The sequence below is a fragment of the Pilimelia columellifera subsp. columellifera genome (assembly GCF_039532605.1).
GTDB lineage: Bacteria > Actinomycetota > Actinomycetes > Mycobacteriales > Micromonosporaceae > Pilimelia > Pilimelia columellifera.
The window spans coordinates 113,255-169,047 of the sequence record NZ_BAAARY010000002.1 but is presented as its reverse complement, the minus strand read 5'-3'; the positions used below and the strand labels follow the sequence as shown (position 1 = coordinate 169,047).

The 55,793-nt window shown below is 71.1% G+C and carries 54 protein-coding genes and 1 pseudogene (1 of these 55 cut by a window edge); 40 read left to right on the top strand and 15 right to left on the bottom strand.

Going from position 1 to position 55,793, the window contains the following annotated elements; genetic code table 11:
• Together ABD287_RS03740 and smc are read left to right on the top strand one after the other, a co-directional pair.
• Positions 1–91: the 3' portion of a hypothetical protein gene (locus ABD287_RS03740; protein WP_344168218.1), read on the top strand. It extends 110 nt beyond the left edge of the window; only the last 91 of its 201 coding nucleotides appear in the window; its start codon lies beyond the left edge, outside the window; its stop codon occupies positions 89–91.
• A gap of 212 nt (positions 92–303) precedes the next feature.
• Positions 304–3,882 (top strand): chromosome segregation protein SMC, encoded by a 3,579-nt coding sequence (gene smc / locus ABD287_RS03735; RefSeq protein ID WP_344168580.1) that lies wholly within the window; start codon positions 304–306, stop codon positions 3,880–3,882.
• Between the two features lie 3 nt (positions 3,883–3,885).
• Here the strand turns inward: smc and ABD287_RS03730 are convergent, their stop codons facing one another.
• Positions 3,886–4,593 (bottom strand): hypothetical protein, encoded by a 708-nt coding sequence (locus tag ABD287_RS03730; protein WP_344168215.1) that lies wholly within the window; start codon positions 4,591–4,593, stop codon positions 3,886–3,888.
• 199 nt (positions 4,594–4,792) lie between these two features.
• Here ABD287_RS03730 and ABD287_RS03725 point away from each other — a divergent pair, with 199 nt between their 5' ends.
• Together ABD287_RS03725 and ABD287_RS03720 are read left to right on the top strand one after the other, a co-directional pair.
• Positions 4,793–5,413, top strand: coding sequence for an HAD-IA family hydrolase (locus ABD287_RS03725; RefSeq protein WP_344168212.1), 621 nt, complete (start codon positions 4,793–4,795; stop codon positions 5,411–5,413).
• Between the two features lie 124 nt (positions 5,414–5,537).
• Positions 5,538–6,152, top strand: a complete 615-nt coding sequence (locus ABD287_RS03720) for a superoxide dismutase family protein (protein WP_344168209.1) — start codon at positions 5,538–5,540, stop codon at positions 6,150–6,152.
• Between the two features lie 30 nt (positions 6,153–6,182).
• On the opposite strand, the gene ABD287_RS03715 is transcribed toward ABD287_RS03720, so the two are convergent.
• Entirely contained in the window at positions 6,183–7,805 is a 1,623-nt protein-coding gene (locus tag ABD287_RS03715; RefSeq protein WP_344168206.1) for an alkaline phosphatase D family protein, read from the bottom strand.
• A gap of 56 nt (positions 7,806–7,861) precedes the next feature.
• Between ABD287_RS03715 and ftsY the strand changes: the two genes are divergently transcribed.
• Positions 7,862–9,070, top strand: a complete 1,209-nt coding sequence (ftsY, locus tag ABD287_RS03710) for a signal recognition particle-docking protein FtsY (RefSeq protein WP_344168203.1) — start codon at positions 7,862–7,864, stop codon at positions 9,068–9,070.
• 44 nt (positions 9,071–9,114) lie between these two features.
• Positions 9,115–10,551 (top strand): hypothetical protein, encoded by a 1,437-nt coding sequence (locus ABD287_RS03705; protein ID WP_344168200.1) that lies wholly within the window; start codon positions 9,115–9,117, stop codon positions 10,549–10,551.
• Between the two features lie 110 nt (positions 10,552–10,661).
• On the opposite strand, the gene ABD287_RS03700 is transcribed toward ABD287_RS03705, so the two are convergent.
• Entirely contained in the window at positions 10,662–11,477 is an 816-nt protein-coding gene (locus ABD287_RS03700; protein WP_344168197.1) for a tyrosinase family protein, read from the bottom strand.
• A 45-nt stretch (positions 11,478–11,522) separates the two neighbouring features.
• Positions 11,523–11,954, bottom strand: a complete 432-nt coding sequence (locus ABD287_RS03695; protein WP_344168194.1) for a tyrosinase family oxidase copper chaperone — start codon at positions 11,952–11,954, stop codon at positions 11,523–11,525.
• Positions 11,955–12,409: 455 nt separating this feature from the next.
• Here ABD287_RS03695 and ABD287_RS03690 point away from each other — a divergent pair, with 455 nt between their 5' ends.
• Positions 12,410–13,180, top strand: a complete 771-nt coding sequence (locus ABD287_RS03690; RefSeq protein ID WP_344168191.1) for a YaaA family protein — start codon at positions 12,410–12,412, stop codon at positions 13,178–13,180.
• Here ABD287_RS03690 and ABD287_RS03685 read toward each other — a convergent pair.
• The gene (locus ABD287_RS03685) at positions 13,177–13,959 is read right to left on the bottom strand and encodes a hypothetical protein (protein ID WP_344168188.1); all 783 of its coding nucleotides are present in this window, start codon (positions 13,957–13,959) and stop codon (positions 13,177–13,179) included. The two genes, ABD287_RS03690 and ABD287_RS03685, sit on opposite strands and share 4 nt — an antisense overlap.
• Before the next feature lie 239 nt (positions 13,960–14,198).
• Between ABD287_RS03685 and ffh the strand changes: the two genes are divergently transcribed.
• The 16 genes and pseudogenes from ffh to ABD287_RS03605 all read left to right on the top strand — a co-directional run bounded on the left by ffh (position 14,199) and on the right by ABD287_RS03605 (position 27,392).
• On the top strand, positions 14,199–15,734 hold the full coding sequence (gene ffh / locus ABD287_RS03680) for a signal recognition particle protein (RefSeq protein ID WP_344168185.1): 1,536 nt from the start codon (positions 14,199–14,201) through the stop codon (positions 15,732–15,734).
• Positions 15,735–16,349, top strand: coding sequence for a sugar O-acetyltransferase (locus ABD287_RS03675; protein WP_344168182.1), 615 nt, complete (start codon positions 15,735–15,737; stop codon positions 16,347–16,349).
• Between the two features lie 15 nt (positions 16,350–16,364).
• Positions 16,365–17,456 (top strand): amidohydrolase family protein, encoded by a 1,092-nt coding sequence (locus ABD287_RS03670; RefSeq protein ID WP_344168179.1) that lies wholly within the window; start codon positions 16,365–16,367, stop codon positions 17,454–17,456.
• A 59-nt stretch (positions 17,457–17,515) separates the two neighbouring features.
• Positions 17,516–18,922 carry a proline--tRNA ligase gene (gene proS, locus ABD287_RS03665; protein ID WP_344168176.1) on the top strand — a complete coding sequence of 469 codons (1,407 nt, stop codon included), beginning with the start codon at positions 17,516–17,518 and terminating at the stop codon, positions 18,920–18,922.
• 2 nt (positions 18,923–18,924) lie between these two features.
• Positions 18,925–19,572: a ribonuclease FAU-1 family protein gene (locus ABD287_RS03660; RefSeq protein WP_344168174.1), complete on the top strand. Its 648-nt coding sequence runs from the start codon at positions 18,925–18,927 to the stop codon at positions 19,570–19,572.
• Positions 19,573–19,753: 181 nt separating this feature from the next.
• Positions 19,754–20,194: pseudogene (gene rpsP / locus ABD287_RS03655) on the top strand (30S ribosomal protein S16); the annotation flags it as partial.
• A 160-nt stretch (positions 20,195–20,354) separates the two neighbouring features.
• The gene (locus ABD287_RS03650; protein ID WP_344168168.1) at positions 20,355–20,588 is read left to right on the top strand and encodes an RNA-binding protein; all 234 of its coding nucleotides are present in this window, start codon (positions 20,355–20,357) and stop codon (positions 20,586–20,588) included.
• 5 nt (positions 20,589–20,593) lie between these two features.
• The gene (rimM, locus tag ABD287_RS03645; protein ID WP_344168165.1) at positions 20,594–21,154 is read left to right on the top strand and encodes a ribosome maturation factor RimM; all 561 of its coding nucleotides are present in this window, start codon (positions 20,594–20,596) and stop codon (positions 21,152–21,154) included.
• Between the two features lie 56 nt (positions 21,155–21,210).
• The gene (gene trmD / locus ABD287_RS03640) at positions 21,211–22,008 is read left to right on the top strand and encodes a tRNA (guanosine(37)-N1)-methyltransferase TrmD (protein ID WP_344168162.1); all 798 of its coding nucleotides are present in this window, start codon (positions 21,211–21,213) and stop codon (positions 22,006–22,008) included.
• 86 nt (positions 22,009–22,094) lie between these two features.
• The gene (gene rplS / locus ABD287_RS03635) at positions 22,095–22,448 is read left to right on the top strand and encodes a 50S ribosomal protein L19 (RefSeq protein ID WP_344168159.1); all 354 of its coding nucleotides are present in this window, start codon (positions 22,095–22,097) and stop codon (positions 22,446–22,448) included.
• A gap of 934 nt (positions 22,449–23,382) precedes the next feature.
• On the top strand, positions 23,383–24,216 hold the full coding sequence (gene lepB / locus ABD287_RS03630; protein WP_344168156.1) for a signal peptidase I: 834 nt from the start codon (positions 23,383–23,385) through the stop codon (positions 24,214–24,216).
• A gap of 97 nt (positions 24,217–24,313) precedes the next feature.
• The gene (gene lepB, locus ABD287_RS03625) at positions 24,314–24,955 is read left to right on the top strand and encodes a signal peptidase I (RefSeq protein ID WP_344168153.1); all 642 of its coding nucleotides are present in this window, start codon (positions 24,314–24,316) and stop codon (positions 24,953–24,955) included.
• Positions 24,956–25,018: 63 nt separating this feature from the next.
• On the top strand, positions 25,019–25,471 hold the full coding sequence (locus tag ABD287_RS03620; RefSeq protein ID WP_344168150.1) for an NUDIX hydrolase: 453 nt from the start codon (positions 25,019–25,021) through the stop codon (positions 25,469–25,471).
• Positions 25,465–26,244 (top strand): ribonuclease HII, encoded by a 780-nt coding sequence (locus tag ABD287_RS03615; protein ID WP_344168147.1) that lies wholly within the window; start codon positions 25,465–25,467, stop codon positions 26,242–26,244. Before ABD287_RS03620 ends, ABD287_RS03615 begins: the two co-directional genes overlap by 7 nt.
• Positions 26,241–26,564 (top strand): DUF2469 domain-containing protein, encoded by a 324-nt coding sequence (locus ABD287_RS03610; protein ID WP_344168144.1) that lies wholly within the window; start codon positions 26,241–26,243, stop codon positions 26,562–26,564. The genes ABD287_RS03615 and ABD287_RS03610 overlap by 4 nt, the downstream gene beginning before the upstream one ends.
• A gap of 93 nt (positions 26,565–26,657) precedes the next feature.
• Positions 26,658–27,392 carry a M23 family metallopeptidase gene (locus ABD287_RS03605; RefSeq protein WP_344168141.1) on the top strand — a complete coding sequence of 245 codons (735 nt, stop codon included), beginning with the start codon at positions 26,658–26,660 and terminating at the stop codon, positions 27,390–27,392.
• Positions 27,393–27,400: 8 nt separating this feature from the next.
• Here the strand turns inward: ABD287_RS03605 and dprA are convergent, their stop codons facing one another.
• Genes dprA through ABD287_RS03590 form a run of 3 tightly spaced genes read right to left on the bottom strand, consistent with a single transcriptional unit; the run spans position 27,401 to position 30,428 of the window.
• A complete protein-coding gene (gene dprA, locus ABD287_RS03600; RefSeq protein ID WP_344168138.1) occupies positions 27,401–28,564 on the bottom strand; it encodes a DNA-processing protein DprA in 1,164 nt (387 codons plus the stop codon).
• Positions 28,561–30,069, bottom strand: a complete 1,509-nt coding sequence (locus ABD287_RS03595) for a YifB family Mg chelatase-like AAA ATPase (RefSeq protein WP_344168135.1) — start codon at positions 30,067–30,069, stop codon at positions 28,561–28,563. The genes dprA and ABD287_RS03595 overlap by 4 nt, the downstream gene beginning before the upstream one ends.
• Entirely contained in the window at positions 30,069–30,428 is a 360-nt protein-coding gene (locus ABD287_RS03590) for a YraN family protein (RefSeq protein WP_344168132.1), read from the bottom strand. The genes ABD287_RS03595 and ABD287_RS03590 overlap by 1 nt, the downstream gene beginning before the upstream one ends.
• Positions 30,429–30,807: 379 nt before the next feature.
• Here ABD287_RS03590 and rpsB point away from each other — a divergent pair, with 379 nt between their 5' ends.
• From rpsB to ABD287_RS03555, 7 genes are all read left to right on the top strand, one after another.
• Entirely contained in the window at positions 30,808–31,731 is a 924-nt protein-coding gene (rpsB, locus tag ABD287_RS03585) for a 30S ribosomal protein S2 (RefSeq protein WP_344168129.1), read from the top strand.
• A gap of 81 nt (positions 31,732–31,812) precedes the next feature.
• Complete coding sequence (gene tsf, locus ABD287_RS03580) at positions 31,813–32,643, top strand: translation elongation factor Ts (RefSeq protein ID WP_344168126.1); 831 nt, start codon at positions 31,813–31,815, stop codon at positions 32,641–32,643.
• 166 nt (positions 32,644–32,809) lie between these two features.
• Positions 32,810–33,574: a UMP kinase gene (gene pyrH, locus ABD287_RS03575; protein WP_344168123.1), complete on the top strand. Its 765-nt coding sequence runs from the start codon at positions 32,810–32,812 to the stop codon at positions 33,572–33,574.
• A gap of 78 nt (positions 33,575–33,652) precedes the next feature.
• Entirely contained in the window at positions 33,653–34,210 is a 558-nt protein-coding gene (gene frr / locus ABD287_RS03570; RefSeq protein WP_344168120.1) for a ribosome recycling factor, read from the top strand.
• Positions 34,210–35,379 carry a phosphatidate cytidylyltransferase gene (locus ABD287_RS03565; RefSeq protein WP_425565495.1) on the top strand — a complete coding sequence of 390 codons (1,170 nt, stop codon included), beginning with the start codon at positions 34,210–34,212 and terminating at the stop codon, positions 35,377–35,379. The genes frr and ABD287_RS03565 overlap by 1 nt, the downstream gene beginning before the upstream one ends.
• A gap of 219 nt (positions 35,380–35,598) precedes the next feature.
• Positions 35,599–36,693, top strand: a complete 1,095-nt coding sequence (gene rlmN, locus ABD287_RS03560) for a dual-specificity RNA methyltransferase RlmN (protein ID WP_344168577.1) — start codon at positions 35,599–35,601, stop codon at positions 36,691–36,693.
• The gene (locus ABD287_RS03555; protein WP_344168114.1) at positions 36,690–37,703 is read left to right on the top strand and encodes a DivIVA domain-containing protein; all 1,014 of its coding nucleotides are present in this window, start codon (positions 36,690–36,692) and stop codon (positions 37,701–37,703) included. The genes rlmN and ABD287_RS03555 overlap by 4 nt, the downstream gene beginning before the upstream one ends.
• Positions 37,704–37,767: 64 nt before the next feature.
• On the opposite strand, the gene ABD287_RS03550 is transcribed toward ABD287_RS03555, so the two are convergent.
• A complete protein-coding gene (locus tag ABD287_RS03550) occupies positions 37,768–37,992 on the bottom strand; it encodes a hypothetical protein (RefSeq protein ID WP_344168111.1) in 225 nt (74 codons plus the stop codon).
• A gap of 158 nt (positions 37,993–38,150) precedes the next feature.
• On the opposite strand from ABD287_RS03550, the gene ABD287_RS03545 reads away from it, so the two are divergent.
• Entirely contained in the window at positions 38,151–39,707 is a 1,557-nt protein-coding gene (locus ABD287_RS03545) for a Rieske 2Fe-2S domain-containing protein (protein ID WP_344168108.1), read from the top strand.
• On the opposite strand, the gene ABD287_RS03540 is transcribed toward ABD287_RS03545, so the two are convergent.
• Positions 39,694–40,452, bottom strand: coding sequence for a TetR/AcrR family transcriptional regulator (locus tag ABD287_RS03540; RefSeq protein WP_344168105.1), 759 nt, complete (start codon positions 40,450–40,452; stop codon positions 39,694–39,696). The genes ABD287_RS03545 and ABD287_RS03540 overlap by 14 nt on opposite strands.
• 139 nt (positions 40,453–40,591) lie before the next feature.
• Between ABD287_RS03540 and ABD287_RS03535 the strand changes: the two genes are divergently transcribed.
• From ABD287_RS03535 to ABD287_RS03505, 7 genes are all read left to right on the top strand, one after another.
• The gene (locus ABD287_RS03535; RefSeq protein WP_344168102.1) at positions 40,592–42,790 is read left to right on the top strand and encodes an MMPL family transporter; all 2,199 of its coding nucleotides are present in this window, start codon (positions 40,592–40,594) and stop codon (positions 42,788–42,790) included.
• A 96-nt stretch (positions 42,791–42,886) separates the two neighbouring features.
• Complete coding sequence (locus tag ABD287_RS03530; protein WP_344168099.1) at positions 42,887–43,129, top strand: hypothetical protein; 243 nt, start codon at positions 42,887–42,889, stop codon at positions 43,127–43,129.
• An 86-nt stretch (positions 43,130–43,215) separates the two neighbouring features.
• Complete coding sequence (dxr, locus tag ABD287_RS03525) at positions 43,216–44,400, top strand: 1-deoxy-D-xylulose-5-phosphate reductoisomerase (protein WP_344168574.1); 1,185 nt, start codon at positions 43,216–43,218, stop codon at positions 44,398–44,400.
• A gap of 134 nt (positions 44,401–44,534) precedes the next feature.
• On the top strand, positions 44,535–45,773 hold the full coding sequence (locus ABD287_RS03520; RefSeq protein WP_344168096.1) for a M50 family metallopeptidase: 1,239 nt from the start codon (positions 44,535–44,537) through the stop codon (positions 45,771–45,773).
• 79 nt (positions 45,774–45,852) lie between these two features.
• A complete protein-coding gene (gene ispG, locus ABD287_RS03515) occupies positions 45,853–47,025 on the top strand; it encodes a flavodoxin-dependent (E)-4-hydroxy-3-methylbut-2-enyl-diphosphate synthase (protein ID WP_344168093.1) in 1,173 nt (390 codons plus the stop codon).
• Positions 47,026–47,089: 64 nt separating this feature from the next.
• Positions 47,090–47,926, top strand: coding sequence for a GNAT family N-acetyltransferase (locus ABD287_RS03510; protein ID WP_344168090.1), 837 nt, complete (start codon positions 47,090–47,092; stop codon positions 47,924–47,926).
• A 216-nt stretch (positions 47,927–48,142) separates the two neighbouring features.
• Positions 48,143–49,411: a radical SAM protein gene (locus tag ABD287_RS03505; RefSeq protein ID WP_344168087.1), complete on the top strand. Its 1,269-nt coding sequence runs from the start codon at positions 48,143–48,145 to the stop codon at positions 49,409–49,411.
• On the opposite strand, the gene ABD287_RS03500 is transcribed toward ABD287_RS03505, so the two are convergent.
• From ABD287_RS03500 to ABD287_RS03490, 3 genes are read right to left on the bottom strand one after another with little or no spacing between them, the layout of a single operon-like run.
• Positions 49,393–51,444, bottom strand: coding sequence for an SIR2 family protein (locus tag ABD287_RS03500; protein ID WP_344168084.1), 2,052 nt, complete (start codon positions 51,442–51,444; stop codon positions 49,393–49,395). The genes ABD287_RS03505 and ABD287_RS03500 overlap by 19 nt on opposite strands.
• The gene (locus tag ABD287_RS03495; RefSeq protein WP_344168081.1) at positions 51,441–52,712 is read right to left on the bottom strand and encodes a YqgE/AlgH family protein; all 1,272 of its coding nucleotides are present in this window, start codon (positions 52,710–52,712) and stop codon (positions 51,441–51,443) included. Before ABD287_RS03495 ends, ABD287_RS03500 begins: the two co-directional genes overlap by 4 nt.
• Positions 52,691–53,038, bottom strand: coding sequence for an effector-associated constant component EACC1 (locus ABD287_RS03490; protein ID WP_344168078.1), 348 nt, complete (start codon positions 53,036–53,038; stop codon positions 52,691–52,693). Before ABD287_RS03490 ends, ABD287_RS03495 begins: the two co-directional genes overlap by 22 nt.
• 127 nt (positions 53,039–53,165) lie before the next feature.
• Between ABD287_RS03490 and map the strand changes: the two genes are divergently transcribed.
• A complete protein-coding gene (map, locus tag ABD287_RS03485) occupies positions 53,166–54,041 on the top strand; it encodes a type I methionyl aminopeptidase (protein WP_344168075.1) in 876 nt (291 codons plus the stop codon).
• Positions 54,038–54,769: a VIT1/CCC1 transporter family protein gene (locus ABD287_RS03480; RefSeq protein ID WP_344168072.1), complete on the top strand. Its 732-nt coding sequence runs from the start codon at positions 54,038–54,040 to the stop codon at positions 54,767–54,769. The genes map and ABD287_RS03480 overlap by 4 nt, the downstream gene beginning before the upstream one ends.
• A gap of 29 nt (positions 54,770–54,798) precedes the next feature.
• On the opposite strand, the gene ABD287_RS03475 is transcribed toward ABD287_RS03480, so the two are convergent.
• Positions 54,799–55,230, bottom strand: a complete 432-nt coding sequence (locus ABD287_RS03475) for a ferritin-like domain-containing protein (protein WP_344168069.1) — start codon at positions 55,228–55,230, stop codon at positions 54,799–54,801.
• Positions 55,227–55,673, bottom strand: coding sequence for a hypothetical protein (locus ABD287_RS03470; protein WP_344168066.1), 447 nt, complete (start codon positions 55,671–55,673; stop codon positions 55,227–55,229). The genes ABD287_RS03475 and ABD287_RS03470 overlap by 4 nt, the downstream gene beginning before the upstream one ends.
• Positions 55,674–55,793: the final 120 nt, after the last annotated feature.

Genomic DNA, 55,793 nt, shown 5'->3' with positions numbered 1-55,793 from the left:
ACTGCGGGCCGACAACGACCGGCTGGCCGCTGCGGTCGCCGAGTCCGACGCCGACCTGCTCCAGCGGATGGCTGAGCCGGCGCTCACCTGAGCCCTGACGCTCGGTGTGGCTGAGGCTCGCCCGCCCGGGTGGAAACACCACCCGGGCGAAGGTCCTTCGGCGCACGAAACGCCCGAACGGGTAGCGCCCGGCGGTGTCACTGCCGCCCCGACGCGTGCCGTCGCGGGCCGCCATCGCCGCGGGGGTACCCTCGTCGCTTGAATCCGATCTTCGGATGCCGAGCGAGTGACCTGCGGAGATTCGTGCACCTCAAGAGCCTGACCGTCAAGGGATTCAAGTCCTTCGCGTCCGCGACGACGCTGCGACTGGAGCCTGGGATCACCTGTGTCGTGGGCCCGAACGGCTCCGGCAAGTCCAACGTCGTCGACGCGATCGCCTGGGTTCTCGGTGAACAGGGCGCCAAGGCGCTGCGCGGCGGCAAGATGGAAGACGTGATCTTCGCCGGCACCGCCGGCCGGGCCCCGCTCGGCCGCGCCGAGGTCACCCTCACCATCGACAACGCTGACGGCAAGCTCCCGATCGAGTACACCGAGGTGTCCATCACCCGTCGGATGTACCGATCAGGGGAGAGCGAATACGAGATCAACGGCGACAGTTGCCGACTTCTCGACATTCAGGAACTGCTCAGCGACTCCGGAATCGGCCGCGAAATGCACGTCATCGTCGGCCAGAACCGGCTCGACGGCATTCTGCACGCCAAACCCGAGGACCGGCGGGCGTTCATCGAGGAGGCCGCCGGCGTCCTCAAGCACCGGAAGCGCAAAGAGAAGGCGCTGCGCAAGCTCGACGCGATGCAGACCAACCTCAACCGGCTCAACGACCTCACCGCCGAGCTGCGACGTCAGCTCAAACCGCTGGGTCGCCAGGCGGAGGTGGCCCGCCGCGCCGCGGGCATCCAGGCCGACCTGCGCGACGCCCGGCTCCGTCTGCTCGCCGACGACCTGGCCACCCTGCGTGCCGCCCTCGACAAGGAGATCGCCGACGAGACGGCGCTGCGGGAACGCCGACGGCACGTCGAGCACGAGAACGAGCAGACCCAACGCCGCCTCGCCGAGCTGGAGGCCGGTCTGGCCGCCGACGCCCCGCTGCTGTCGGCCGCCCAGGACACCTGGTACCAGCTCTCCACCCTCACCGAGCGGTTTCGGGCCACCGAGCAGCTCGCCAGCCAGCGGTTGCGGCACCTGGAAGCGCCGACCGAGGACGAACGGCCCGGGCGCGACCCCGACCAGCTCGCCGCTGAGGCGCAGCGGGTCCGGGAGCAGGAGACCGAGCTGCGCGAGGCGCTGCACGAGGACCAGGAGCGCCTCGCCGAGGCCGCGCTGCGCCGCGAAGACCTGGAGCTGGCGCTGGCCGACGCCGAGCGGGCGCTGGTCGCCGAGGTCAAGGCGATCGCCGACCGTCGGGAGGGTCTGGCCAGGCTCACCGGGCAGGTGCATGCCGCCCGGACCCGCTCAACCACCGCCGCCGAGGAGATCGAGCGGCTGACCGTCGCCCATGGCGACGCCGCCGGCCGGGCCGCCGCCGCGCAGGGCGAGCTGGCCGAGGTCTCCGCCCAGTCCACCGAGGCCGACCGGGACAACGCCGAGATCGACGCCCGGCACGCCGACGCCGTCGCCGCCCACGAAGCCGCCACCCGGACCGTGCGCGAGCTGACCCAGGCCGAGCGGGCCGCTGAGAAGGAGGCTGCCAGCTGGCAGGCCCGCGAGGAGGCGCTCGCGCTCGGCCTGCGACGCAAGGACGGCGCCGGGGCGTTGATGGCCCGCGCCGCCGAGGTCCCCGGGCTGCTCGGGGCCGTCGCCTCGCTGCTGACCGTCGAGCCCGGCTGCGAGGGCGCCCTGGCGGCCGCGTTGGGCGCGCTGGCGGACGCCGTGGCGATCTCCGGCGTCGACGAGGCCGCCGAGGCGATGCGGTCCCTGAAGATCACCGACTCGGGCCGGGCCGCGCTGCTGGTCGCCGGCCCCGCCGGTGTCGGCATGCAGGGGTCGCTGGACGCGTTGCGTCCGCCGCTGCCCGCTGGCGCCCGGTGGGCGCCGGACATCGTCCGCTGCGCTGAAGACCTGCGTCCGGCCGTCTACCGGCTGCTGCGCGACGTGGTCCTGGTGGCCGACCTGGACGCCGCCGCCAAACTGGTCGCCGGCAACCCGGAGCTGCGGGCGGTCACCCCTGAGGGCGACCTCATGGGCGCCTACGAGGCTGCCGGCGGCTCCGGGAAGGCCACCAGCTTCATCGAGGTGCAGGCCGCCGTCGACGAGGCCCGTGCCAACCGGATCACCGCCGAGCAGTCCGTCGTCGAGTTGGCTGCCCAGCTTGAGGCGGCCCGCGCGGAGGTCGCCGCCCGCAAGGAGGACGTCGCCGCCGCAGCCGCCGCCAAGCGCGCCGCCGAGGGAGAGCGCAACGCCGCCGCCCGCCGGCTCGCCGAGCTGGGCGCCGCCGCCCGCTCCGCTACCGGCGAGACTGAGCGTCTGGCCTCCTCGCTGGCCCGGGCCCAGAGCTCACGCGACGCCGACCTGACCACCCTCAACGAGTTGGAGGAGCGGCTGGAGCTGGCCGAATCCACCCCGGTCGACGCCAATCCGTCATCGGAGGAGCGGGACCGGCTCGCCGCGCTCGTCCCACATGCCCGGCAGAACGAGATGGAGGTGCGCCTGGCGGTGCGCACCGCCGAGGAGCGTGTCTCGGCCCTCTCCGGTCGGGCCGACTCGCTGGCCCGCCAGGCGGAGGCCGAGCTGGCCGCCCGGGAACGCGCCGCCGCCCGACGGGCCGCCCGCGCCCGCGGTGCCGGCATCGCCCGCGCCGTGGTCGCCGGGGCCGCTGAGGCGCTGCGCCGGCTGGCGGTGTCGCTGGCCGCCGCCGAGCAGACCCGAGACGCCATCGCCGCGGCGCGCTCGGCCCGGGAGGCCGAGCTGTCCGAGGTGCGGGCGGTCGCCAAGGCCGTCACCGCCGAGTTGGACCGGCTCACCAACGAGGTGCACCGGGACGAGGTCGCCCGGGCTGAGCAGCGGATGCGCATCGACCAGCTTGAGATCAAGGCGGCTGAGGACTTCGGCCTGGACGTCGAGACTCTCGTTGGCGAGTACGGCCCCGACCAGCCGGTCCCACCGACCCAGGCGGCGATCGACGCCGCTGAGGCGATCGGCGACATCCCGCCGGACCCCGAGCCCTACCACCGCCCGGCGCAGGAGAAGCGCGCCGCGAAGGCCGAGCGCGAGCTGAACCTCCTGGGCAAGGTCAACCCGCTGGCGCTGGAGGAGTTCGCGGCGCTGGAGGAGCGGTTCAAGTTCCTGTCCGAACAGCTGGAGGACCTGCGCAAGACCCGCACGGACCTCATGACCGTCGTCAAGGACGTCGACGACCGCATCCTCGAGGTCTTCACGGCGGCCTATCACGACACGGCGCGGGAGTTCGAGCAGGTCTTCGACGTGTTGTTCCCGGGGGGCGAGGGCCGGCTGGTCCTCACCGACCCCGACGACATGCTCACCACCGGCATCGAGGTCGAGGCCCGCCCGCCAGGCAAGAAGATCAAGCGGTTGTCGCTGCTGTCCGGCGGCGAGCGCTCGCTGACCGCCGTCGCCATGCTCGTGGCGATCTTCCGTGCCAGGCCGAGCCCGTTCTACATCATGGACGAGGTCGAGGCGGCCCTCGACGACGTCAACCTGGGCCGGCTCATCACGCTCATGGGGCAGCTGCGTGAGAAGAGCCAGCTGATCATCATCACGCACCAGAAGCGGACCATGGAGGTCGCCGACGCCCTCTACGGCGTCACCATGCGCAGCGGCGTCACCGAGGTCATCAGCCAGCGGCTACGCACCGGGGACGAGTAGCCGTCAGCCCGTTCCGGCCTGCAGCCGCGGGCCTCCGTTGGGGTTGAACCGGACCGTGACCCCGGAGGCGACCGTGCGGCGGGCGGCCGCCAGCAGCTCGTCAACGGCCGCCGGGTTCTTGGTGCTGATCTCGATCGTCCCCGCCAGCTGGTGTCTGGAGACGTGGGTCACCGCGTCTGTCAGGGGTCCGGCCCATCCGCCGACCGCCTTGAGGGTCTGGAAATCCCGGTTGAGGCTCGCCAGGGAGAAGGTTGTCCACTCGACGCCCTCGGCGAGACCACCGGCGCCCCAGCGCGCCGTCGCCGCCCGGGCCGACGTGGCGCACTGCTCAGCGCCCGGGATCCCGGCGCGTACCCGGATCGTGAGTTTTCCGGTCCGGTCGCTGAAGACGACGCCAGCGGCGGCTTCCGGACACCGTCTGGTCATGAAGGCCGTGATCGCCTCAGCCCGGGAAGCGGCGGCGACGGAATCTACCGGCGCCCACACGATGCCGGAGTCGTCGGTGAAGCCGGTGGGGTCGGGGCCCGGCGTCGACGATCTGGTTGTCCCCGGGCCGGGCGGCGGCGTCGCCCGGCTGCTGGCTGTCGGCGGGGACGGGCTCGGTCCGGCAGTCCTCGGTTTCCGTTCCGCGAGCGCCCCTGCCGCCGAACTGGCCGCCAGAATCCCCAGCAGACTCAGCGATGCTGCTGTCCGGCGGCACGTGCGCTTCATTCCGGGGACCGTAGCGAGGCCAGCTGTGGTCCGCCTCAGCGATTCCTGTAGCCGCGGACATGCCTGGCACGGGCGCCGATGGCTGGGCATCGCGTGGTCCAGCGCCTGGGTTACGGCGCCGCGGTCGTGCTGCCTTAGGGTGGTCAGTTCCGGCTCACGGCTGTTGTTGGCGCCTGGGCCCAGGCGAGAGGAGTCCACGGTGCGACGCGAGAACGCCACGGCGTTGCTCATCGACTTCGATGGGGTGCTGCGCCGGTACGACCCGGCGCACACCGCCGCCGTCGAGGTCCGGCACGGCCTTGAGCCCGGGGAGATCCTCGCTGCCGGTTTGCACGGGCCCCGACTTCTGCCGGCGATCACCGGTCACGCCACCCGGGCGCAGTGGCGCTCGGCGATAGCCGACAGCTTCGCCGAACGGGTTGGCGGACCGGCGGCCGCCCTGGCGATGGTCGACCAGTGGGGCGCCTACCGGGGCGAGATCGTCGCTGAGGCGCTGGCGTTCGTCCGTGAGGTCCGCGCGGCTGGCCGCCCGGTGGCCCTGACCAGCAACGCCACCGACGACCTGCGCGACGACCTGCGGCTGCTCGGGGTCGCCGACGAGTTCGACGCCGTCGTCTCGTCGGCAGAGGTGGGGCATCCCAAGCCGGCCCCGGAGTTCTTCGCGGCGGCGTGCGCGGCGGTCGGCGCCCTGCCCAAGCACTGCCTGTTCGTCGACGACGCCGAAAGGAACGTGCGCGGAGCGCGGTCGGCGGACCTGCCGGCGCTGCGATGGAGCGGCCCCGCTGACCTGCCCTACCTGCGCGCCGCCATGGGACTGTGACCCGTTCGCCGGTGACCCGTTCGACTGCCCGGACAGGCCAACCTGCGCGGACCGCCTGCGGCTGAACGCGCGTCGTGGCAGGTTCCCTGATCGACGGAGAGACAACGGCGATCGGGGGAGTGCGATGCGTAGGAGTCAGATCGCGGCAGCTGTCGGCGCGGTGCTGGTGGCGACCGCTTCGGTATCGGCCCCAGCCCTGGCGGCCGGCGTTCCAGCGGGCGCCGACTCGACTGGCGGGCGGTTCGCCGTCGGTCACGGCGGGCCCGCCATGATCGGCGGCCATGGCGCGTTTACCGCCGACGGGGCCGGTGGCGCGTTCCGGTACGACGCGGCGCTGGCGCCAGACGGGGCGATGGCGCACCTGACAGCGGCGTCGCTGCGGCACCGCCGTCCGGTGACCAAGACCGTGCTCACGGTCGCTGGGCTGCTGCCGTACCGGGTCTACGGGGCGCACCTGCACGTCAACGCCTGCGGCCCTGACCCGGCCGCGGCCGGGCCGCACTACCAGCAGCGGGTCGGCTCGCCGGACGACCCGCGCTACGCCAACCGCCTCAACGAGGTGTGGCTCGACTTCCGCACCGACCGGCACGGCACGGCCATGGCGCTGGCCCGGAACCCGTGGGCGCTGCGGGCGGTCCCGCGCTCGATGGTGGTCCACGCCGAGCGGACCAGCACCAACCCGCGCACCCCGGGCCAGGCCGGCGCGCGGGTGGCCTGCCTGACCCTGATGGGCCACTGAGCTCCCCAGCCGACCCGGCGGTCGGGAGGATCAGCCGGTGGGCGGGGCGGTCAGCGGCGTCTCGGCGACGGCGATCAACGCGCCGTCGGGGGTGGTGCCCTCGATGAGCACGTCCGCCTGCCGCCCGTGGTGGGTGAGGGTGGCGATGGAGTTGCCGAAGTACGGTCCGGCGAGCCGTCGCCACCGCACGCTGGGCCGGGGGATTCCGGCGGTGCGGGCGACGGCCCGCGCCGCCGTCCCCAGCGGACGGCGCCAGCCGATCGACAGCATCGGGTGCAGGAAACGTGGCGCCTCGTTGTGCAGCGGCGAGCAGGTGAGCTGGTGCACCGGCGCGGTCACCCCCGGGCCGAGGTTGGCGCGGGCGACGTAGGAGTGGTGCACGTCGCCGGACAGGACGCTGATCGACGCCGGCGGCGCCGGTCGGGAGCCCAGCGCCCGAAGGATCGATCCGAGCCGATCGAACGAGGCGCGGAACGCGGCCCAGTGTTCAAGGTCCAACGCCCGGCGCAGCCGCTCGGATAGCCGACGGACGACCGGACGCCGTGACTCGGCCAGCCGCTCGTTCCAGTTCTCCATGTGGTGCACCGCCGGCGGCAGCAGCCACGGCAGCGACGCCCCGACCACCAGGTGCTCGGGCGTGCCGGCGGCCAGCTCGGCGAACCACTGCCAGTCCTGGTCCGGCAGCATCGAGCGCCGTCCCGGCTCGACCACCCGGCCGGCCCGGTTGTCGAGCATCACCAGCCGGGTGCCGGCCAGGTCGACGTAGTAGCTGAACCGGTAGGACCCGGTGTCACGATCGGCGCGGGCGGCGAACTCGGACAGGATCGCGGTGGCGTCGTCGGCGGCGCGGACCGCCGACCAGACCGGGTCGGCGGCGATCTCGTCCGGCGTCAGGTTGCCCAGGTGCTGGTAGACCCAGTACGAGGCGATGCCATTGGTGATCCGCTCCGCCCACCACTGCTGTTGCTCTATGTCGGCCCGCCAGGACGCCGACGAGTTCCAGTCGTCGATGATCTCGTGATCGTCGAAGATCATCACGCTTGGCACGGTCGACAGCAGCCACCTGATATCCGGGTCACGCCAGGACTCCAGGTACAGGGCGGTGTACTCCTCGTAGGTCATCACCTGGTCGTCGGGCGCGTAGCCCTTGCGGCGGCGCTCCCGTAGCCAGCCGCGCACCTTCGGGGACGTCTCGTCGGCATAGACCTGGTCGCCCAGCAGCACCAGCAGGTCCGGCCAGTCCTCCGGCGAGTTCGAAAGCCGGCGCGCGTACGAGTCCAGGGCGTCCGGGCCCAGGCCCCTGCCGGTGGTGCGCTGGGTGGCCTCCCGGCAGGAGCCGAACACCAGCCGTACCGGCTCGTCCGTTCCGCCGCGGGTGCGGATGACGCTCGGCGGGCCGGACGTGTCCGGTTGCGGCCAGACCTGCCGGTCGCCGAGCCACACCTGGTACGGGGTCGTGGCGCCGGGCGTCAGCCCGTCGACGACAACCAGCGCGTAGTGGCGGCCGAAGGCGCTGAAGCTGCTGGCCTCGCCGTACGCCGCCCCCGCGCGCACCCGCACGATGACGGGCTGGCTGACCTCCACCCAGACGGTGGCCTGCGCGCCCACGACCCGCCGCAACAGCGGACCGAGAATGAGATGGGCTTCTGGCACAGGGTCCTCCGGGGCTCGCCGACGCCGTCGTCCCGGGCGTCTGCCAGGATTTCGGTATGGAGTACGTCGTCTACATCCTGATTCTGCTCGGTGTCGTGCTGGTAGCCGGCATCGCGTTCCTCGTGCCCCGGCTGCGCCGCCGTCCCGGCCCGCCTTCTCCCGGACCCGAGGCGCCGCCGTCTCCGGCGGCACGGGCCAGCGTAGAGGCGCCGGCTCCGGTCCGCCCGGCCCCTTCGCCGGTGGCGGAGCCGGCCCCGGAGGCCGAAGCGCCGGCCGTTGAAGCGCCGGTGGCGGAGCCGGCCACGTCGGTCGAAGCTCCGGCCGTCGAGACGCCCGCGCCGACCGCGGGCCGGCTGGTCCGTCTGCGGGCCCGGCTCTCCCGCTCGCAGGGCCTGCTCGGGCAGGGCCTGCTGACCCTGCTGTCGCGCGATCACCTCGACGAGGACGCCTGGGAGGAGATCGAGGAGAGTCTCATCACCGCCGACGTCGGGATGGAGGCCACCACGGTCATCGTCAGCCGGCTGCGGGAGAAGGTGAAGGTGCTCGGCGCGCGGACCCCCGACGACGTCCGCGCCCTGCTGGCCGAGGAGCTGGTCGCCGCGCTCGACCCGCAGCTCGACCGCTCCCTGGCCGCGAGCCCGGTTGACGGAAGACCGGCCACCCTGCTGGTCGTGGGCGTAAACGGCGCGGGTAAGACGACCACCTGCGGCAAGATCGCCCGGGTGCTCATCGCGGACGGTCACAGCGTCGTCCTCGGGGCCGCCGACACCTTCCGGGCCGCCGCCGCCGACCAGCTCACCACCTGGGCCAGCCGGGTCGGCGCCGAGGTCGTGCGGGGCCCGGAGGGCAGCGACCCGGCCAGCGTCGCCTTCGACGCCGTCAAGCGGGGCATCGACGTCGGCGCGGACACGGTGCTCATCGACACCGCCGGTCGGCTCCAGAACAAGGTCGGTCTCATGGACGAGCTGGGCAAGGTCAAGCGGGTGGTGGAGAAGCACGGTCCGGTGAGCGAGACGCTGCTGGTGCTCGACGCCACCACCGGCCAGAACGGGCTGGAGCAGGCGCGGGTGTTCACCGAGGCAGTCGAGGTCACCGGGGTGGTGCTCACCAAACTGGACGGCACCGCCAAGGGCGGCATCGTCATCGCTGTGCAGCGCAAGCTCGGCATTCCGGTCAAGCTGGTCGGCCTCGGTGAGGGCGCCGACGACCTGGCGCCGTTCGACCCGACGCAGTTCGTCGACGCCCTGCTGTCCGACGCGGGCTGAACCCGCCCGCCACCTCGACACCGCCCCCGAAGGAGACACCTCTCGTGATCAGGCTTTCGCACACCCGTCCAGCGATCATCGGCGCGGTGATGGCGTTGGCGCTGGTCGTCCCGGTCCCGGCCGCCGCAGCGTCCGCCGGGGAGCCGTTCGGCCCGTCCGCGCCGGCGAACCCCGCCCTGGCGGCGACCACCGGCGCGACGATGCATGGCGACAGCGCCTCCGCGAAGGCCTTCCCGATGGCCGGGCCGGGCCGCTCGGTGACGACGACGCGGACCGTCCTCGCGGCGGCCTGCGCGGCGATCGTCCACGGCAGCGACGGTTACCCGGTGGCCCTGTGCACCGACGCCATGACCCGCAGGCCCGTGGTCCACCTGCTCGATCCGGCCACCGGCGGATCGTTGGCCAGCCTCCCCGTCGCCCCGGGAAGTCTGCTGGGTGGGGTTTACGCCTACCTGGACGATCGCGACCAGCTCGTCCTGGTCGACGGCGAGCGGAACCTGCTGCGGATCGGCCACGGCCGGGGCTACCTGGGCCGGTGGCGGCTCACGGTGACCGAGCGGACGTCGCTTGTCGCGGTGGTGCCCGCCGACGACGCGGTCACCGCGCTGATGCCCGGCTACGACGGCCGGGTCTGGTTCGCCACCGCCGCCGGCGTCGTGGGCGTCGTCGCCGCTGACGGGACCGCGCGCACCCACCAGCTGCCGGCCGGCGAGCGGGTCGCCAACAGCATCTCCACCGCCCCGGGCGGTCGGACCGCGGTGGTGAGCACCCACGCCCTGTACGTGTTCGACAGCGACGCGGCCGGCGCCCCGCGGGTGCTGTGGCGTGCCGGTTACGACCGGGGCGTGGCCCGCAAGCCCGGTCAGTTGAGCTGGGGCAGCGGCGCCACGCCGGTGTTCTTCGGCCCGGCGACCGGGACGGAGTACGTGGCCATCACCGACAACGCCGACCCGCACATGCGGCTGCGGGTGCTCGCCGCCGCGAACGGCGACCCGGTCTGCTCGACCTCCCTGTTCACCGACCGGACCGGCAGCGGCAGCGAGAACGCGGTGGTCGCCTCCGGTCGCAGTGTGTTCGTGGTGAACACCTACGGCTACGACTATCCGGCGCTGCCGGCCGACGCCGGCCCCAGCGTCCCCGCGGATGCGCCGTTCTCCGGCGGGGTGGCCCGGATCGATGTCGCTGCCGACGGCGGCGGCTGCGAGCCGCGCTGGAGCACCCGGACCCGGTCGGCGGCGTTGCCGCGGCTGTCAATGGCTGACCGCACCATCTACACGGTGGTTCAGGCCGGGCTGCTCAACACCGACGCGGACCCGTTCCACTACGCGACGGTGGATGCGGACTCGGGTTCGGTGACCTCGTCCACGGGGCTGGGCTTCGGGCTGGTGAATCCGTTGCAGATGACCGGCACCGTCACCGCCGGCGGGGTGTTCTACCAGGGCACGCTGACGGGCCTGGTCCGGGTAGCGGCCGCCCGTTGACCCGCCTGAGGTGATCCACATCAGACAGACGTAGGGCCAACCGGTCGGGTTGGCTCTACGCCTGTCGTAGCCGACGTCAGCCGGGCCGGAGGCTCCGGCTGACTGTTCGATCAGACGTAGGTGAAACTGGCGCGGTGGTCGAGCACCGAGGTGACTGTATTGCCGAACGGCTGCATGACCTCGTTGACATCCAGCACACCGGTGGTGTTGCCGCCCGGAAGGTAGCGGTTGGTCCCGAAGCCCCAGGTGGTCTGCCAACGCGACCAGAGGCGGTCGATGTTGGCGTGGTGCAGGAAGAACACCGGGTCGTTGGGGGAGTCCTGCTGGGCCATGTGCCCGCCGATCCAGACATGCACCGAGTTGTGGATGTTGGGGGCGAGGAAACCTTCCATCCGGTTACGCATGCCGCTGCTGGTGCTGGAGCTCCACGGCGAGGCGTCGTAGGTCGAGTAACCCAGGACCTGGTTGACCTGGGTGGAGGTCGGCAGCGTGCCGCCCATCGCCCGCCGCAGCGAGGTCGAGGTGGTGCTGCTGACGTTGATCCGCCAGTTGGTGGCGCCGGCGAACGGGCCGGTGGTGACCGGGCCGTTGCCGTTCTGGCCGTTGCCGCCCATGAAGTCCGAGGTAAACGGCGCGCCGGTGGTGGTCCGGCTCACCGTCCAGTCCCAGTAGGGCAGGTCGACGGCCGGGTTGTGTGCCTTGAGCGCGTTCTCGAACTCGGTGAGGTACTGCCGGTGCCACGGCAGAAATGACGGCGACTGGTGGGCGTAGCGGATTCCGCTGACTGTTGAGAAGTACGTCATGTGGGTGCGGACGAACCAGTCGTAGTTACGTCCGGTCGTCTGCGCCTTGAGCGCCTTTACGGCGGCGACGAAGTTAGCTTTTTCCGTAGTCGTGAGGGCGGCTACGCTTTTTCGGTTACCCATTTCGTGTGCCTTTCGGACGAGATTGCAGGCGGGGGTTGGCGGCGGTCAGCGGCCGTGCTCGTGGTCTTCGCCAGCGAGGGGGGTGAGTTCCTCGTCGCCGAGCACATCGACGGCCTTCTGGGCCAGTTTCTTCAGACCCTGCCTGTTGTCCTTCTCGTCCAGCTGGAATGGCTCGTAGTGGGTGAGCGCGCTGATGACAGCGGTGATCGTGGCGGCGGAGTCCTCGGCCGCGGGCAGCTCAAGCTCCATGACGGCGAGCTTCTTGCCGTTGATCGTCACCTTGTGCTTCTTGTTCGCCTTGTCGTGCGTCCCCTTAATCTTCTTGCCTTTGTAGTCCAGTTCGAAGTCCCGGTCGTCCTTGGCTGTCGGCTTGTCGGAGGCGGCGAGGCCGGGGGCGGCGAGGTTCGCGACGCCGGCCGCGGTGGCCGTCGCCACGGCCGCGGCGGCGCTGTACCGGAGCAAGTCGCGACGATTCATGTCGGGCATGAGTGTCCTTACGTGAGGGGGGCGAGTGAGGGTTGTGAGGGCTCGCCTGGTGAATCTGTCGAGAGCATTCGCCGCACCGGTTTCTCCGGCGCGACCCGTCAACGCGTGCAGAAATTAGCAGCGCGGAATTTAGGCCGGCAACTGGTCGGTTGTCGGTTGAACTCGTCCGTTCGGCCACTGGCCCAGATGGGTGTGGGCGGACCACGAACAGCCGCGGGTCGCTCGCGTGCAGGTCGGCCCAATGATCGGTGACCCGGCCGCCCGCCGGTGGGGTCGGCAAAGACGCCGCCCGTCGCGTATGTGATCTACGGCACATTACGTGATTCGGCCGTCGGATTCGGGCTCCGGGAACGACGTCCACGTCAGACGCGGGGGCTGAGCGTCCCTCCTGGACGTCAGCGCCCGACGCGCCCGGGGCGCCGTGACGGCCGGGGGACAATCGTGGCGTGAGAATCCTGCTGCACTCGTCGAAGGCGATGCGCGCGCCGCGTCCGTCGGCCCGTCCGCTGACCCGGCCGGCCCTGCTCGACCGAGCCGCCGAGCTGATCGGCCACCTGCGCGCGATGTCGACAGCCGACATCGCGTCGGTGATGGGCGTCTCCCAGCCGCTGGCCGAACGCACCCATGACCTGCACCGCCAGTGGCGGCCCGACGGTGGCGGCGCGGCGGTCGACAGCTTCGTCGGCGACATCTACAGCGGGCTCCAAGTCACTGAGCTGTCCGACGCCGACCGGGAGCACGCTGCGGATCGACTACGTATCCTGTCCGGTTTGTACGGCATTCTTCGACCCGACGACGGCATCTGTCCGTACCGCCTGGAGATGGGGTACCGCATCGGGACAGGGAGCCTGTACGACTTCTGGGGTGACAGCATCGTCGGTCAGCTCCCGGCCGATGGGCCCATCGTCGATCTCACCGCCACCGAGTACGGCCAGACCGTCACCCGCTTCGTCAGCCCGTCACGACTCGTCGCGCCCCGGTTCCTCACCGTCAGCCCGCGGACGGGCAAACCGACATTCGTGACCGTCCACGCCAAGATCGCCCGGGGCGCGTTCGCGCGTTGGCTGATCACCTCCCGGGTCGACAGCACCGACGCGATGCACGGCTTCGCCGAGATCGGCTACTCCTTCGACCGGGCGCTCAGCACGCCAGCGGCGCCGGCGTTCGTGTGCCGGGAGTTCGGCGGCAGAGGGCTCAGCGTCCGCCTGAAGCATTAGCGAACCGGCTTCGACGCCGCCGGAACCTCCTTGATCCAGATTCCGCGACGCGCGGACGCAGGCTCGTCCTCCCAGATGTCGGCGCTCAGTTGGTCGGCGGCATAGATCAGCGCGTACCCGGCGCCTGCCCTGGTCGGCGGGAAGCACACCTTGCCGGTGACCCGGCCGCCATCGACAACGTTCCCCTCACCCAGGTCGGACTCCTCCTGCGGGCGCCACTGTGGGACCGCGCCGCTGTCGCCGCCCAGCCACTGGAAGCTCGACGCCTGGGCCCCGCCGGGGCTCTGTAGCCGCCAATCCGCTGGGCTGTACCGGATGTCGTCACCGGTCGCGTTCTGGTAACTGACGGTCGAGCAGACGCTGTCGCGAGCGTCGCGGCGCAGCTGGGTGGCGGTCAAGGTCAGACGATCCATGATCACCTGGCCTTGAACGTCCGCGCAGTAGTCGGTGTCCGGGACCGGCCCCAGGTAGCTCTGGCCGTCGCAGCTAGCCCGGGCCGCCGCGGCGGCCGCAGGGTCCACCTTGCCGTCCCACACGCCGTAGGTCTGCATGATGTGCGCGACACCGAGGTTCAACAGCACGCCGCTCAGCCCGGAGCAGGCGAGCAGCAGCAGGGCCGCCAGCGTGCCACCGGCCACCCAGGGCCAGACCCGGCCGGCGCGCGCCGGCCTGCCCGCCGGCGTCGGATGGTCGGGACCGGGGTGGCCCGTCGGCAGGTCGGCGGGCGGCGGGTCCGTCGAGGCAAGGCGGCCCGGTTCGTCGGCGGCGCCTGATGGCATGTCGGCCCTCCGCAGTCGTATCACCTGAGCGATTTGACGCTAATCGGGCGGGGCGGCGCGTGGGCGTGGAACATCCAGGTTCTGCGTCATCAGGCCGTTCGTTCGGCCGCCCGCAGGCGGGTCGGTGGCCCCGCCCCGGGGGGTGTCCGGGTGGCGTCGGCCCCCGGGCGGGATGACGACTACCCTGGCAGCCGGGGCACGCCCCATGTATCCGTCGCTGCCGAATGGACGTTGCCACCGTGTTCGACACCCTGAGTGACCGACTTTCCGGGATCTTCACCAAGCTTCGCGGCAAGGGCAAGCTCACCGACGCCGACATCGACGCCACCGCGCGGGAGATCCGGTTGGCGTTGCTGGAAGCTGACGTCGCCCTGCCGGTGGTGAAGGGCTTCATCGGTTCGCTGAAGGAGCGGGCCCGGGGCGCTGAGGTGTCGCAGGCGCTCAACCCGGCCCAGCAGGTCATCAAGATCGTGCACGAGGAGCTTGTCAAGATCCTCGGCGGCGAGGCCCGGCGGCTCCAGTTCGCCAAGCAGCCCCCGACGGTGATCATGCTCGCCGGTCTCCAGGGCGCGGGCAAGACGACGCTGGCCGGCAAGCTCGCCCGGCACCTCAAGGCCCACGGCCATCAGCCGTTGCTGGTCGCCTGTGACCTCCAGCGACCCAACGCCGTCAACCAGCTTCAGGTCCTCGGCGAGCGCGCCGGGGTCGAGGTGTACGCGCCCGCCGCCGGCAACGGCGTCGGCGACCCGGTGGAGGTCGCCCGCGGGGCCATCGCCCACGCGGTCCGCGCCGCCCGCGACATCGTCATCGTGGACACCGCCGGCCGGCTCGGCATCGACCTGGAGATGATGGCCCAGGCGGCCGCCATCCGGGACGCGGTGAACCCTGACGAGACCCTGTTCGTGGTCGACGCCATGGTCGGCCAGGACGCTGTCGCCACGGCGGAGGCGTTCCGCGACGGAGTGGGCATCAGCGGCGTCGTGCTGTCCAAGCTCGACGGCGACGCCCGTGGCGGCGCCGCGCTCTCGGTGCGGCACGTCACCGGCCAGCCGATCATGTTCGCCTCCACCGGCGAGAAGCTGGAGGACTTCGACGTCTTCCACCCCGAGCGGATGGCCAGTCGGATCCTGGGCATGGGCGACATGCTCACCCTCATCGAGCAGGCTGAGCAGGCCTTCGACTCCGATCAGAAGGAGAAGATGGCGGCGAAGCTGCTCGGGGGTGAGCAGTTCACCCTGGAGGACTTCCTCGACCAGCTCATCTCCGTGCGCAAGATGGGCCCGATCGCCAACGTCCTCGGCATGCTGCCCGGCATGGGCCAGATGAAGGACCAGCTGGCCGAGTTGGACGACAGCCACTTCGACCGGGTGACCGCGATCATCCGGTCGATGACGCCGACCGAACGCTCCAACCCGAAGATCATCAACGGGTCGCGGCGGGTCCGGATCGCCAATGGCTCCGGCGTCACCGTCATGGACGTCAACCAGCTGCTCAACCGCTTCACCCAGGCGCAGAAGATGATGAAGCAGATGGGCGGCATGATGGGCCTGCCCGGCGGCCGCCGCAAGGCGACCAAGTCGCCCAAGAACAAGCGCAAGGGCAAGGCCGGCAGCCGGCCCCGGGCCGGCGGCGGAATGCCCGGGTTTCCCGGCGCCGGGATGCCGCAGCTGCCGCCGGGCCTGGACCCGAACGCGCTCGGCGGCGCCGAAGGCGGCGGTTTCACCCTGCCGAAGCTCGACTTCGGCAAGCTCGGCAAGGGCGACAAGGACAAGTAGGTGGCCGACGCCGGCGGCGCGACCATGCGCCAGCGGATGCTGGCCGGCCTGCCCTACCTGGCCGACGACCCGGAGCTGGTCGAGGCCACCCTGCGCGCCGCCGACCTCGCCGACGCGTACAACGGCGTCGGCGCCCGCGATCCGCTCCAACGGCGTCAGCTGCTGACGCGTCTGCTCGGGGCGGTCGGCGACGGAACGGTGATCAGGCCGCCGTTACGGCTCGACTACGGGACCCAGCTCGCGTTAGGGGCCCGCTGTTTCGTCAACTTCGGTCTGGTCGCCCTGGACTGCGCCCCGATCACCATCGGCGACGACGTCCAGATCGGACCGAACGTCCAGTTGCTCACCGCCGAGCACCCGGTGGCGCCGGCCGCGCGCCGGGACCGCTGGGAGTCGGCGCGGCCGATCACCATCGGCGACAACGTCTGGCTGGGCGCCGGTGTGATCGTTCTGGCCGGGGTGAGCATCGGCCGGGACACTGTCGTCGGCGCCGGCGCCGTGGTGACCCGGGACCTGCCGGATTCGGTGGTGGCCGTCGGCAACCCGGCGCGGGTGATCCGCCGGGCGGACGAGCCCGGCCCGCACGACCCCGTTGCGGCCGGACCGCTTCAGTAGAAAGGCGACTGTCAGATGACGCTGCACGTACGCGGAGTGGTGCTGCCCGACGACGAGGTCCGGGATCTGTGGCTGACCGAGGACACCGTCAGCTTCGCGCCGCTGCCCGGCGCCCGCACCCTGTCCACCGAGGGGTTCATCCTCCCCGGCCTGGTCGACGCGCACTGCCACATCGGGATCGCCTACGGCGCCCGCCCGGTCGCCTCGGTCGACGAGGCCCGCCAGCTCGCCACGATCGACCGCGACGCCGGGGTGCTGGCGATCCGCGACGCCGGCTCGCCGCTGCCCTACCCGGAGCTGGACGACGAGCCCGGCATGCCCCGGCTGGCCCGCGCCGGCCGGCACGTCGCCCCGCCCCGGCGTTACCTGCGGGACATCGGCGTCGAGGTGGTCGCCGAGGACGTCGCCGACGAGGTGGTCAACCAGGCCCGCGCCGGCAACGGCTGGGTCAAGCTCGTCGGCGACTGGATCGACCGCGGGGTGGGAGACCTCGCGCCGGCGTGGGAGGCGGACACGCTGCGCGCCGCGGTCGCCGCCGCCCACGCGGTGGGGGCGCGGATCACGGCGCACACCTTCTCCGAGGAGGCCGTGGAGATTCTGGTCCGGGGCCGGATCGACTCCATCGAGCACGGGACCGGCCTGTCATTGGACCTGATCGACACGATGGCCCGCAACGGAACCGCGCTCGTCCCAACGATGATCAATATCGCGACCTTCGACGAGATCGCCGACCATGCCGCCCCGAAGTTCCCGGGCTACGCGGCGCACATGCGTGCCCTGAAGGCGCGGTTCCCGCAGGTCGTCGGGGCGGCGCACGAAGCCGGCGTCCCCGTGTTCGTCGGCACTGACGCTGGCGGCGGCATCCGGCACGGGCTGGCCGCCGAGGAGATGCTGCTGCTGCACGAGCAGGCGGGGATGCCCGTCGAGGCGGTGCTGCGGGCGGCCTCGTGGGGCGCGCGTGAGTGGCTGGGCTTCCCTGGGCTCGTCCACGGTGGTTGGCCCGACCTGGTCGTCTACGATGCCGACCCGCGCGTGGACCTGCGCGTCGTCCGCGCCCCGCGACACATCGTCCTCCGCGGCCGCGTCATCGACCCGGCCCGCCCATAGGGCCTACCAACGTCGTAGTGGTGGTCGCGCCGACGTCGACCACCACTAGGATGCGGCGCATGGCTCGTGTGCTCACTCCCCGCGCGGAGGACTTCCCCCGTTGGTACCAGGACGTCATCGCGAAGGCCCAGCTGGCCGACAACGGCCCGGTGCGCGGCACCATGGTTATCCGACCGACCGGGTACGCCCTGTGGGAGCGGATGCAGGCTGAGCTGGATGCCCGGATCAAGGACGCGGGCGCGCAGAACGCGTATTTCCCGCTGTTCATCCCCGAGAGCTACCTCAGACGTGAGGCCGAGCACGTCGAGGGCTTCTCGCCCGAGCTGGCGGTGGTCACCCATGGCGGCGGCAAGCAGCTCGCGGAGCCGGTCGTGGTCCGGCCGACGTCCGAGACGGTCATCGGCGAGTTCATGGCCAAATGGGTTGACTCCTACCGGGACCTCCCGCTCCTGCTCAACCAGTGGGCCAATGTGGTCCGCTGGGAGCTGCGCCCGCGGGTGTTCCTGCGCACCAGCGAGTTCCTGTGGCAGGAGGGGCACACCGCCCACGCCGACTTCGCCGACGCGCAGGCGTACGCCCGCCGCATCCTGCACGAGGTCTACCAGGATTTCATGGTCAACGTGCTGGCCATTCCGGTCGTCGTCGGCCGTAAGACCGCCCGGGAACGCTTCGCCGGCGCCACCAGCACCTACACCCTCGAAGGCATGATGGGCGACGGAAAGGCGCTGCAACTGGGCACCAGCCATGAGCTGGGTCAGAACTTCGCCAAAGCGTTCGACATCACCTACTCGGACGCCGAGCGCGGCGTCCGGCACGCCTGGACGACCTCGTGGGGAGTGTCTACCCGGATGGTCGGCGGCCTGATCATGGCCCACGGCGACGACTCCGGCCTCCGGGTTCCGCCGCGGCTGGCCCCCATCCAGGCGTACGTCATGGTCGTCAAGGACGGGGAGGGTGTCGGCGACGCAGCGGCGAAGCTCGTCGCCGAGCTGCGCGCCGCGGGCGTCCGCGCCGCGCTCGACGACCGGGTCGACACGGCCTTCGGCCGTCGCGCGGTCGACGCCGAGCTCAAGGGCTACCCGATCCGGGTCGAGGTCGGACCGCGTGACCTGGCCGCCGGCAACGCAGTCGTGGTGCGTCGGGTCGACGGCTCGAAGACTCCGACCGCCGTCGCCGAGGTGGCCGCCGCGGTGCTCGCCGCCCTGGACGCCGACCAGCGGAGCCTGCACGACGAGGCGCTGGCCTTCCGCGAAAAGCACACCTTCGAGGTCGGCACGCTGGGCGAGGCGTTGGAGGCAGCCGCGACCGGCTGGGCGCGCGTTCCGTGGTCGGCCGTCGGCGTGGTCGGCGAGGCGGAGGCCAACAAGCAGGGCGTCACCGTGCGATGCCTGGTCCGGCCAGATGGCGGAGTGCCCGACAGCGACGACGAGGACGGGCTGGTCGCGATCCTGGCCCGGGCTTACTGACGATGCGGTTCGCTCCGGGGCGGCTGATCGTGCACCGCAACGTGCGGCACGGTCAGATCGGCTGGGTGCGGCCGGCCCGGGTCGTCTCCGACGACGAGCGGGGTCTGCTGGTGTGGCTCGCTCCCGGCTCCGCCGTCGGCGGCTCGGTGGCCGCCGACGGCCGAGGGATCCGGGCGATGCCGTTCGCCGAGTGGGTGACCCTCGAACACCGGGTCAGGGTAGGCGCCTGGCAGGGCCACGGCCTGCTCAAACTCGTCCGGCCCGGCGCCGCCCACTCGGTGTGGTGGTTCCGTGGGGCCGACGGATCGCACAAGGCCTGGTACGTCAACCTGGAGGCGCCCGCCGTCCGCTGGGACGACGGCCACCTAGCCGGCGTCGACATCACCGACCAGGACCTCGACATCTGGGTCGAGCCGGACCGGACCTGGCGGTGGAAGGACGAGGACGAGTTCGCCGAACGGCTGGCGCTCGCCGATCACTACTGGGTGCCCGAGCCGGACCAGGTCTGGGCCGAGGGCCGCCGGGTGGTGGCGGTGATCGAGGCGGGCGCGTTCCCGTTCGACGGGAGCTGGTGTGACTTCGTCCCGGACCCGTCCTGGCCGACTCCGACGGTCCTGCCCGACGGCTGGGACCGCCCAGCCGTCCGGTGAGGCATTGCCGGCGCCCCCGCCTGACACGGCGTGACCGGTCTGGCAGAATGACGCGTTGGCATCCGACGCGCGTTCGAGCCCTCTAACCCGGGCGCATGTCAGTCCCAGAGCTTTCGGCCGACGTCAACCCCACGACGGCGGTCCGGGCTCGGTTTCCACATCATCTCAGGAGCGAGCACACGTGGCCGTCAAGATCCGGCTTACGCGGATGGGCAAGATCCGCAACCCGCAGTACCGCATCGTCATCGCCGACTCGCGCACCAAGCGCGACGGCCGTGCGATCGAGTACGTCGGCATTTACCAGCCCAAGCACGACCCGTCGCTGATCGAGGTCAACTCGGAGCGGGTGCAGCACTGGCTGTCGGTCGGCGCGCAGCCGTCGCAGGCTGTCCAGCGCATCCTGGAGAAGACCGGCGACTGGCAGATGTTCAAGGGCCTGCCGGCGCCGCCCCCGCTGTTGGTGGCCGAGCCCAAGGCCGACCGCAAGGCCACCTACGAGGCCGAGGCCAGGGCCGCCGCCGGGCTGGCCGAGGCCGCCCCGAAGGCCGAGCCGAAGGCGAAGAAGGCCGCCAAGAAGACCGAGCCTAAGGCTGACGCTAAGTCCGAGGCCAAGGCTGACGCTAAGACTGAGCCCAAGACCGAGCCCAAGACCGAGCCCAAGACCGAGCCCAAGGCTGAGGCCAAGGCTGACGAGGCCGCGGCCAAGCCGGAGGCCACCGAGGCCGTGGCTGCCGACACCCCGGCCGCTGAGTCGGCCGAGGCGAGCGGCGAGCAGGCCTGACATGGCGCTGCGGCCCGCGTTGGAGCACCTGGTCAAGGGCATCGTCGAGAACCCTGATGATGTCCGCGTCCGGCTGGTCGACTCCCGCCGGGGCAAGCGCCTGGAGGTTCGCGTCCACCCCGAGGATCTGGGCACGGTGATCGGTCGTGGCGGCCGCACCGCCAAGGCCCTGCGCCAGGTGGTGGGCTCGATCGGCGGGCGCGGCGTACGCGTCGACATTGTCGACGCGTACTGACGCGTATGCATCTGGTCGTTGGGCGGATCATCCGTCCGCACGGAATCCGCGGTGAGGTCATCGTGGATGTGCGGACGGATGATCCGCGCGACCGGTTCCAGCCCGGTGTCCGGCTTCTCGCGGGCACCGCACGGGGTCCAGGTTTCGCTCCGGTCGACGGCGCGTCGGACGGCAGGTGGGTCGTCCCGGACGAGTTGGAGATCGAGTCTCTGCGTGAGCACCAGGGCCGGCTCATCGTCGTGTTCGCGGGCGTCATCGACCGCAACCAGGCCGATGATCTGCGAGGCGTCCTGCTCTGGTTCGACGCTACCGGTGTGCCCGCCCCGGCGGACCCGGACGAGTTCCACGACCACCAGCTCATCGGCCTGCGTGCGGTGACACCCTCCGGTGACGAGTTGGGCACGGTCACCCGGATCGAACACGCTCCCGCCTCGGACCTGCTGGTGCTGCGTCGCTCCGACGGCCAACAGGCGTTGGTCCCGTTCGTCAAGGCGATCGTGCCCGAGGTCGATGTCCCCGGCGGCCGGGTTCTGGTGACCCCGCCGGACGGTCTGTTCGACCTGTGACCGCGGAAGCGGTTCCCAACCACGGCCGGTGACGTCGTGAAGCGGTAAGGCGTGAAATGAAGATCGATATCGTCAGCATCTTCCCGGACTACTTCGCTCCGTTGGAGCTGTCTCTCATCGGACGATCCCACGCCGCCGGCCTGATCGACGTCCGGTTGCATGACCTGCGGGACTGGACGCACGACCTCCACCGGACCGTCGACGACACCCCGTACGGCGGTGGGCCCGGCATGGTCATGCGACCCGAGCCGTGGGGCGAGGCGCTGGATCATCTTCTTGCCGGCATGGACGATTCCACCGTGCCGGGGGCACCGGCGTCACCCCGGCTCATCGTGCCGTCTCCGGCGGGTGTGCCGTTCTCGCAGTCGCTGGCGGCCGAGCTGGCCGCCGAGTCGCGGCTGCTGTTCGCCTGCGGCCGGTACGAAGGCATCGACCAGCGGGTTCTTGAGCACTACGCGGCCCGGACCCGGGTCACCGAGGTCTCGCTCGGCGACTACGTGCTCTTCGGCGGCGAGGTCGCCGTCCTGGTCATGCTTGAGGCGGTCATCCGACTCGTGCCGGGAGTCCTCGGTAACGCCGACTCGCTGGCGGAGGAGTCGCACGCCGACGGGCTGCTCGAGGCCCCGATGTATACCAAGCCGGCCCGGTGGCGGGAGCTGGCGACGCCCGATGTCCTACGCTCGGGGGATCACGGTAGGATCGCGCAGTGGCGCCGGGAACAGTCGCTGCTGCGTACCGCGCAGCGTCGACCGGATCTCCTCGCTCGCCAGGGCCCGTCCACGCTGACCAAGCAGGACATCGCCTTCCTGGCTGAGGCCGGATTTCAGGTACCGGCCCCCGATGTGGCAGAGTAGGGGGGTTGCCGAAAGGTGATGAACCCCAACAACGTTTACGCACGCCGGAGTCCGGTGTGCCTTGAGCCGACGAGGTATCAGCAGCGATGAACACGCTGGACGCTCTGGACGCGCAGTCCCAGCGGACCGACATCCCGGACTTCCGCGCCGGTGACACGCTCAAGGTGCACGCCCGGGTTGTTGAAGGCAACCGGTCCCGTGTGCAGGTGTTCCAGGGTGTGGTCATCCGCCGTCAGGGCTCGGGTCTGCGTGAGACCTTCACCATCCGTAAGGTCAGCTTCGGCGTCGGTGTCGAGCGAACCTACCCGGTCAACAGCCCGTCGATCGACCGCCTTGAAGTCGTCACCCGAGGTGACGTGCGCCGGGCCAAGCTCTACTACCTGCGCAACCTCCGCGGCAAGGCAGCCAAGATCAAGGAGCTTCGCGAGAGGGTCAGCTGACCTTTACTGGCCGTTCTCACATCGGCTGTAGCCAATCGGGTTGGGCGAAACAGTGGTGTGACGCTTACGCTTGACCTCGATGTATGGCTCGCGCTTCGACCGTGGCGATGACCGCGGCGAATTCCAGAACTACCGTCCGGCGGAATCCCCAGGGGGTGAGCCGGACGGTAGCGCTGTTTCCTGGGATTGGCGTGACGACGACATCGCCCAGCTCGGCCAGTGGCTTGAACCGGCTCCCGGCGCTGGCGCCGACTGGTCCTCGCGGTCCGACCGTGCGCACGAGCGCGGCCGGTGGGTCCCCACTCGACGTCCTGACGATCGCGGTCAGGCGAGCCGGTACGGACACGATGTCCCGTACGCCGATCATGGGCCCAGTCCGGATGAGCCCGCTTCGGGTCGGTATGTCACCGCGAGTTCGTCGTATCCGCGGGATGATCCGTACAGGTATCCGCAGCCTGCCCCGTTCGACTCCCGGCTGACGGACGGCGGCGCCGCCAGCCCCGGCGGCTCTGGTCGTCGGTTCCGTGCTCACACCGAGGATTCGTCCCCTTCGGATCCGCCCAGGCGCGCCGAGGCGGCGTCGGGTCAGGAGGGGCCGGGGTTCGACGACGCGCCATCGCGGTCGGCGCGCCGGGCGCTCCGGAGCGATGACAGCCGACGGTCCGGTCCGCCTGCGGGGGAACGGGAGCGTCCGGGGTCCCGTCCTACGCTGGACGCTGGGCGCGACGCGCCGACAGCCCGGTCAGCACGCCCCCAGGGCGGTGCCGGACGCGACTACCGACGCCGCGCCGGCGGGCCCGAGCACGGCCGGTCGTCGCCCGAGGCTGGTCGGGATCAGGGCCCGCGTTACGGCGCCGGTTCCGAGACAGCCTCCGCGCGGCGCCGCTCGACGGCCACCGGGCAGCTGCGGGTGCCGGCCCGCGCACGGGTCTCAATGCCAGGTCAGAGCCCGACCGCAGGCCGGTCCTCGGAGTCGATCGGTCACCGAGCCGGCGAGCCGGGGCGTCGTCAGGTCGCTGCCACGCCAGCGACCAAGCGCAAGGAGATGCCGCTGTGGCAGGAGATGCCATTGCTGCTGACCATCGCGTTCTGCCTCGCCGTGCTCATCCGCACGTTTCTGGTGCAGGCATTCTTCATCCCGTCCGCGTCGATGGAGAACACGCTGCTCATCGGGGACCGAGTGCTGGTCAACAAGTTCATCTACGACATGCGTGGGCCACAACGCGGTGAGATCGTGGTCTTCGCCGGGCCGGAGAACTGGCTCTCGGAGACGCCACCTGCCCCGGCGAATCAGGGTTTCGCGTCCAAAGCCAGCGGGACGCTCGGCGACCTAGTCGGCCTGACCCGGCCCGGCGACAAGGACTTCATCAAGCGGATCATCGGCATGCCGGGGGATCGGGTCTCGTGCTGCGACGCCCAGGGTCGGGTGCAGATCAACGGCGTCCCGATCGAGGAGCCGTACATCTTTGAGAACTCGCCGTTGGAGGCGAGCGCGGAAGGTCAGTGCCGCGGCCGGCGGTTCGACGAAGTGGTCGTCGGCGAGGGGCAGATGCTCGTCATGGGTGACCATCGGCTGGTGTCGCTGGACGGCCGTTGTCAGGGTCTGGTTCCCATTAACAAGATCATCGGCAGGGCTATCGTCGTCGCCTGGCCGACCACGAGCTGGCGGGATCTGGAGCCCCCGTCCACGTTCGACGCGGTGCCAGCCGGCGCGCCGCCGGGTCCAACAAGAGCCCAGCCGGCCAGGAAAGCCCAGATACCGGATTAGAAGGTGTTTTCGGGGGGCGGCTTCCTCTTCTGTCAGCTTCTACCGATCCAGCGCGTTCTCGCAGGAACTTCTCAGCGGATCGTCGTACTCTTTCCCGGTGATTGACGAGCAGACCGACAAGCGTCGTACCTCCTTCTGGCGCGAGATGCCGATCCTGTTGGCGGTGGCGATCGTGGTCGCCCTGCTGGTGCGCGCGTTCGTGCTCCAGACCTTCTACATCCCGTCGCCGTCGATGGAGCACACTCTGAACCTCAACGACCGGGTGCTGGTCAACAAGCTCGTCTACAAGTTCCGCGGCCCGGACCGTGGCGAGATCGTCGTCTTCAAGGCGCCCTCTGACTGGCGCAGCGGCGCGGAGAGCGACGACTTCATCAAACGGGTCATCGGCCTGCCTGGTGACAAGGTCCAGTGCTGCGACGCCCGTCAACGTCTCATGATCAACGGGGTTTCGCTGGACGAGCCCTACATCTTCAACGAGAACGGCGTCAGCGACCCCGCTGCCGACAAAGAGTTCGAGATCGTGGTCCCGCCGGACCGCCTCTGGGTCATGGGCGACCACCGCTCCGAGTCCGGGGACTCGCTGGAGCATTGGAAGACCAGCTCCGATCTCCAGGTGGCGACCGTGCCCGTTGACTCAGTGGTCGGCCGCGCCTTCGTCCTGTTCTGGCCGTTCGACCGGGCCACCTGGCTCACCCCGCCGTCGGGCTACGACGTCATTCCCGACCCGAGGCAGCCGTAGCGCCGTTGGCCACGGCCACGCCTCGGTATCCGGCCGCCGGTCGCCCGGTCTACGCTGACACCGATGGGACCCATCGACCGCCGCGCCGCACGCGCAGCGCTCATCGACCCCGCCGGCCGGGTCCTCATGATCCGGGCCTGCTACCCGAACCGGCCGCTGGACCGCTACTGGTTGCTTCCCGGCGGTGGCGTCGATGCCGGGGAGACCCCCGCACAGGCCCTGGTCCGTGAGCTGGCCGAGGAGACGGGCCTCATCGTCGATATCTGCCAGGTCGGCACGCCGACCTGGCAGGACGTCGTCGAGTTCGACTGGGACGGCCGCGTGGTACGCCAGCGTCAGGACTACTTCGTCGTCCCAGTGGACGCGTTTATGGCGTATCCGCACGCCCACACCGAGGTTGAGCGGCGTACGATCAGCGACTTCCGCTGGTGGACGGCGACTGACCTGGCAGTGGCGGCCGAACCTGTCTACCCGGCCGACCTCAGAGCCCGACTGGAGGAGGCGCTCAGATGCTGACGCCCCCACGGACCCTGCTGCGCCGCGACGGCGGGCTCTACAGCCTCGAACGTGCGCTGCGGCGTCGGGGCTTTGACGTCGTCGCCGGCGCCGATGAGGCTGGCCGGGGCGCCTGCGCGGGTCCGTTGGTCGCCGCGGCCGCCGTCCTCGCCCCGGGTCCGGCCGGCGAGATCGAGGGCCTCAACGACTCGAAGCTACTCACCCCAGCCGCCCGCGAACGGGTGTACCAGGCGGTCATTCGGCAGGCGTTGGCGTATGCCGTCGTGGTCATCCCACCCGCCGAGGTGGACGCGCGCGGGCTGCATGTGTGCAACCTCGCGGCGATGCGCAGGGCCCTCGCCGGCCTGCGCCCCGCCCCCGACTACGTCCTGACCGACGGTTTCGGCGTCGACGGCCTCGGCGTGCCCGGCCTGGCGGTGTGGAAGGGCGATCAGGTGGCCGCCTGCGTGGCCGCGGCGAGCGTCATCGCCAAAGTCAGCCGGGACCGGATCATGGTTGAGCTGGACACGGAGCATCCCGGCTACGGCTTCGCCGACCACAAGGGTTACGTCACCGCCGAGCACGCCGCCGCCATGGCTGCGCGCGGCCCCTGCCCGCAGCATCGTTACTCGTATGTCAACGTCGCCGCGGCCGCCGCGACCTGGGCCGAGCGGCTGACTCCGGGCGGTGGTCCCGCGACCGGGGAGGGTACGGTCGGCGTGGCGTTGCAGGCGCACGGGCTGTCGCCGTCGTCGGTGGGGGAAGATGTGGCCATGGAGGGCGGAGGACGATGAGCGCCGAGGATCTCGAAAAGTATGAGACCGAGATGGAGCTGCAGCTCTATCGGGAGTATCGCGACATCGTCCGGCAGTTCTCGTACGTCGTGGAGACCGAGCGGCGGTTCTACCTGGCGAACCAGGTCGACCTGCATGTGCGCAACGCCGATGGCGAGGTCTACTTCGAGGTTGAGATGCATGACGCCTGGGTCTGGGACATGTACCGCCCCGCCCGTTTCGTCAAGAACGTACGCGTGATCACGTTCAAGGACGTGAATGTCGAAGAGCTGGAGAAGCCGGACATCTCGCTGTCGGCTGAGTCCGGGTTCGGCTCCTGACGACCGCTCCGGGTTATCCACAGCAGGTCCTGTTGTCCACAGCCGAGTGATGCGGCAAGCGCATGCGACGCCGTGACGCGTCACGATGCGCAAATGACCGTTTTCGATAGCTCCCCCGAGATTCCCGACCCGGCCCCTGTCGGGCCGATCCGCTACAACGGCGCCGCTGAGGCGGATCATGCCTCCAGTGGGGCAGACGCGGCGACGCGGACTGGCGGCAAGCCGGCGAGCGACCGCTGGATGTCGCCGCTCCGCGCCGCCCCGGCGCCCCACGGGATGGTCCGCTGGTTGACCGTCCTGGCATTCGCGCCAGCGCTCGCGGGCTCGCATGCTGCCGCCTCTGGCCTGCCGCCCACCCGTCACTCGCAGGCCGTTCCCGGCCCGACTGTCGAGGCCCGGCTGCCCACGCCGGCGACGTGGCCCGCGCGAGGACCGGTCGTCCGCGCTTTCCAGCCCCCACCACAGCCGTGGTTGCCTGGACACCGTGGCGTTGATCTCGCTGTCCAGCCGGGGGCCAGTGTCGTAGCGGCGGCTGCGGGGCGCGTGGTGTTCGCCGGCAGACTCGCCGACCGCGGCGTGATCAGCATCGAGCACTCCGGTGGCTTCCGCACCACTTACGAGCCGGTCGTCGCGTCGGTCCGTCGTGGCCAGCAGGTCCGGATCGGTGAGCGGGTCGGGGTCGTGGGAGACAATCACCCGGGCTGCGTCGCGAGCGCCTGCCTGCACTGGGGCGCCATCCACCATGGCGACTACCTCGATCCGCTGCTGCTCGTCGGCGCCGTCAGGGTGCGGCTCCTGCCGGTGATCGCCGCGCCGCCGCTTCGGTGAGCTTCCCCTCACCGGGAGATGCCGTCGCGGCCGACGACGACCCGGTAGCCGCCCTCGTGAGCGGTCACCAGGTTGAGTTCGACCAGCGCAGGCAGCGCTCGCAGCACCTGCCGTAACGGCACCCCGGCGCTCGCGCTCATCTCCTCGGGACGGACGACGTGGCCGGCAGGGACCGCGTCAAGAACGGTCGCGGTCACCACGTCCAGCCGGTCGCGCGGGTGGTCCGGCACGTTCGGCAGCGGCGCCAGGTCCACGCCGATCTGGCCAACCTCCTCCAGCACGTCGGCCAGATCGGTGACTAGCCGGACCTGCGGGTCGGCCCGCGCTGCCATGTGGCACCCACGCGAGGTCGCTGCGGTGACCGGACCGGGGACCACCATCGACGGCCGCCCCAGAGCCGAGGCCCTTCGTAGGGTGGCCAGGGCCCCGCTGCGCGCGGTGGCCTCCACCACCACCGTCCCACGGGTGAGCGCGGCGATCACTCGATTGCGGGTCAGGAAGCGGTGCCGGTAGGGAGCAGATCCGGGCGGCCATTCGCTGATCAGCGAACCGGTCTCGACGATATGTTCGAACAACGCCGCGTGTCCCGCCGGATAGGCCCGATCAACACCACAGGCCAGGACGGCGACGGTGGGGCCGCCGCCGGTGAGGCTTCCACGGTGTGCCGCCGCGTCGATGCCGTACGCGCCGCCGGAGACCACCGTCCACCCGCGCTCGGCCAGGCCATGTCCCAGACCTGACGCGATGTGCTCGCCGTACGGTGACGACGCCCGCGCCCCCACAACGGCGACAGCCGGAGCCTGGAGGTCAAGCCGGGCGCCCCGCAGCCACAGCAGCAGTGGTGGGCGGGTCATCCGGTCGTCTGGGCCGAGGTCGTCCAGCCGGGCCAGGTCTTCGAGCTGCCACGGCCATTCGTTGCCGTCGGGGGTGAGGACCCGGGCGCCGAGTCGTTCGCCGCTCTTCAACGCCAGCTCCGCAGCCCGCCGTGGATCGCCAGCGGCAAGGCGGGCCGCGACCGACTCCCGGAGGCGGCCGTCGGGTACCTCGCCGGCCATGAGCTGCTCCAACGCCTGCTCCGGGCCGTGCTCGGCGACCAGCTGGTGAATGTGCCGGTGCCCCGGCTCCGCCAGCCAGGTCAGGGCGATCCTGGCAAGGATCATCGGGTCGGTCACGGTTGGCCAGCCCGCATGCCGAGCGCTTCGTCGATGTCAGCGGCGGTAGGTTGATCCCGGCCGTCGAGGTCAGCGACGGTCCAGGCGACTTTCAACGTCCGGTCGAAGCCGCGGGCTGACAGGGCGCCGCGGTCGAGCCACTGCCTCAGCCTTCTGGTGTGCGAGACGCCTGGTTGGAAGGCGGACGATCGGAGGACGTTGCCAGGGGCTTCACCGTTGACGCGTCGGCCGAAGGGCGCCCACCGGGCCGCCGCCGCCTGCCTGGCATTGGCCACCCGAGCCGCTACCGCCGCCGACGATTCGCCGCCGGCGCCGAGTAGATCGGCGGTGCGCAGCGGCATGAGCTCCACCCGGAGGTCGATGCGGTCCATCAGAGGCCCGGAGAGCCGTCCGAGATACCGGCGTCGAACCTGGGCCGGGCATTCGCAGTAGGCGTCGCCGCCTGGTTTGGCGCACGGGCACGGGTTGGCGGCGAGCACGAGCTGAAAGCGCGCCGGGAACTCGGCTGCGCCGTTCGAGCGTCGGAGCACGATCCGTCCGGTCTCCAAGGGCTGCCGCAGCGACTCCAGCGCGTGCGGCGCGAACTCCGGGGCCTCGTCGAGGAACAGCACTCCCCGATGGGCGAGCGAGATCGCGCCTGGGCGGGCGAGGCCCGGGCCGCCACCGACCAGGGCCGGCGCCGACGCGCTGTGGTGCGGCGTCTGGAACGGCGGCTGCCTGATAAGGCGCCCACCCTGGAGATGTCCGGCGATCGAGTGCAGGGCTGTCACCTCAAGGGCGCCGTCATCGTCGAGTTCGGGCAGCACTGATGGCAGTCGTTCGGCAAGCATGGTCTTGCCCGCTCCCGGTGGCCCGATCAGCGCCAGGTGATGGCCGCCGGCGGCCGCGATCTCGATCCCGCGCCGGCCGAGCTGCTGGCCCGCGACGTCCGCGAGGTCGGGCCGGGCGGCGGGCTCGGCGGCCGCTTCCTCGGTCGCCCCGGGCAGCGACGTCTCGCCACGTAGGTGCGCGACCACCTCAGCGAGGCTGGCCGCCCGCCGCACCGACAGTCCTGGCACCACCGCGGCCTCGGCCGCGTTGCCGTCCGGAACGATGGCGGTTCGGACGCCGGAACGGCGCAGCGCCAGGGCCATCGGCAGCACGCCGCGGATCGGCCGCACAGCGCCGTCGAGACCCAGCTCGCCGATCAGCCCAATGGCGCCGAGCGCCGCTGGCGGTATCTCGGCGGCGCAGCCGAGCACGGCGGCTGCCATCGCCAGGTCGAAGGCGGTGCCGTGCTTGGGCAGCGCCGCCGGCAGCAGGTTGACGGTGAGTCGACGGTCGGGCCACCTCAGACCGGAGTTCGTCACCGCGGCTCTCACCCGGTCTCTGGCCTCGTTGAGCGCGGTGTCCGGCAACCCAGAGATGACCATGGCTGGCAGCCCGTTGGCCAGGTCGGCCTCGATCTCTACGAGCCGCCCGCTGACGCCGGTGACTCCGGCGGCCATCGCCCGCGCATACGCCATCAGCCGACTCCGCGGACGTGGTTGAACGTCGCTGGCGCGCCGCATCGGACGAGCACCCCGATGACGTCGATGCGGATCGCCGCGGCGCTGAGCCCGGCGCTGGCCAGCCATTGCCCGGCGAGCCTCCGGAGCCGGGCGACCTTGGGCGGCGCCACCGCCGCCAGCGGTCCGCCGTAGCCCTCGCCGCGCCGGGTCTTGACCTCGACGAAGACGATCGCGTCGCCATCGCGGGCGATGATGTCGATCTCTCCTGCGCGGCGTCGCCAGTTCCGGTCGATGATCGCCATTCCTGCGGCGGTCAGGAAGTCCACGGCCAGCTGTTCGCCGTGCCGGCCGAGCGCCTGTGTCGTCTGCGTCATGGATCCCGAGGCTGGCGCTCGCCAGCAGCGCATGGCAACCGGCTCGCCGCCCGCCTGTGGACAACGGGACCACCTGTGGATAACTCCCGCGTGCGCGGGCCCGCGTGGCCGGTTCGGGGCCGCTACCCGCGCGGAGAAACGGGAGCCGGAGGCGTACACTGGCCAACTGGCGATCGCCTTCTGACGCCCGGACACCCGTCCGGGATCAAACGGCGTCGTACATCTCGCGCGTTCTCCGACCGTCTCCGGGCTCCGGCCCGCGGACGTGACGGCGACGGCCTCCCTGGTCCACCACGTGGTCCTTCCAGGTCGGCGACCGGACGCCAGGGCGGGGCCGCCCGGCCCCGCGACAACCAGGGACAACTGAGGAGCAACCGACATGGCCGTCGTGACCATGCGTCAGCTGCTGGAAAGCGGTGTTCACTTCGGGCACCAGACCAGGCGCTGGAACCCGAAGATGAAGCGCTTCATCTTCACCGAGCGTAACGGCATTTACATCATCGACCTGCGCCAGACGCTCGACTACATCGAGAAGGCGTACGCGTTCATCCACAACACGGTGGCCGAGGGCGGAACCATCCTTTTCGTGGGCACCAAGAAGCAGGCCCAGGAAGCGATCGCCGAGCAGGCCTCGCGCGTCGGCATGCCCTACGTCAACCACCGTTGGCTGGGCGGCATGCTCACCAACTTCCAGACCGTGTACAAGCGGCTCCAGCGAATGAAGGAGCTTGAGGCCCTCGGCGACCTGAGCGGCACCACCGCCGGGTACACGAAGAAGGAGACCCTCCAGCTGTCCCGCGAGAAGATCAAGCTCTCCCGTACCCTGGGCGGTCTGCGCGACATGCAGCGCGTTCCCTCAGCGGTGTGGATTGTCGACACCAAGAAGGAACACATCGCCGTCGACGAGGCGCGGAAGCTGAACATCCCGGTCATCGCGGTGCTCGACACCAACTGCGACCCGGACGAGGTGGACTTCCCGATCCCCGGCAACGACGACGCGATCCGCTCCGCGGAGCTGCTGACCAAGGTCGTCGCCACCGCGGTCGCCGACGGTCTCATCGCGCGCTCTGGCAAGGCGGGCCGTGGCTCCGACGAGAAGCCGGCTGCCGGCGCCGTCGCCGCCGACGAGCCGCTGCCGGAGTGGGAGCGGGAACTGCTGGAGGGGGCGGACAAGAAGGTTGACGAGCCGACGGCTGCCGCTGAGCCCGCCGCCGCTGAGCCCGCTGCCGCCACTGAGGCTGCTGCCGAGCCGGCCGCTGTCGCCGAGCCGGCCGCCGAGCCGGCGACTGCCGCAGCCGAGTGATCTTCCCCGGCGAGGTCGGCCCACGGGCCGACCTCGCCGGCCCCTGTCGTCTATCTGTTGTCTCTGACCTGAGAGAGAGCTATGGCAAACTTCACCGCTGCGGACGTCAAGAAGCTCCGCGACCTCACCGGCGCCGGAATGATGGACTGCAAGAAGGCGCTCGACGAGGCTGAGGGCGACATCGACAAGGCTGTCGAGATCCTACGGATCAAGGGCGCGAAGGACGTCGGCAAGCGCGCCAGCCGCAACGCCGCCAACGGTCTGATCGCCCACTCCGGCACCGCGCTGCTGGAGCTCAACTGCGAGACCGACTTCGTCGCCAAGAACGAGGACTTCGTCGCGCTTGCGCAGAAGATCGTCGAGCATGGCGAGCAGAGCGGGGCAGCCGACGTCGAGGCGCTGCTCGCCTCGACGCTCGGCGGCGGTGCGACCGTCGCCGACGCGGTCCAGGAGATGTCCGCCAAGATCGGTGAGAAGTTGGTCCTCAACCGCTTCGCGTCGCTGGACGGCTCTGTCGCTGTCTACCTGCACCGCAAGAGCCAGGACCTGCCGCCTTCGGTGGGCGTGCTCGTTGAGTACTCGGGCAAGTCGGACGAGGCGGCTGACGCCGACGCGCGCGCCGTGGCGATGCAGATCGCCGCGATGCGTCCTCGGTATGTCCGCCGTGAGGATGTTCCGGCCGAGGTCGTGGAGTCGGAGCGCCGGATCGCCGAGCAGACCGCCCGCGAGGAGGGCAAGCCCGAGGCCGCCCTTTCGAAGATCGTCGACGGCCGCGTCAACTCGTTCTACAAGGACTTCGTCCTGCTGGAGCAGGCGTCGGTGGCCGACAGCAAGAAGTCGGTCAAGCAGGTGCTGGTCGAGGCCGGCATCGAGGTGACCCGCTTCCTGCGGTTCGAGGTCGGTCAGGCCTGATCCCGTCGTGATCACTCGATCGTGAGACAAGGAGGCCGTCGGTGGAGCAGTCAGGCGCCGCGGCCTCCTTGTCGCATAAGGTCCACACCGGCTGCGCGGTGGCCAGTCGAACCGCCCGCCGCGCAGCCGGGGTCCACGGAGCGGGAACGCAGGAAAGGCAGGGCCGATGACGGTGACCACGCACGGGACGACGTGGCTGGCGCGGCAGGTCGGCCAGCGGGGCCCGGCCCGTCGGGTGGTGCTCAAGCTTTCCGGCGAGGTGTTCGGCGGCGGCGGGGTGGGCGTCGACCCCGATGTGGCTCAGACGATCGCCCGGCAGATCGCCGTGGTCGCGCGCGCCGGCATCCAGGTGTCAGCGGTCATCGGCGGCGGTAACTTCTTTCGCGGCGTCGAGCTCCAGAAGCGTGGGATGGACCGTGCCCGCGCTGACTACATGGGAATGCTGGGCACGGTCATGAACTGCCTGGCGCTTCAGGACTTCCTGGAGAAGGAGGGCGTGGAGACGCGGGTGCAGACCGCGATCCACATGGCGCAGGTCGCCGAGCCGTACATTCCGCTGCGCGCGATCCGGCACCTGGAGAAGGGTCGCGTCGTTATCTTCGGCGCCGGGGCCGGGATGCCGTACTTCTCCACCGACACGGTGGCGGCCCAGCGCGCCTTGGAGATCCACGCTGACATCGTCCTCATGAGCAAGAACGGAGTGGACGGCGTCTACACCGCCGATCCCCGCACCGATCCTGATGCCCGGAAGCTGGACACGATCACGTTCGGCGAGGCGCTGCGCAAGGATCTGCGCGTCGCTGACGCCGCCGCCTTCAGCCTCTGCATGGACAACGGGCTGCCGATGCTGGTCTTCGGCGCCGAGGGCGACGACACGATTGTCCGCGCGTTGCGCGGCGAGCAGATCGGAACCCTGATCACCGCGGCCTGACGGGCCGCCGCGACGGCGCCGGGCATCGGCTCGGCTCCCGCATCACCCCATCAGTATCAGAAGGAGGCGACGGAGCCGGTGATCGACGAAACGCTCCTTGAGGCCGAGGACAAGATGGACCGGGCTATCGAGCACGCGAAGGAGGAATTCTCGGCCATTCGGACCGGACGTGCCACCCCGGCCATGTTCTCGAAGATCATTATTGACTACTACGGCACCCCTACTCCGCTGCCGCAGATGGCTTCGATCGGGATTCCTGAGCCGCGAATGGTGCTCATCAAGCCCTATGACGCATCGCAGCTCGCTGTCATGGAGAAGGCCATCCGTGACTCCGACCTTGGCGTCAACCCGAACAACGAGGGCGCCCAGCTGCGCATCTCGCTTCCCCAGATGACCGAAGAGCGTCGTCGTGAAATGATCAAGGTGGTTCGCCAGAAGGGCGAGGACTCCAAGGTCGCGATCCGTAACGTGAGGCGTAAGGCCAAGGAAGAGCTGGACCGGATCGTCAAGGACGGCGAGGCTGGCGAGGACGACGGCCGCCGCGCTGAGAAGGAGCTGGACGACGTGACCCAGCGCTTCGTCTCCCAGATCGACGAGCTGATCAAGCATAAGGAAGCTGAGCTGCTAGAGGTCTGATGGTGTACCACGACCCTGCGGACGGTTCGGGCGAGGACGACGCGGTTGTGGGTCGTCCTCGGCCGGCTTCGCCATGCGTCCGGACGGTCCCGCCACCGGCGGTGGTCGGCGCCGATGGGGTCAGCTCAGTCTCGCGGTCCGGCTCGTCCGACCGCGCTCCTGGCGACGACGCCGCACTCGGCGCGGGTCCGGCCGGCCACAGGACGCCGGCCCACGGCGCTCCTGCCGTCCTTCGCCCGTTTCACCGCGCCCCGTCTGACAGCGAGGCCGCCGCTGATGACGGCATCGCTGACGACCGCAGCCGCGCTGCCGTCAGATCGGGCGGTCCCGGTCGGCGGCGGGCCGGACGTAAGCGGGGGGGCGGGCGTAACGTCCCCGCGGCCATCGGCGTCGGCGTCGCCCTGGCCGCGGTTGTGGTGGTGTCGCTCGCTAATCCGCTCGCGTTCGCGGCCGTGGTGGCCGTCGCCGCCGCTGCCGGAGTGTGGGAGCTGGTCTGCGCCGTCCGGGTCTCCGGCCTCCGGCCGCCGTTGCCGCCGCTGCTGGCTGGCGCCCTGTTGACTCCGACGCTGGGGTTCATGGTCGGCGCGGAGGGTCTCGCCGTGGGCGTGCTGGTCACCGTGCTGGCGTCGCTGGTGTGGCGGCTCGGGGACGGTCCGGACGGCTTCGAGCGGGATGTGGCGGTGGCCGCGTTGATCGCCGTCTACGTGCCGTTTCTCATTGGTTTCGCGGCGCCGCTGGCTGAGGGCGAGGACGGCCGGTGGCGGGTGTTGGTGACCTTGGCCGCAGTCGTTCTGTCGGACACCGGCGGTTATGTCGCGGGTGTGCTGTTCAGTAGTGGCAAACGCCCGATGGCGCCGACGGTGAGTCCGAACAAGTCCTGGGAGGGCTTCGCCGGCTCGTTGACAGCGGCTGGGGTGGGGACAGCCGTCCTCGGCTGGCTGCTGCTGGGCCTTCCGCTGTGGTGGGGGCTGGTGGCCGGTGTCGTCATCTCAGTGGTGTCGGTCATCGGCGACCTCGCCGAATCGATGATCAAGCGGGATCTCGGCGTCAAGGACATGAGCAACCTGCTGCCCGGGCACGGTGGCCTGATGGATCGACTTGATTCGATCATTTTCGCGGTGCCCACGGCCTACGTGCTGTTGGTCCTGCTGGCGCCGGGGGTCAGCTGAGCGTGCCAGGTCCGGGCGCGCTCGGTCCGGGTCGGCATCCCGTGCGAGACTGGATTGGTCATGTCTTCGTTGCATTCGCGTGAGCCTGGTGTTGTTATGTCCCGATCTGATGCTGCTGGCGCCTCCGGGTCGGCGGACAACGCCGTCGCTCCGGCCCCCCGCCGGGCCGCGCCGGTGGCGCTCGACTTCGCCGACATCTCGGCCACCAGGCGGACGTCCATGCCGCCGAAGCACCTCGCGGACCTCGACCTGGCCGGCCGTCGGGCGGTGGCCCAGGCATCCGGCGAGCAGGCTTTCCGCGCGAACCAGGTGTCGGCACATTATTTCGGCCGGTTCGAGCGTGACGTCGACGCGATGACCGACCTGCCCGCCCCCGCCCGGCGACTCCTGGCCGACAAGCTGCTGCCACCTCTGCTGACACCGTTGCGCGAGCTGGTCTGCGACGAGGGCGCCACCCGCAAGGCGGTGTGGCGGCTCCACGACGGCGCGCTCGTCGAGAGCGTCCTCATGGGTTACGCCGACCGGGTGACGGCTTGCGTGTCCAGCCAGGCGGGGTGTGGGATGGCGTGCCCGTTCTGCGCCACCGGTCAGGCCGGGCTCACCCGCAACCTGTCGGTCGGCGAGATCGTTGACCAAGTCGTCCACCTGGCCGGGGTGGCGGCCAGCGGCGCGGTAGTTGGCTCGCCGGCCAGGCTGTCCCGGGTGGTGTTCATGGGCATGGGCGAGCCGTTGGCGAACTACGCCCGGCTCGTCCAGGCGGTGCGGCGGCTCACCACCCCGGCGCCGGAGGGACTCGGGCTCTCCCAGCGTCACCTGACCGTCTCCACCGTCGGGCTGGCTCCGGCGGTGCGCAAGTTGGCGCAGGAAGGCCTGGCCGTCACCCTGGCGATCTCCCTGCACGCCCCCGACGACGAGCTCCGTGACGAGTTGGTGCCGGTCAATCAACGTTGGAAGGTCGCTGAGGTCCTGGACGCCGCATGGGACTACGCCGGTCGAACGGGGCGCCGCGTGTCGGTCGAATACGCCATGATCAGGGACGTGAACGACCAGCCCTGGCGCGCCGATCTGCTGGGCCGTCTGCTCGCGGGACGGCTCGCCCACGTCAACCTGATCCCGCTCAATCCGACACCCGGAAGTCGTTGGGACGCCAGTGACCCAGCGGTCGAGCGGGAGTTCGTCCGGCGGTTGCGAGCCGCCGGCATTTCCACCACGGTCCGCGACACCCGCGGCCGGGAGATCGACGGCGCCTGCGGCCAGTTGGCCGCGGCCGAGTCTCCCCGCTCCGGTGTGCGCGAACGAGAGGCGGCACAGTGACCAGTCAGGGCCAGCGTTTCCGGCGGCGCGCGCTACGGCGCGGCTACAAGGTCGACGAGGTGGACGCCTTCCTCGACCGGGTCGAGGCGACGCTCGCCGGTGACCAGGCCGGCGCGGCGGTCTCCGCTCAGGAGGTCCACGACGTGGTGTTTCGGGTCCGCTTCGGTGGCTACGACGAGTGGCAGGTCGACCTGCACCTGGACCGGGTGGAACGCCAACTCGCCGAGCTGGAGGAGCAGGGCGGACCGGAACCTGGTCGGGCCCGGGCGCAGCGACCGCCGATCGAGCGCTCGGCCGGCGAGCGGACCCCGGTGGGGCGCGCCGCCCCGGAACGGGACGCCGGCGAGCGGATGCCAGGCGACCGGCTTCCAGGTGACCCGCTTCCGGGGGAACGCGGCACGTCGGAGCGCTCTGGCGTTGGCCCGCGGCCGACGTCGTCGGCAGGTCGGCCGTCGTACGACGACGAGCGGGCGCCCCGCCCTGGGATGCGCGAGCCCGAGCCCGCCGGTTTCGGCCGCGACGAGCCCGGCCTCGGTCGGGGGCCCGAGCCGCGCGAGGAGTTCGGCTACGGCCTGGATGAGTCGACGTTCCCGGGGCGTGGCGCCGCGCGGCACGGCAAGGCCGATATGACGACCGAGATGCGGATGCCGGAGCGGGAGCCTGATTTCCCCGGGCGGGGGACGTCGGCGCCGACATCGTTCGGTCCGCCCGCCGGGGCAGCCGCCGGCCGGCCCAGCGGGGCGCCCGCCGGGGGCTTGCCGCCGGAGGCGCAGCGGGTCGAGGCGCTGCGCCAGGGCTTCCAGGTCCGCCGGTTCGGCAGCGGTTATGACCCGGCTGAGGTGGACGGCCTGTTCGACGGCATCCTCAATGCGTTGGCTGGCCGTGGGCCGCTGCCGGTGCCGCCGGCGGAGGTGGAGCGGGCGAAGTTCGGACTTGTTCCCGGCGGATACTTCGAGGCCGAGGTCGACGCGGCGTTACGTGAGGTCGGCGAGATGCTCCGCCGCTACTGACCGCGATGGCGGTGGCGGCTGAAGCGATGGCGGCGACGGCCGATGCTGCCGCCGCTGTGGGTCGTCAGTCGCGTAGGCCGCGGCGGCGTAGCGCCTCGTCGAGGATCATGACGAGGGCGATGATGCCGGCGATGCTGTACGAGATGTAGTTCTCGACCCGGCCGGTGTGGTTGCCGAAGGCCGCCATGAGCACCAGCACGACGATCGACATGAAACCGCCGGCGCGTAGGGCACGGCGGTTGATCGGCTTGTGCTGGTCGGGTGCGGTTACCGGTTCGCTGCCAGCCACGTGCGGCCCCTTCCGGGTTGCGGCCGTCGGACGACGGCTCTGCTCATCGTTTCGTGCGTCGCATAGTCTGGCACGCCGGCCCGGGTGATGGCGGCGGGGCCGGCCCAAGGTGCGATAGTCGTCGGGGACTGTCTCGAACTGGCAAGGGAGACCGAACGGTGCGAATCACCGGAACTGGCCACGCGAGCATGCGCATCGACACCCCGGCGGGCAGCATCCTGTGCGACCCGTGGGTCAACCCGGCCTACTTCGCGTCATGGTTCCCGTTCCCGGACAACTCCCAGCTCGACTGGGAAACCCTTGGCCAGGTCGACTACCTGTACGTCTCGCATCTGCACCGTGACCACTTCGACGCCGCGCACCTCAAGCGGTTCGTGTCGAAGAAGGCCACCGTCCTGCTGCCGGAGTTCCCGACCAGCGAGATGGAGGACGAGCTGCGTGAGCTGGGCTTCACCAGCTTCATGCGCACCGTCTCCAACGAGGTCGTCAGCCTCGACGGCGGCCTCAACGTCATGGTGCAGGCGCTGATCAGCCCGACCGACGGTCCGATCGGTGACTCGTCGCTGTGGGTGGAGCATGATGGGGTGCGCGTCCTCAATCAGAACGACGCCCGCCCCACCGACCTGGGCGTCTTCGCCGAGCTGGGGCACGTGCACGCCCACATGCTCCAGTTCTCCGGCGCGATCTGGTACCCGATGGTGTACGAGCTGCCGCAGGCGGCCAAGACCGCGTTCGGCAAGCAGAAACGCGAGCGCCAGTACGATCGAACCTGGCGGTACATCGACGACCTGAAGGCGTCCTATGTGTTCCCGATCGCTGGTCCGCCGTGCTTCCTCGATGATGAGTTGTGGCAGCTCAATGACATCCATGGCGACGAGGGGAATATCTTCCCGGACCAGGCTGACTTCATCCGCGAGTACGCGAAGGTCGGCGGCGGCAACGGCGTGGTGCTGCTTCCGGGCAGCGTGAGCGAGCTGACCGTCGACGACTGCCGGACGACCCACCCGGCGCCTGATGTGGAGGCGTTCTTCGCTGACAAGAAGGCCTACCTGGAGGAGATGCGCGAGCGCAAGGCGCCGGTCATCGCCGCGGAGAAGGCGTCCTGGCGGCATCCGGAGATCGATGTGCTGGCTGGGATGAAGGCGCGGATCGAGCCATTGCTGGACGAGTCGGTCTATCTGGCCAAGGGCGTCGGCGGCCCGGTACGTTTCGACCTCACGGACGAGGCTGGCGAGATCGTGGAGTCGGTTCTGGTCGACTTCCCGGCTGGCGAGGTCCGGCACGCGGCCGACGAGAAGGTCCGTTACCGGTTCCGTACCCGGCGGGCGCTCATCGAGCACCTGCTGCATATCGATGAGGGCGACTGGGTCAATTCGCTGTTCCTGTCGGCGCGGTTCTCGGCGGCCAGGATCGGCCAGTACAACGAGTTCGTCTACGCGTTCTTCAAGTGCCTGTCCGAGGAGCGGCTCCAGTACGCCGAGGGCTGGTACGACGAGCACGAGCGCAGCTCCGACACCGAGGACGTCCAACTCGGCGACTGGCAGGTGCAGCGGCGCTGCCCGCATCTCAAGGCTGACCTGACCCGGTTCGGCATCGTTGAGGGCGACGTGTTGACCTGTCAGTTGCACGGCTGGAAATTCGACCTCCGGTCGGGCAGGTGTCTGACGAGCGTCGGTCACGCCATCCGCGCGAGCCGGGTGGTCAGCGGGTCCTGAGACGCGTGCGGGCGGCCGCCGTGTCCAGCCGGGGCGTGGTTGCCGCCGCGATGAGCTGGGTCAGCTCTCGTTCGAACATTGGTCTCAGGTCGGTCATCGCCCAGCTCAGGTGCCCGAAGACCTCCATGGCGACGATGCCGTAGAGCCTGGTCCAGGCGCTCAGGAACGTGTAGACGGCCTGGTCGGGAAGGCCGTCGCCGTAGGTCTCACGGTAGGGCGTCAGGAGCGCGCCGACGCTGTCGTCGCCGGTGGGGTGTCCGCCGCCGCAGCGCCACAGTTCAGCGAAGCAGGCCAGGACGAGCTGGCCGAAGCGTTTGCCGGCGTGATCGGCGTCGCCGTCGCAGTCGCGTTCGATGGCCTGCACCCCGGGGACGGGGTTGCCGAACAGCAGTCCGAACTCGGCCGGGTGCGCCAGGGCCCAGTTCCGGAACCTCCACGCCATCCGGGTGACCTGACCGGCGGGGTCGTGGCCGGGGCCGGCGTCCCGGGCTTGTTCGAGCTGCGCCCGCAGCTCGTCGTAGAGGTTGATGGCGAGGGCAGTGACGATGGCGTCGAGGCTGGGGAAGTACCGGTAGAGCGCCGCAGCGGTGAGGCCGAGGTCGCGGGCGATGACCCGGACGGAGATCTCAGCCGCGCCGCCGGAGACGAGCAGTCGTCGCGCCGCGACCAGAATCTCCTGGACGGTCGCGGATCGTGACCTGTCCCGTCGGGTCGGGGCAGGTCGGTCGGGGGCGCTGGCGGTCATGGGTCCTTCACCTGTGGCACACATCATGAACGGTGGTACACGCTGTTCACTCTAGTAAACGGTGTTTACATTGTTCCTCGCCGCGTAAGCCTACGCCCGCGCGGTCATCAGCCGACGTGTCTTGCTGGAGGTCACGAGAATGTTCACATGGTGGGGCCGGGCCGTTGTCCGGTTCAGATGGCTGGTGCTCGTCGCGGGCCTTCTCGTCATGGTCGCGGGGGGTTCCTGGGGCCTGGGCGTCTTCGACCGGCTGTCCAGCGGCGGCTTCGAGGACCCGACGAGCGAGGCCAGCCGGACCCGGGCCGCGATCGAGGCGACCTTCGGCGACCAGAGCGTCGACTTTCTCCTGCTGTACTCCCGCCCGGACGCCACCGTCGACCAGCCCGCATTGCGGGACCCGGTCGTCGCCGCGACCGCGCGGCTACGTGCGCAGCCGCAGGTCGACCAGGTCGTCAGCTACTACGACGCGCCGCCGGGCAGCCCGGCCACCGCCCAGCTCGCGCCGCTCGCGTCCCAGGACCGACACGCCACCTATGTCACCGTACGGTTGCGCGTCGCCGACGAGGACGGCAAATCGGCGGCCTACGCTGAGGTGCGGGACATCGCCGAGGCCGGTGGTGGGGTCGAGACCACGGCCGGCGGTGTCGTGGCCTTCCAGAAGCAGGTCACCGAGCGGACCATCGACGACCTGTTCCGCGCCGAGATCTTCTCGCTGCCGGTGCTGCTGCTGTTGCTGCTGCTGATCTTCGGCGGCCTCGTCGCGGCGTCGACGCCGCTGCTCATCGGCGGCCTCGCTGTGTTGGGCTCGTTCGTGACCATCCGACTGCTCACCGCGGTCATCGACATCTCGATCTTCTCGATCAACGTGATCACTTTGATCGGCATGGGCATGGCGATCGACTACGCGTTGTTCATGGTGAGCCGGTTCCGCGAGGAGATGGACGCGGGCCGCGACGTCGCCGATGCGGTGGCCAGGACCGTAGCCACCGCCGGCCGTACGATCATGGTCTCCGGTCTGACGATCGCGCTGGCGCTCGCCAGCCTCCTGATCTTCCCCCAGCCGTTCCTCAAGTCCATGGGGCTCGGCGGGATGTCAGCCGTCCTGGTCGCCATGCTGGGAGCGCTGACGGTGCTGCCCGCGTTGCTCGCCGTGCTGGGACCGAAGATCAACGCACTGCGGGCGCCCACTCCGTGGCGGCGGCGACTCACCGTGGACCGGCCGGTGACCAGCGGGGTGTGGGCGCGGATCGCGCACAGCGTCATGCGTCGGCCCGCCCTGTACGCCATCGGCGTCACGGCGGTGCTGCTGGCGTTGGCGATCCCGGTGTTCCGGATGTCGTGGGGCGGGTTCGATGAACGGATCATGCCGGTCGGTACCGAGGCGCGGGTGGCCAGCGAGCGGATCAAGGCAGAGTTCCCGGGCGGGTCCACCGACCCGATCGTGGCGTTCGTCGCCGGGGCGCAGCCCGCCGAGCTGTCCGGCTACGTATCGGCTCTGCGGGCGTTGCCGCAGGTCACCGGCGCTCAGGTGACCCAGACCACGGAACAGGCCACCCTGGTGAGCGTCAGCTACGCGGGCGAGCCCACCAGCGTCCGGGCACAGGAATTGGTCGACGAGGTCCGGGCGGTCGACGCGCCGGCCGGGGCGAAGGTGCTGGTCGGCGGGCGCACCGCCAACGATGTCGATCTGCTCGACAGCCTGCGTGTCCATCTTCCGTGGATGGCGGCCCTGATGGCCGCGGCGACGCTGGTGCTGCTGTTCCTGGCGTTCGGGTCGATCCTGCTGCCGATCAAGGCGGTCCTCATGAACCTGATCTCGATCGGCGCGTCGTTCGGCGTCATCGTGTGGGGGTTCCAGGACGGTCATCTCGCTGACCTGCTCGGCTTCACCGCGACCGGGACCATCGAGCCCACCAACCCGATCATCATGCTGGCGGTGCTGTTCGGCCTGGCGACCGACTACGAGGTGTTCCTGCTGTCGCGGGTGCGGGAGGAGTGGGACGCCACCGGCGACAACACCGCCGCCGTGGCCCGAGGTCTTCAGCACACCGGTCGCATCATCACCGCCGCCGCGTTGTTGCTGATCCTGGTGGTGGCGGGTTTCGCCGGCGGCAGCATCACCATGATCAAAATGGTCGGCGTGGGGATGATCGTCGCCATTCTGGTCGATGCCACTCTGGTGCGGATTATTCTGGTCCCAGCGACGATGCGGCTGCTCGGACGCTGGAACTGGTGGGCGCCGGGCCCGATGTCCCGCTTCTACGACCGCTTCGGCATCCGGGAGTCCGACGGCGAGCGGGAGCCGGCGCCGGCCGACCCGGAGCTGGCCAGAGTGTGAGCAGCCGGTAGCGGACCGGGGTGAGCGCGACCCGCCGTCGGTCACCGATTGTCATCGTGGGGCTGCGTTCCGTGTAGCGGCGAGGCGGGAGGCCCGATGCTGCCGATGGCGCCCGGTGACGTCGAGCGGGCCCAGCGTCGGTGCTCGACGCCGCTGGTGGCCGCCGCGGTCGCCGCCATCGGCCTGGTCGGCTCCATGGCGCTCATGCCTGGCGGCGGCAGCGTCTTCTGGTTCACGATGCCGGTCGCCGACGGCCTCGCGTCCGAGGCGGGCGCCGGCGAGGCGACCAGACCCCCGCGATGGTCGGCGGCTGACGACAGACCCGTCCGGACCCGCTGACGGCCAGGCGCCCGTCGTTCGGCGAGAATGCTCGGGTGACTCAGTCCCTTGAGCCGGGCGCCTTGACGCCGGCACGACGCGACATCGTGGTGCTCGGCGCCACCGGTTCGGTCGGCGGCCAGGCCCTCGACATCGTTCGTCGCAACCCGGACCGCTACCGCGTCGTGGGCCTCGGGGCAGGCGGGGGGAACGTCGCGCGGCTCGCCGCGCAGGCCCTTGAGCTCGGCGTCGAGGTCGTCGGCGTCGCCAGGGCGTCGGCGGTCCAGGACCTCCAGCTCGCTTTCTACACCGAGGCGTCCCGGCGCGGCTACGCCACCGGGGGGTTCCGCCTGCCGAAGATCGTGGCTGGCCCGCAGGCGATGACCGAGCTGGCCCAGTGGCCCTGCGACGTGGTGCTCAACGCCGTCGTGGGCTCCCTCGGCCTCGCGCCGACGCTGGCCGCCCTGCGCGCCGGACGCACCCTGGCCCTGGCGAACAAGGAGTCCCTGGTGGCCGGCGGCCCGCTGGTGCGCGCGGCGCTGACCCGCCCCGACCAGATCGTTCCGGTCGACTCTGAGCACAGCGCCCTCGCCCAGTGTCTGCGGTCGGGGCGTCGGGCCGAGGTCCGGCGGCTGGTGCTCACCGCCAGCGGCGGGCCGTTCCGGGGAAGTCAACGCGAGCAGCTCACCGCGGTGACTCCGCGGCAGGCGCTCGCCCACCCGACCTGGGACATGGGCCCGGTGGTGACGATCAACTCGGCCACGATGGTGAACAAGGCGCTCGAGGTGATCGAGGCGCATGAGCTGTTCGATGTCCCATACGATCGGATCACCGTCATGGTCCACCCCCAGTCGGTGCTCCACTCGATGGTTGAGTTCGTCGATGGCTCGACGCTCGCCCAGGCCAGCCCGCCGAGCATGCTCATTCCGATTGCCCTGGGTCTGGGTTGGCCGGAGCGTACCGCCGACGCCGCCCCGGCGCTGGACTGGTCCGCCGCGCACACCTGGGAGCTGGCGCCGCTGGACGACGCTGCGTTTCCGGCCGTCGCGCTGGCGAAGGCGGCCGGCGAGGCCGGTCGGTGCCGGCCGGCGATCTACAACGCGGCCAACGAGGAGTGCGTGGCGGCGTTCGTCGATGGTCGCCTGCCGTTCCTGGGGATCGTCGACACCGTCGAGCGGGTGCTCGCGGCGGCGCCGGACTACGCCGAACCGGGTACCGTCGAGGAGGTGCTCGACGCGGAGTCCTGGGCGCGCCTGCGGACCAACCAGCTGATCGGCGGGCAAACGGGCTGATCAGCCCGGTGGGTCGCGATGCGGCGGTCAGGTTGACGGCGGGCGCCTCGGCTTGTCCTACCGTCGATCGACGCAGGATTGGCGGACAGTGGTCGATGGTGGGGCGACAGGCGCCTGATGGCTAGGGGAGAAGAATGCGGGAAATTCTGGGCGCGTTGCTGTTCGCCATGGTCATCCTGGTCTCGGTCAGTCTCCACGAAGCCGGTCATATGGTCACGGCCAAGGCGTTCGGGATGAAGGTGACGCGGTTCTTCGTCGGATTCGGGCCCACGCTGTTCTCGTTCCGCCGTGGTGAGACCGAGTACGGCGTCAAGGGCATCCCGCTCGGCGGGTTCGTCAAGATCGTCGGGATGACCGCGCAGGACGACGATGTCGAGCCCGGCGACGAGCGCCGGGCCATGTGGCGGTTCCCGGTGTGGAAACGCACCGTCGTCATGTCGGCCGGCTCGGCGGTGCACTTCATGCTCGCGATCGCGGCCACCTGGATCGTGGCGATGACCCCGTGGGGTCTGCCGAACCCGCAGGTGCCGCAGGACGTCACCAAGTGGCCGGCCATGGTCAAGGTCACCGACTGTGTGGTGGCCACCCCCGAGCTGCGTGAGTGTCAGCCGGGCGACCCGGCCAGCCCGGCCGCCACGGCGGGCTTGCGCGAGGGCGACAGGATCGTGGCCATCAACGGCGCGACGGTGGCGACCTTCCAGGAGTTGCTCCAGCGGACCCGCGACATCAAGCCCGGTCCGGCCGCGATCGTCTACGAGCGCGACGGTCAGCGCCAGCAGGCCACGGTAGACCTGGCCGCCGTCCAGCGGGCCCCGTTGGGCGACCCGGACGGCGCCACGGTCACCACGTCGGCCATGGGCGTGGGCCTCATCCCCCCGGCGCCGCTGAAGATCCAGCACGGGCCGGTCGAGGCCGTCGGCGCCACCGGCAACTTCATGGTCATGCTCGGTGAGCGCACCTTCGCGGCGATCAAGAAGTTCCCGGAGAAGATCCCGGCGTTGTGGGCCTCGCTCACCGGCGCCGAGCGTGACATCGACACCCCGATCAGCGTCGTCGGCGCCAGCCGCCTGGGCGGCGAGTTCGTCGACAAGGGCATCTGGGAGGGCTTCGTCCAGCTGTTCATCGGCCTCAACTTCTTCGTCGGGGTCTTCAACCTGCTCCCGCTGTTGCCGCTGGACGGTGGCCACATCGCGATCTCCTGGTACGAGCGGGTCCGCTCCTGGCTGGCGGCCCGGTTCGGCCGCCGCGATCCGGGACGGGTCAACTACCTCAAGCTCATGCCCTTGACGTACGGGGTCATCCTGGTCTTCGGGGCGTTCACGCTGCTGACCGTAGCCGCGGACATCGTCAACCCGATCAGGCTTTTCCCCTGACCGCCGCCCGGCGCGTCGCGCCGGATAGTCTCCCGTTGACCCGGCGAGCTGCGCCGGGGCGTCGAAAGGCAAGGTTCCTGTGACCGCCGTCAACCTGGGCATTCCCGCGCTGCCGCCGCCGGCCCTGGCGCCGCGACGACACAGCCGTCAGATCATGGTCGGCTCGGTGCCGGTGGGCGGCGGCGCGCCGGTCTCGGTGCAGTCGATGACCACCACGCTCACCTCCGACGTCAACGCCACCCTCCAGCAGATCGCCGAACTGACCGCCTCCGGCTGCCAGATCGTGCGGGTCGCGGTGCCGTCGGCCGACGACGTGGCGGCCCTGCCGGCGATCGCCCGCAAGTCACAGATCCCGGTCATCGCCGACATTCACTTCCAGCCCAAATACGTCTTCGCGGCGATCGACGCCGGCTGCGCGGCGGTCCGGGTCAACCCGGGCAACATCCGGCAGTTCGACGACAAGGTCAAGGAGATCGCCGCGGCGGCCGGCGCCGCCGGGATCCCGATCCGGATCGGCGTCAACGCCGGCTCGTTGGACAAGCGGCTGCTGGAGAAGCACGGCAGGCCGACGGCCGAGGCGCTGGTCGAGTCGGCGCTGTGGGAGTGCTCGTTGTTCGAGGAGCACGGCTTCCGGGACATCAAGATCTCTGTCAAACACAACGACCCGGTCGTCATGATCCGGGCTTACCGTCAGCTCGCCGAGCAGTGTGACTACCCGTTGCACCTGGGCGTCACCGAGGCCGGGCCGTCGTTCCAGGGCACCATCAAGTCGTCGGTGGCCTTCGGGGCGCTGCTGGCCGAGGGCATCGGCGACACCATCCGGGTGTCGCTGTCCGCCCCGCCGGTCGAGGAGATCAAGGTCGGCCAGGCGATCCTGGAGTCCCTCGGCCTGCGCGAGCGCGGCCTGGAGATCGTCTCGTGTCCGTCCTGCGGGCGGGCCCAGGTCGACGTCTACACCCTCGCCGAGCAGGTCACCGCCGCGCTGGAGGGCTTCCCCGCGCCGCTGCGGGTGGCGGTCATGGGCTGCGTCGTCAACGGCCCCGGCGAGGCCCGGGAGGCCGACCTCGGCGTGGCCTCCGGCAACGGCAAGGGCCAGATCTTCGTCAAGGGCGAAGTGATCAAGACGGTGCCCGAGTCGCAGATCGTCGAGACGCTCGTCGAGGAGGCGCTGCGGATCGCCGACGAGATGGGCGTGGAGCTGCCCGAGGAGCTGCGGGGCGTCGGACCGGGCGTCCAGGTCGTCGTCGCCTGAGCGACCGCGCACGCTGTACGTCGTCTGCGGTGCGCACGGCCCGCGCCTCTGGCAGGCTGTAGCCGTGCTCACGACGCCCGTACGACACCTGGGCGCCAGCGACCGCGCCAGCGTCCAGCGGCTGCTCGACCGCGACCCTCTGGCCGCGGCGCAGGTCACCGAGCGGCTGTCCGGGCGTGGGCTGTCCTGGTGGCGTTCGGAGGGCCGGCTCGTTGGCTACGGCGGCCCCGAGCCGACGTCGCTGTGCTGGGTCGGCGCCCACCTGGTGCCGGTCCTGGTTGACCGGACCGCCGCGGGCGCCTTCGCCGAGCTGCTCGGCTGCCAGCCCCGGATCTGCGCGTCCGTGGTGGGGCGGGCCGAGGGCGTCCTGGCCCTGTGGGACCGGTTGGCGCCGGTCTGGGGGCCGGCCCGGGAGATCCGCGACGACCAGCCGCTGCTGGTGGCCGACGCCGCCCCGCCGATCCCGGCCGACCCGGCCGTGCGGCTGGTCCAACGGCACGAGGTCGATCAGATCTTCCCCGCCGCGGTGGCCATGTATGAGGAGGAGATCGGCGCCTCGCCGCTGGTCGGCGACGGCGGCGCTGGATACCGGGCCCGCCTGGCCGACATCGTCCGGGCCCGTCGTGCCTACGCCCGGATCGAGGACGGTCGGGTGATCTTCAAGGCCGAGCTGGCGGTGATCACTCAGCACACCGCCCAGGTGCAGGGCGTCTGGGTCGACCCGGCCTGGCGGGGGCAGGGCATCGCTGCGCCCGCGATGGCGGCCGTGGTCGCCGACGCGCTGCGCCGGGTCGCGCCGACGGTGAGCCTGTACGTCAATGGCTACAACCTCCCGGCCCGGCGCGCCTACGCCAGGTGCGGTTTCCGGTCGGCCGGAGTCTTCGCCACCGTCCTGTTCTGAACCGACGCCCGGTCCGGGGCGCCACCTTCGAGGGAACCTGTTGGAGTGTCGCCCGGTGGGGCGGCGTCGGGCGCGTCGCTGACGGGCGTCGGTGCCCGGGGCGAAACTGCTCCGTGGCGCGAAAAGCGGCGCGCGCCGTCGGTGATGGAGCGCCCCTCGTGTCATCGTCGGCCCGCCCGACCGGTCCGCGAGGACCCGACGTTGTGGAGTCACCTGGTGGACGTTCGTCGCACAACGCAGAACAGCGCTCCCGGGCGCGTCATCCAGCCGCCGGTGCACGCCCGGCCCGTCGCGGGCGTCGCCTTCCGGGTGGAGCCGTTCGGCGCGGTGGCCTATGTGGGTGAGCGTGACGACTTCTTCGCCCTCGACCGGGACCACGCGGCGCTGCTGGGCGACGTGCTCGCCCGGGGGCCGGTGGCGGTCGCCGGCGCCGTCGCCGACCAGGCCCGGACGCTCGCCGCGCTCGGTATGCTCCGCACCGAACCGCCCACTGCGCAGCGCCCGCATCTGGGCCGTTCCCTGGTGGGCGCCCTGACCGAGCTGCCCCGTCTGAGTGGACCGCTGGTCGTCAACTGCTTCAGCACCGCGAACTGCCCGCTGCGGTGCGCCTACTGCCACGCCGACGATCTCATGGCGCCGGCCAAGGCCGGGGAGCGCTGGTCCGATGTGGCTGCTGTGCTCCGCACCGCCGACCAGGTCCCGGCGCTGGTGGCGGTGGTCACCGGCGGCGACCCGATCGTCGCGCCCGAACGGGCGTCCTGGCTGTTGGGCCGGCTGGCGCCAGGAAAGCGCCTGGTCCTGGACACTTCCGGGGCTGGCGACCTGGGGCCGTTGCTGCCGGCGCTGCGTCGCCACCGCGCCCACGTCCGGATCTCCGTGGACAGCGCCGACGCGGCGGTCCACGACCGGCTCCGGCCGACCAGTCCACGGGCGTTGCCGCGCGGCGCCAGCTCGCACGCCCTGGCCCATGCGGCGCTGCTGCGGCTGGCCGAGGCGGGGGTGGCGCACAGCGTCCAGACCGTCGTCGGCGGACACAACGAGGCCGCGGGCATGCTACGGCGCCTCCGTGACCACCTCATCGGTCTGGGGGTGCGCCACTGGGTGCTGCACATGGCCGTTCCGGCTGGGAAGGCCGAGCGGCGGCCGGGACTGTTGCCGGGCCCGGACATCGCGGCCCAGCTGCGCGATCTGGTCGATGAGAGCGAGGCCGCCGGGTCCCCACTGGACATTCGGGTGACCGGCGCCCGGTCGGCGCCCAATTCGGTGCTGTTGGTGGACTCGCGTGGCCATCTGTGCGTGCAACGCCCAGACGGACCGGGCAAGGAGGTCATCTGGCCGGCGGGCCGTGACGGCGGGCCCGAACAGATGTCGTCCTGCCTGAACCGGCACGTCGACTGGGCCGGCCACGCCAGCCGCTACCTCAACGGCACCCTGGAGCCTGATCCACAGCTGGTTCCCCTCGGAACTCAGCCGCGCGGCAGGTAGAGGCCGGACACCAGGTCGGCCACGATGGACAGCAGCGCTGGGTCCTCGTGCGCCGAGGCCGCCACCGCCGCCCACGAGTCCAGCGTCCGGCCGCCGATCATGACCGTCGGGCCGCCGGTGAGGTAGCGAGGCAGCAGCACCGCGTTCTGCGTCAGCCAGTGCAGGTACCCGTGCGGGGTGTCCCAGTCCGGCAGCTGCCGGGCCCGGGCCAGATGGTCGGCCAGCTCCCGCGGCTGTGACCAGCGCAGCATCAGCGAGTCGTTGGTGAGATTCTCGGCAAGGGGGTTGAACAGGTGGTTCAGTTCGCAGTCGAAGATCTCCCGCCACAGCTGCCAGAACGGCCGTTCGTCCTGCCCGCTGAGGGTCAGCAGGGTTTCCGGGGGTCGGCCGGCGATGACCTCATTGAGATGCGCCCACACCGTCAGCGGGGTGAGCAGGCGGTTGGCGTTCTTGCTGAGCAGCGCCTGGACGACGGTGGCGCCTTGGTCGGCGAGCCGCTCCACCGGGATGTTCGGCAGCACCTTGGTGGCCACCAGCACGCTGTACAGCGACGGGTTGCGGTCCCCGTACGCCTGACGCGCTACGGGCCACGGGCGGGTGGGCGCCAGCCTCGGCGCGCCCGGATCGATCGGGCCGTCCAACTGGTCCTGTAGCGACACCACGGTCGGCTCGGCGGCGCCGGGCACGAGGGAGAACCAGCGTCGTACGTCGGCGGTGAACCGGGCCGCGGCCTGGTAGCGACGGGCCACGTTGAAGTCGTCGAGGCAGACGGTGACCGCCACCCCGCGGGCGGCCAGCGCGGCCGCCGCGAGCGCCTGGACGGCGTGGATCAGCGACGAGGACTGGCGTAGGCGCACCGGCCAGAACAGGGTCGTCGGCGCGACCGCGCCATCTCCGGCCGGGGCGAGCTCCCAGCCGAACCGGCGGTCCAGCTGCTCCAACAGCTCCGGGACTGTCGGCGGGGGAGCGCTGTGCGGTTCCGTGAGCAGCTCCCGTTCCCAGACCCGCTGCCGCCAGCGTCGGCGGGTACGCGGGGCGCGCGGCTGGCCGGGGATGCCGAGACGTTCGGCGAGCGTCGGGATGGCCACGTCGGCGTCGACGCCGGGCAGCACCACCGGCGCCCGATGCCCCGCCAGCTCCACCGCCAGCCGCTCCTGGTGCGCGGCGGCGGTGTCCGGGTCGTCGCCGTGCAACGCCCACACCACGGTCACCCGGTGCCCGACCTGCTTGAGCGCGTGCAGGAACACGTCGTCCCAGCCGCCGTAGCCGATGACGACGATGGTGTCCCCGCGCAGCAGCCTGGCGATCGCCGCCGAGTGCGTCCGGGCGGCCCGGCGCAGCCGTTCCGGGTCGTGCAGCAGCCCGTGCCGGTCGGCCGGACGCAGCGGCCGCCAGTATCCGTGCAGGTGGAAGACCCGAACGGCGTCGGCCGCCGGCGCCGGCGACGGAACTGCCCCCTCGTCGGTGAGCGTCATCGGGGTAGCCCGGCCACCGGCCCGCCGGATCGCGACCTCCACCAGCGGGTCTACATTGGTGGTGAGCACCCGGTTGCCGAACTGCGCCGGTCGCCGCGCCAGCAGCCGGCCCAACGCCGTGACCCCGTCGGTGAGCCGCCATGACTCCTGGTCGGCCTCGACCCGCTCGCCCAGCCGGGTGTCGACCCGCTGCCAGACACCGTGGGTGGCCAGCGGCGAACGGGCCCGCTCCGCCGGCTGGTACGCCTGGAGCACCGCCTCCTGGGCGACCACGTCGAACTCGTTGCCCGACACCCAGCTGGCGAAGGCCCGGTGGTACGCCCGGTACACGGCGGCCGGATCGTCGCTGGCGGCCCGGGCGTGCCCCAGCTCCTGGGCGAGTTCGCCCCGGTCGTCGCGGCCGGCGGCGTACTCGTCGGCCAGGGCGAGCATCTGGGCCACCCCAGGCACCGCCGGCACGGTGAGCCCCGAGCCGACGAGCAGCGTGAGGTGCTCGCCGCGCCGGACGGCGGCGACGAGGTGCTCGACGAGCGCGGCGGCGCCGTCCGGCGCGCTCATGGTCCCTGGAACTCGTGCCACAGCTCGCCCGGGCGTGGCGAGAACGGGGCGTCGGAGGCGTCGTCGGCGAACAGCAGCGAGCCCTGTTCCAGGTCGGATTCAAGCTCGCCGGGCCCCCAGCCCAGGTATCCGGAGAAGATTCGCAGGTCGCCCAGGGCGCTGTCCATCTCGGCGGTGTCGGCCGAGAGCGCCACGGTGCCGAGGCGTCCGGCGACCCGGACGAACCGGGTGGGAGCGACGGCGTCGGGGCGCAGCAGCGCGATCGCGATGAACCCTGCCGAGACGACCGGACCGCCGTCGAACACCACCGCCGGGTCGCTGACCAGATGATCCCACCGTGGCGCGGCGACTTCGACCGGGCGCTCGCCCGGGGCGTTGAGGCGCACGCCCAGCGCCCCGCGTTCGGGGTGGTACCGCAGGACGAGCACGACCGCCTCCCGGAGGTCGGGGCCGGTGACGTGCGGCGAGGCGACGAGCACCCGGCCGCTGAGGTCGTGGGTGTGCAGGGCGGCGTTGCGCACCACCGGCATGTCGTCGCCGGAGTTGCGGGCGCGGACCTCCGGCTGTGGCAGCTGCCGGGCGTGCAGCCGTTCCCGTAGCGTCTCCCAGATCGTCTTGACGTCCAACAGCCGCGGCCCGGCCGGCAGGCCCTCCCGCATGAGGTCGATCAGCTCGCCGCTGAACGCGGTGTACCGCGCCCCGATCGGCGCCCGCGCCGTCTCGGTGGCCGCGGCGGCCACCAACAGGCAGCTCTTGTCGATCCGCGCCTTGTCGGCCAGGGCGATCGCCCGTGACTGTGGTCCGGTCATCTCGGCCCGACCGGCGTAGCAGCAGTCCAGAATGACCAGACGCCGCTCGGCGGCGCTGCGCCGGACGTTGCGGCTGACCCAGTCGTACGGCACGGCGGTGGCGTGGACCGCGGTCGGGACGGTGTCCTGCAGGCCCAGGAACAGGTCGCGGCTGTCGATGTCGATGAGCCCGTGTCCGGCGTAGTAGACCAGCAGCATCCCGCCCGAGCGCACCGCCGCGGCCGCCTCCGACAGCGCGATGTCCACGTCCCGGGGCGAGGTCGGGTCCAGCAGCAGCCGGCAGTTGTCGTCGGGCAGCCCCCACAGCGCCGGGTCACGTAGCACCTCGGCCAGGCCGTCGAGGTTCGCGGCGACCGCCGGTAGGCCCGGGAGCCGGTCGTAGCGCGCCGCGCCGATGAGCACCGCCCGGGAGATCTCGGGGTCGGCCAGCCGTTCCATCACCCGGAGCGGCCGTCCCACTCCCGGACGAGCGTGGCCAGCGCCTCCGGGTCGTCGGACTCGACCGTGACGGTGGCGCCGTCCGGCTGCCGGGCGACGACCCGCACGGTCGGTCGGTCCGGCCGCGAGCGCCGCCACCTGTCGACGGACACCAGAAGCGCCGAGAGCGCGATCGCGTTGCCGATGACGAGTTGGAGCAGGTCGAGCGTGGCGCCCATGTGCGCCTCGGCGCCGGGGGTGAGCCGGGGGTCGCGGCTCTCCGGCGGCAGCTGGTGGTCCTGTGCCAGCCAGTGGGCCAGCTCCAGCAGGGTGCCGGGGGTGGCGTCGACGCGCAGGTAGATGTCCATCAGAGGTCCTCCCGCGGGGGCCGGGTGCGGGCGACTTTATCCGAGAGCGCGCCGGATGTCACCGGTGTCCGGGTCCACGGCGGCGGCCCCGCCGGGCCCGGTCGGCGGTCGGCGATAGGGTGGCTCAATGACTGACCGTAAGCCCGTGACGCCGGGGTCCGTGTCGCCGATGCGGCCGGTCCCCCCCCATATCGTCCGTCCGGAGTACGTCGGCAAGAAGCGCCCCCAGCGGGGCGTCACCGACGTGCAGACGCCGGAGACGATCGAGAAGATGCGGGTGGCGAGCCGGTTGGCCGCCCAGGCGGTGCGGCTGGCGGGGGAGCACTGCAAGCCCGGCGTCGCCACCGACGAGATCGACCGGGTGGTGCACGAGTTCCTCTGCGACCACGGGGCCTACCCGTCCACGCTCGGGTACCCGGGGTCCAGCGGTCGCTGCGCGCCGTTCCCCAAGGCGTGTTGCACCTCGCTCAATGAGGTCATCTGCCACGGCATCCCCGACTCGACCATTCTGGAGGACGGTGACATCGTCAACGTCGATGTCACCGCGTTCATCGGGGGCGTGCACGGCGACACCGACGCAACCTTCTGCGTCGGAGACGTCAGCGAGGAGGCCCGTCTGCTGGTGGAGCGCACCGAGGAGGCGATGATGCGCGGCATCCGCGCCGTCGCCCCGGGCCGTGCGCTCAACGCTGTGGGGCGGGTGATCGAGTCGTACGCCCGTCGCTTCGGCTACGGGGTGGTGCGTGACTTCACCGGGCACGGCATCGGCGAGGCGTTCCACAGCGGCCTGTACGTGCCGCACTACGACAACCCGCAGCTCGACGTGGTGATGGAGCCGGGGATGACCTTCACCATTGAGCCGATGATCACGCTGGGGACGCACGATTACCACCTCTGGGACGACGGTTGGACGGTCGTCACGGCGGACGGCCGTTGGACCGCCCAGTTCGAGCACACCATCGTGGTGACTGACGACGGCCACGAGATCCTCACCCTGCCGTGACCGGCGACCGTAGGCCGGCGGCCCTCCCGGCCGCGCACCACCAGGACCATCATGCCGACGTCAGCGGCGGCTGGTTGCGCGCCGCCACCTTCGGCGCCATGGACGGACTGGTGACCAACATCGCCCTCATCGCTGGGGTCGGCGGCGGTGGCGTCAGCGACCGCACCCTCGTGCTCACCGGGGTGGCCGGCCTGGTGGCCGGGGCCATTTCGATGGGCCTGGGGGAGTTCACCAGCGTCCAGGCGCAGAACGAGCAGATCGCCGCGGAGGTGGCACGGGAGCGCCGTGAGCTGCAACGGCACCCCGAAGCTGAGGCCGAGGAGCTGGCCCGGATCTGGATCGCCCGGGGCCTGCCGGCCGAGGCCGCCCACCAGATGGCCACCGTCCTCAAGGAGCACCCGGAGGAGGCGTTGCGGGTTCATGTCCGGGAGGAGATGGGCGTCGACGCCGAGGACCACCCGAGCCCGTGGACGGCGGCGATCTCGTCGTTCCTGTGCTTCTGCGTGGGCGCGTTGGTGCCGCTGCTGCCGTACCTGGTGGGGTTCCCCTCGTTGCCGCTGGCGTTGGGCGTCGGCGGCATCGGGCTGTTCGCGGCGGGGGCGGTTGTCGCCAGATTCACCCGTCGGCCGTGGTGGCGCAGCGGGCTGCGACAGCTGGCGTTGGGCGGGGCGGCCGCGGCCGCCACCTACGGCATCGGCGTCCTCATCGGGGTGGACGCCGTCTCCTGATCTCCTGTCGGTCAGGCGTCTCAGGTCGGTCAGGCGGGGCGGCCGGGGTAGGGGACGGTGGCTGGGGTGACCTTGCTGGCGATCCGCCAGCCGGTGGCCCGCCGGGCGCACCCGGTCAGCCCGTTGAGCGTGACGCCTCGGTCGGCCCGTTCGGTCGGCGCCAGCGCTGCCCGCCACAGCGTCGCCATTCTTTCCTCGACGTCCAGCGCCAGCCGCAGCGCGCTGGCCCGGTCGGTGACGGGGAACGGCAACGTGTACCCGGGGGCGACCGGCGGCGGGGTGGCGCCGGTGCTGGCCAGGGCCAGCAGCAACGCGTCCCGTTGGTCGCGGTGGGCGGCTTCGGCGGCTCGGGCGGCGGCGGCGTCCGAGCCGGTGAGCTGGACGCCGAGCCGACCATACGCGTAGATCGCCGCGTTGACGCCCGCCAGCGCGGCGGTCAGCCGTTCGTCGCGGTCGGTCACCGGAGCGCCCCGCCGTGGCTGGCCCGGGCGGCGGCGATCTCGCCGAGCAGGGTGGCCCGTGACGCCGGCGCGGCCAGACACGCGGTGGCGGCGGAGTCCTGGGCGCGTCGTTCGGCGGCGCGCAGGGTGGCCGTGCCCGGCGGTGGCGTCGGCGCGCCGGGGGGGCGGGGTGACGGCGCGGGCGCGCCGATCAGCTCGGCAAGCGCCCGGGCGTGCTCGGCATGCGTGTCGCGGATCACCGTGAGCGGCGCCGACGGCCTGGACGCCAGCGCGGCGTCGTAGCTGGCTACCAGCGCCGTGGTCTCCACCAGCAGCGGGTGCAGCGGGTCCTGCGCCGGATCCGGCTCGGGCTCGCCGTCGAGGAGCCCGCAGCCGCTCAGCCCGACAACGGCGCCGGCAGCGGCGGCCAGCGCGGCCCGTCTGGTGAACCGCTGTCGGTCCATGCCCGACCTGACGCCCCTGTCGTTGTCCCGGCCCGCCCGTCGGTGATCGTCATCTCTCCACATCAGGACCAGTCAACACCATGGTCGCCGCCGGGCCGGGGTCGCGACTCGCCGCCCGGC

Excerpts from the sequence above, each read along its gene's own strand:
- ABD287_RS03730 (WP_344168215.1), bottom strand. The coding sequence starts at position 4,593 with ATGAAGCGCACGTGCCGCCGGACAGCAGCATCGCTGAGTCTGCTGGGG.
- ABD287_RS03720 (WP_344168209.1), top strand. The coding sequence starts at position 5,538 with ATGCGTAGGAGTCAGATCGCGGCAGCTGTCGGCGCGGTGCTGGTGGCG.
- ftsY (WP_344168203.1), top strand. The coding sequence starts at position 7,862 with ATGGAGTACGTCGTCTACATCCTGATTCTGCTCGGTGTCGTGCTGGTA.
- ABD287_RS03700 (WP_344168197.1), bottom strand. The coding sequence starts at position 11,477 with ATGGGTAACCGAAAAAGCGTAGCCGCCCTCACGACTACGGAAAAAGCT.
- ABD287_RS03695 (WP_344168194.1), bottom strand. The coding sequence starts at position 11,954 with ATGAATCGTCGCGACTTGCTCCGGTACAGCGCCGCCGCGGCCGTGGCG.
- ABD287_RS03685 (WP_344168188.1), bottom strand. The coding sequence starts at position 13,959 with ATGCCATCAGGCGCCGCCGACGAACCGGGCCGCCTTGCCTCGACGGAC.
- ABD287_RS03670 (WP_344168179.1), top strand. The coding sequence starts at position 16,365 with ATGACGCTGCACGTACGCGGAGTGGTGCTGCCCGACGACGAGGTCCGG.
- proS (WP_344168176.1), top strand. The coding sequence starts at position 17,516 with ATGGCTCGTGTGCTCACTCCCCGCGCGGAGGACTTCCCCCGTTGGTAC.
- ABD287_RS03660 (WP_344168174.1), top strand. The coding sequence starts at position 18,925 with ATGCGGTTCGCTCCGGGGCGGCTGATCGTGCACCGCAACGTGCGGCAC.
- ABD287_RS03650 (WP_344168168.1), top strand. The coding sequence starts at position 20,355 with ATGGCGCTGCGGCCCGCGTTGGAGCACCTGGTCAAGGGCATCGTCGAG.
- rimM (WP_344168165.1), top strand. The coding sequence starts at position 20,594 with ATGCATCTGGTCGTTGGGCGGATCATCCGTCCGCACGGAATCCGCGGT.
- trmD (WP_344168162.1), top strand. The coding sequence starts at position 21,211 with ATGAAGATCGATATCGTCAGCATCTTCCCGGACTACTTCGCTCCGTTG.
- rplS (WP_344168159.1), top strand. The coding sequence starts at position 22,095 with ATGAACACGCTGGACGCTCTGGACGCGCAGTCCCAGCGGACCGACATC.
- lepB (WP_344168156.1), top strand. The coding sequence starts at position 23,383 with ATGCCAGGTCAGAGCCCGACCGCAGGCCGGTCCTCGGAGTCGATCGGT.
- ABD287_RS03620 (WP_344168150.1), top strand. The coding sequence starts at position 25,019 with ATGGGACCCATCGACCGCCGCGCCGCACGCGCAGCGCTCATCGACCCC.
- ABD287_RS03615 (WP_344168147.1), top strand. The coding sequence starts at position 25,465 with ATGCTGACGCCCCCACGGACCCTGCTGCGCCGCGACGGCGGGCTCTAC.
- ABD287_RS03610 (WP_344168144.1), top strand. The coding sequence starts at position 26,241 with ATGAGCGCCGAGGATCTCGAAAAGTATGAGACCGAGATGGAGCTGCAG.
- ABD287_RS03605 (WP_344168141.1), top strand. The coding sequence starts at position 26,658 with ATGACCGTTTTCGATAGCTCCCCCGAGATTCCCGACCCGGCCCCTGTC.
- ABD287_RS03595 (WP_344168135.1), bottom strand. The coding sequence starts at position 30,069 with ATGGCGTATGCGCGGGCGATGGCCGCCGGAGTCACCGGCGTCAGCGGG.
- ABD287_RS03590 (WP_344168132.1), bottom strand. The coding sequence starts at position 30,428 with ATGACGCAGACGACACAGGCGCTCGGCCGGCACGGCGAACAGCTGGCC.
- rpsB (WP_344168129.1), top strand. The coding sequence starts at position 30,808 with ATGGCCGTCGTGACCATGCGTCAGCTGCTGGAAAGCGGTGTTCACTTC.
- tsf (WP_344168126.1), top strand. The coding sequence starts at position 31,813 with ATGGCAAACTTCACCGCTGCGGACGTCAAGAAGCTCCGCGACCTCACC.
- pyrH (WP_344168123.1), top strand. The coding sequence starts at position 32,810 with ATGACGGTGACCACGCACGGGACGACGTGGCTGGCGCGGCAGGTCGGC.
- ABD287_RS03565 (WP_425565495.1), top strand. The coding sequence starts at position 34,210 with ATGGTGTACCACGACCCTGCGGACGGTTCGGGCGAGGACGACGCGGTT.
- rlmN (WP_344168577.1), top strand. The coding sequence starts at position 35,599 with ATGCCGCCGAAGCACCTCGCGGACCTCGACCTGGCCGGCCGTCGGGCG.
- ABD287_RS03540 (WP_344168105.1), bottom strand. The coding sequence starts at position 40,452 with ATGACCGCCAGCGCCCCCGACCGACCTGCCCCGACCCGACGGGACAGG.
- ABD287_RS03535 (WP_344168102.1), top strand. The coding sequence starts at position 40,592 with ATGTTCACATGGTGGGGCCGGGCCGTTGTCCGGTTCAGATGGCTGGTG.
- ABD287_RS03530 (WP_344168099.1), top strand. The coding sequence starts at position 42,887 with ATGCTGCCGATGGCGCCCGGTGACGTCGAGCGGGCCCAGCGTCGGTGC.
- ABD287_RS03520 (WP_344168096.1), top strand. The coding sequence starts at position 44,535 with ATGCGGGAAATTCTGGGCGCGTTGCTGTTCGCCATGGTCATCCTGGTC.
- ABD287_RS03500 (WP_344168084.1), bottom strand. The coding sequence starts at position 51,444 with ATGAGCGCGCCGGACGGCGCCGCCGCGCTCGTCGAGCACCTCGTCGCC.
- ABD287_RS03490 (WP_344168078.1), bottom strand. The coding sequence starts at position 53,038 with ATGGACATCTACCTGCGCGTCGACGCCACCCCCGGCACCCTGCTGGAG.
- map (WP_344168075.1), top strand. The coding sequence starts at position 53,166 with ATGACTGACCGTAAGCCCGTGACGCCGGGGTCCGTGTCGCCGATGCGG.
- ABD287_RS03470 (WP_344168066.1), bottom strand. The coding sequence starts at position 55,673 with ATGGACCGACAGCGGTTCACCAGACGGGCCGCGCTGGCCGCCGCTGCC.